General features: G+C 72.3%; 54 protein-coding genes (2 of these 54 cut by a window edge). 35 read left to right on the top strand and 19 right to left on the bottom strand.

Annotated features, from left to right (window positions below):
- Positions 1-2,639, top strand: partial view of a glycosyltransferase family 2 protein gene (locus tag JOL79_RS19700; RefSeq protein WP_210157311.1) — the 3' portion only. 220 nt of this gene lie to the left of the window's left edge; 2,639 of the gene's 2,859 nt are visible here — the last part of the coding sequence; the start codon falls outside the window, past its left edge; the stop codon is at positions 2,637-2,639.
- Positions 2,636-4,201: a DUF5719 family protein gene (locus JOL79_RS19695; protein ID WP_210157310.1), complete on the top strand. Its 1,566-nt coding sequence runs from the start codon at positions 2,636-2,638 to the stop codon at positions 4,199-4,201. Before JOL79_RS19700 ends, JOL79_RS19695 begins: the two co-directional genes overlap by 4 nt.
- Here JOL79_RS19695 and JOL79_RS19690 read toward each other — a convergent pair.
- Positions 4,183-4,578, bottom strand: a complete 396-nt coding sequence (locus tag JOL79_RS19690; protein ID WP_210157384.1) for a metallopeptidase family protein — start codon at positions 4,576-4,578, stop codon at positions 4,183-4,185. The two genes, JOL79_RS19695 and JOL79_RS19690, sit on opposite strands and share 19 nt — an antisense overlap.
- Before the next feature lie 254 nt (positions 4,579-4,832).
- On the opposite strand from JOL79_RS19690, the gene JOL79_RS19685 reads away from it, so the two are divergent.
- The 7 genes from JOL79_RS19685 to JOL79_RS19655 all read left to right on the top strand — a co-directional run bounded on the left by JOL79_RS19685 (position 4,833) and on the right by JOL79_RS19655 (position 11,304).
- Positions 4,833-5,198 carry a DUF3499 domain-containing protein gene (locus tag JOL79_RS19685; RefSeq protein ID WP_210157309.1) on the top strand — a complete coding sequence of 122 codons (366 nt, stop codon included), beginning with the start codon at positions 4,833-4,835 and terminating at the stop codon, positions 5,196-5,198.
- Positions 5,199-5,288: 90 nt separating this feature from the next.
- Positions 5,289-6,650 carry a phosphomannomutase/phosphoglucomutase gene (locus JOL79_RS19680; RefSeq protein ID WP_210157308.1) on the top strand — a complete coding sequence of 454 codons (1,362 nt, stop codon included), beginning with the start codon at positions 5,289-5,291 and terminating at the stop codon, positions 6,648-6,650.
- Between the two features lie 4 nt (positions 6,651-6,654).
- A complete protein-coding gene (locus JOL79_RS19675) occupies positions 6,655-6,828 on the top strand; it encodes a Trm112 family protein (RefSeq protein ID WP_210157307.1) in 174 nt (57 codons plus the stop codon).
- Positions 6,825-7,967 (top strand): SIS domain-containing protein, encoded by a 1,143-nt coding sequence (locus JOL79_RS19670; RefSeq protein ID WP_210157306.1) that lies wholly within the window; start codon positions 6,825-6,827, stop codon positions 7,965-7,967. The genes JOL79_RS19675 and JOL79_RS19670 overlap by 4 nt, the downstream gene beginning before the upstream one ends.
- Positions 7,968-8,042: 75 nt before the next feature.
- Positions 8,043-8,984 (top strand): cation diffusion facilitator family transporter, encoded by a 942-nt coding sequence (locus tag JOL79_RS19665; RefSeq protein WP_210157305.1) that lies wholly within the window; start codon positions 8,043-8,045, stop codon positions 8,982-8,984.
- Positions 8,985-9,161: 177 nt separating this feature from the next.
- Positions 9,162-9,758 carry a DUF6230 family protein gene (locus JOL79_RS19660; protein WP_210157304.1) on the top strand — a complete coding sequence of 199 codons (597 nt, stop codon included), beginning with the start codon at positions 9,162-9,164 and terminating at the stop codon, positions 9,756-9,758.
- A 67-nt stretch (positions 9,759-9,825) separates the two neighbouring features.
- On the top strand, positions 9,826-11,304 hold the full coding sequence (locus JOL79_RS19655; protein WP_210157303.1) for a DUF6114 domain-containing protein: 1,479 nt from the start codon (positions 9,826-9,828) through the stop codon (positions 11,302-11,304).
- A 28-nt stretch (positions 11,305-11,332) separates the two neighbouring features.
- On the opposite strand, the gene JOL79_RS19650 is transcribed toward JOL79_RS19655, so the two are convergent.
- Positions 11,333-11,713, bottom strand: coding sequence for a MerR family DNA-binding transcriptional regulator (locus tag JOL79_RS19650; protein ID WP_210157302.1), 381 nt, complete (start codon positions 11,711-11,713; stop codon positions 11,333-11,335).
- A 155-nt stretch (positions 11,714-11,868) separates the two neighbouring features.
- Here JOL79_RS19650 and ahcY point away from each other — a divergent pair, with 155 nt between their 5' ends.
- Both ahcY and JOL79_RS19640 read left to right on the top strand, forming a co-directional pair.
- The gene (gene ahcY, locus JOL79_RS19645) at positions 11,869-13,296 is read left to right on the top strand and encodes an adenosylhomocysteinase (RefSeq protein WP_210157301.1); all 1,428 of its coding nucleotides are present in this window, start codon (positions 11,869-11,871) and stop codon (positions 13,294-13,296) included.
- Positions 13,297-13,367: 71 nt separating this feature from the next.
- Positions 13,368-14,612, top strand: coding sequence for an adenosylhomocysteinase (locus JOL79_RS19640; RefSeq protein WP_210157300.1), 1,245 nt, complete (start codon positions 13,368-13,370; stop codon positions 14,610-14,612).
- A 196-nt stretch (positions 14,613-14,808) separates the two neighbouring features.
- Here the strand turns inward: JOL79_RS19640 and JOL79_RS19635 are convergent, their stop codons facing one another.
- Positions 14,809-15,741: an RDD family protein gene (locus JOL79_RS19635; protein WP_210157299.1), complete on the bottom strand. Its 933-nt coding sequence runs from the start codon at positions 15,739-15,741 to the stop codon at positions 14,809-14,811.
- A gap of 39 nt (positions 15,742-15,780) precedes the next feature.
- Between JOL79_RS19635 and JOL79_RS19630 the strand changes: the two genes are divergently transcribed.
- The gene (locus JOL79_RS19630; RefSeq protein ID WP_210157298.1) at positions 15,781-16,785 is read left to right on the top strand and encodes a stage II sporulation protein M; all 1,005 of its coding nucleotides are present in this window, start codon (positions 15,781-15,783) and stop codon (positions 16,783-16,785) included.
- A gap of 11 nt (positions 16,786-16,796) precedes the next feature.
- Here JOL79_RS19630 and JOL79_RS19625 read toward each other — a convergent pair whose 3' ends face one another.
- The 5 genes from JOL79_RS19625 to JOL79_RS19605 are packed head-to-tail and all read right to left on the bottom strand — an operon-like array spanning position 16,797 to position 22,591.
- Positions 16,797-18,188: a DUF58 domain-containing protein gene (locus JOL79_RS19625; RefSeq protein WP_210157297.1), complete on the bottom strand. Its 1,392-nt coding sequence runs from the start codon at positions 18,186-18,188 to the stop codon at positions 16,797-16,799.
- Positions 18,179-19,222, bottom strand: a complete 1,044-nt coding sequence (locus tag JOL79_RS19620; RefSeq protein WP_210157296.1) for an AAA family ATPase — start codon at positions 19,220-19,222, stop codon at positions 18,179-18,181. Before JOL79_RS19620 ends, JOL79_RS19625 begins: the two co-directional genes overlap by 10 nt.
- On the bottom strand, positions 19,219-20,427 hold the full coding sequence (locus JOL79_RS19615; RefSeq protein WP_210157295.1) for a DUF4350 domain-containing protein: 1,209 nt from the start codon (positions 20,425-20,427) through the stop codon (positions 19,219-19,221). Before JOL79_RS19615 ends, JOL79_RS19620 begins: the two co-directional genes overlap by 4 nt.
- Entirely contained in the window at positions 20,424-21,218 is a 795-nt protein-coding gene (locus tag JOL79_RS19610; RefSeq protein ID WP_307848624.1) for a DUF4129 domain-containing protein, read from the bottom strand. The genes JOL79_RS19615 and JOL79_RS19610 overlap by 4 nt, the downstream gene beginning before the upstream one ends.
- A complete protein-coding gene (locus JOL79_RS19605) occupies positions 21,215-22,591 on the bottom strand; it encodes a DUF7847 domain-containing protein (RefSeq protein ID WP_210157293.1) in 1,377 nt (458 codons plus the stop codon). Before JOL79_RS19605 ends, JOL79_RS19610 begins: the two co-directional genes overlap by 4 nt.
- A gap of 389 nt (positions 22,592-22,980) precedes the next feature.
- On the opposite strand from JOL79_RS19605, the gene mtrA reads away from it, so the two are divergent.
- The 6 genes from mtrA (at position 22,981) to JOL79_RS19575 (ending at position 30,005) form a co-directional block, all read left to right on the top strand.
- Complete coding sequence (gene mtrA / locus JOL79_RS19600) at positions 22,981-23,658, top strand: MtrAB system response regulator MtrA (protein WP_210157292.1); 678 nt, start codon at positions 22,981-22,983, stop codon at positions 23,656-23,658.
- 12 nt (positions 23,659-23,670) lie between these two features.
- Positions 23,671-25,425 (top strand): MtrAB system histidine kinase MtrB, encoded by a 1,755-nt coding sequence (mtrB, locus tag JOL79_RS19595; RefSeq protein WP_210157291.1) that lies wholly within the window; start codon positions 23,671-23,673, stop codon positions 25,423-25,425.
- Positions 25,415-27,220, top strand: a complete 1,806-nt coding sequence (locus JOL79_RS19590) for an LpqB family beta-propeller domain-containing protein (protein WP_210157290.1) — start codon at positions 25,415-25,417, stop codon at positions 27,218-27,220. The genes mtrB and JOL79_RS19590 overlap by 11 nt, the downstream gene beginning before the upstream one ends.
- A 62-nt stretch (positions 27,221-27,282) precedes the next feature.
- Positions 27,283-27,996 carry a ComF family protein gene (locus tag JOL79_RS19585; RefSeq protein ID WP_210157289.1) on the top strand — a complete coding sequence of 238 codons (714 nt, stop codon included), beginning with the start codon at positions 27,283-27,285 and terminating at the stop codon, positions 27,994-27,996.
- A gap of 521 nt (positions 27,997-28,517) precedes the next feature.
- Positions 28,518-29,210 (top strand): ribosome hibernation-promoting factor, HPF/YfiA family, encoded by a 693-nt coding sequence (hpf, locus tag JOL79_RS19580; protein ID WP_210157288.1) that lies wholly within the window; start codon positions 28,518-28,520, stop codon positions 29,208-29,210.
- Between the two features lie 90 nt (positions 29,211-29,300).
- Positions 29,301-30,005 (top strand): response regulator, encoded by a 705-nt coding sequence (locus JOL79_RS19575; protein WP_210157287.1) that lies wholly within the window; start codon positions 29,301-29,303, stop codon positions 30,003-30,005.
- Positions 30,006-30,026: 21 nt separating this feature from the next.
- Here JOL79_RS19575 and JOL79_RS19570 read toward each other — a convergent pair whose 3' ends face one another.
- Positions 30,027-31,250, bottom strand: a complete 1,224-nt coding sequence (locus JOL79_RS19570; protein WP_307848623.1) for a winged helix-turn-helix domain-containing protein — start codon at positions 31,248-31,250, stop codon at positions 30,027-30,029.
- A gap of 93 nt (positions 31,251-31,343) precedes the next feature.
- Positions 31,344-31,604: an HGxxPAAW family protein gene (locus tag JOL79_RS19565; RefSeq protein ID WP_210157286.1), complete on the bottom strand. Its 261-nt coding sequence runs from the start codon at positions 31,602-31,604 to the stop codon at positions 31,344-31,346.
- A 220-nt stretch (positions 31,605-31,824) separates the two neighbouring features.
- Between JOL79_RS19565 and secA the strand changes: the two genes are divergently transcribed.
- Positions 31,825-34,626, top strand: coding sequence for a preprotein translocase subunit SecA (gene secA / locus JOL79_RS19560; protein ID WP_210157285.1), 2,802 nt, complete (start codon positions 31,825-31,827; stop codon positions 34,624-34,626).
- Positions 34,627-34,700: 74 nt separating this feature from the next.
- Here the strand turns inward: secA and JOL79_RS19555 are convergent, their stop codons facing one another.
- The 3 genes from JOL79_RS19555 to JOL79_RS19545 form a co-directional block, all read right to left on the bottom strand.
- Positions 34,701-35,228: an Rv3235 family protein gene (locus JOL79_RS19555; protein ID WP_210157284.1), complete on the bottom strand. Its 528-nt coding sequence runs from the start codon at positions 35,226-35,228 to the stop codon at positions 34,701-34,703.
- Between the two features lie 263 nt (positions 35,229-35,491).
- The gene (locus JOL79_RS19550; protein WP_210157283.1) at positions 35,492-36,826 is read right to left on the bottom strand and encodes a PTS transporter subunit EIIC; all 1,335 of its coding nucleotides are present in this window, start codon (positions 36,824-36,826) and stop codon (positions 35,492-35,494) included.
- Positions 36,827-36,873: 47 nt separating this feature from the next.
- On the bottom strand, positions 36,874-37,641 hold the full coding sequence (locus tag JOL79_RS19545) for a GntR family transcriptional regulator (RefSeq protein WP_210157282.1): 768 nt from the start codon (positions 37,639-37,641) through the stop codon (positions 36,874-36,876).
- Between the two features lie 127 nt (positions 37,642-37,768).
- Here JOL79_RS19545 and JOL79_RS19540 point away from each other — a divergent pair, with 127 nt between their 5' ends.
- The 10 genes from JOL79_RS19540 (at position 37,769) to JOL79_RS19495 (ending at position 45,925) form a co-directional block, all read left to right on the top strand.
- On the top strand, positions 37,769-38,803 hold the full coding sequence (locus JOL79_RS19540) for an SIS domain-containing protein (protein WP_210157281.1): 1,035 nt from the start codon (positions 37,769-37,771) through the stop codon (positions 38,801-38,803).
- Between the two features lie 12 nt (positions 38,804-38,815).
- Positions 38,816-39,052: a PTS sugar transporter subunit IIB gene (locus tag JOL79_RS19535; RefSeq protein WP_210157280.1), complete on the top strand. Its 237-nt coding sequence runs from the start codon at positions 38,816-38,818 to the stop codon at positions 39,050-39,052.
- A gap of 69 nt (positions 39,053-39,121) precedes the next feature.
- Positions 39,122-39,568 carry a PTS sugar transporter subunit IIA gene (locus tag JOL79_RS19530; RefSeq protein WP_210157279.1) on the top strand — a complete coding sequence of 149 codons (447 nt, stop codon included), beginning with the start codon at positions 39,122-39,124 and terminating at the stop codon, positions 39,566-39,568.
- Positions 39,565-40,215: an HAD family hydrolase gene (locus JOL79_RS19525; protein ID WP_307848622.1), complete on the top strand. Its 651-nt coding sequence runs from the start codon at positions 39,565-39,567 to the stop codon at positions 40,213-40,215. Before JOL79_RS19530 ends, JOL79_RS19525 begins: the two co-directional genes overlap by 4 nt.
- Positions 40,216-40,358: 143 nt before the next feature.
- Positions 40,359-40,616, top strand: coding sequence for an HPr family phosphocarrier protein (locus JOL79_RS19520; RefSeq protein WP_210157278.1), 258 nt, complete (start codon positions 40,359-40,361; stop codon positions 40,614-40,616).
- A gap of 5 nt (positions 40,617-40,621) precedes the next feature.
- Entirely contained in the window at positions 40,622-42,418 is a 1,797-nt protein-coding gene (gene ptsP, locus JOL79_RS19515) for a phosphoenolpyruvate--protein phosphotransferase (protein WP_307848621.1), read from the top strand.
- 272 nt (positions 42,419-42,690) lie between these two features.
- A complete protein-coding gene (gene nagZ / locus JOL79_RS19510) occupies positions 42,691-43,881 on the top strand; it encodes a beta-N-acetylhexosaminidase (protein WP_307848620.1) in 1,191 nt (396 codons plus the stop codon).
- Between the two features lie 52 nt (positions 43,882-43,933).
- The gene (locus JOL79_RS19505) at positions 43,934-44,707 is read left to right on the top strand and encodes an HAD family hydrolase (RefSeq protein ID WP_307848619.1); all 774 of its coding nucleotides are present in this window, start codon (positions 43,934-43,936) and stop codon (positions 44,705-44,707) included.
- 12 nt (positions 44,708-44,719) lie between these two features.
- Positions 44,720-45,238 carry a DUF6912 family protein gene (locus JOL79_RS19500; RefSeq protein WP_210157277.1) on the top strand — a complete coding sequence of 173 codons (519 nt, stop codon included), beginning with the start codon at positions 44,720-44,722 and terminating at the stop codon, positions 45,236-45,238.
- A gap of 54 nt (positions 45,239-45,292) precedes the next feature.
- A complete protein-coding gene (locus tag JOL79_RS19495) occupies positions 45,293-45,925 on the top strand; it encodes an HAD family hydrolase (RefSeq protein WP_210157276.1) in 633 nt (210 codons plus the stop codon).
- Between the two features lie 26 nt (positions 45,926-45,951).
- On the opposite strand, the gene JOL79_RS19490 is transcribed toward JOL79_RS19495, so the two are convergent.
- Entirely contained in the window at positions 45,952-46,428 is a 477-nt protein-coding gene (locus JOL79_RS19490) for a hypothetical protein (protein WP_210157275.1), read from the bottom strand.
- Between the two features lie 186 nt (positions 46,429-46,614).
- On the opposite strand from JOL79_RS19490, the gene JOL79_RS19485 reads away from it, so the two are divergent.
- Positions 46,615-47,307, top strand: coding sequence for an HAD family hydrolase (locus JOL79_RS19485; protein WP_210157274.1), 693 nt, complete (start codon positions 46,615-46,617; stop codon positions 47,305-47,307).
- Between the two features lie 14 nt (positions 47,308-47,321).
- Here JOL79_RS19485 and JOL79_RS19480 read toward each other — a convergent pair whose 3' ends face one another.
- Positions 47,322-48,869, bottom strand: coding sequence for a penicillin-binding transpeptidase domain-containing protein (locus JOL79_RS19480; protein ID WP_210157273.1), 1,548 nt, complete (start codon positions 48,867-48,869; stop codon positions 47,322-47,324).
- A gap of 108 nt (positions 48,870-48,977) precedes the next feature.
- On the opposite strand from JOL79_RS19480, the gene JOL79_RS19475 reads away from it, so the two are divergent.
- The 3 genes from JOL79_RS19475 (at position 48,978) to JOL79_RS19465 (ending at position 52,821) form a co-directional block, all read left to right on the top strand.
- On the top strand, positions 48,978-49,925 hold the full coding sequence (locus JOL79_RS19475; protein ID WP_210157272.1) for a LysR family transcriptional regulator: 948 nt from the start codon (positions 48,978-48,980) through the stop codon (positions 49,923-49,925).
- A 5-nt stretch (positions 49,926-49,930) separates the two neighbouring features.
- Positions 49,931-50,845 (top strand): serine hydrolase, encoded by a 915-nt coding sequence (locus JOL79_RS19470; RefSeq protein WP_210157378.1) that lies wholly within the window; start codon positions 49,931-49,933, stop codon positions 50,843-50,845.
- Between the two features lie 62 nt (positions 50,846-50,907).
- Entirely contained in the window at positions 50,908-52,821 is a 1,914-nt protein-coding gene (locus JOL79_RS19465) for an acetoacetate--CoA ligase (RefSeq protein ID WP_210157271.1), read from the top strand.
- Between the two features lie 10 nt (positions 52,822-52,831).
- Here the strand turns inward: JOL79_RS19465 and JOL79_RS19460 are convergent, their stop codons facing one another.
- Together JOL79_RS19460 and JOL79_RS19455 are read right to left on the bottom strand one after the other, a co-directional pair.
- Positions 52,832-53,200 carry a type II toxin-antitoxin system VapC family toxin gene (locus tag JOL79_RS19460; protein ID WP_230985107.1) on the bottom strand — a complete coding sequence of 123 codons (369 nt, stop codon included), beginning with the start codon at positions 53,198-53,200 and terminating at the stop codon, positions 52,832-52,834.
- Between the two features lie 2 nt (positions 53,201-53,202).
- Entirely contained in the window at positions 53,203-53,460 is a 258-nt protein-coding gene (locus JOL79_RS19455; RefSeq protein WP_210157269.1) for a type II toxin-antitoxin system Phd/YefM family antitoxin, read from the bottom strand.
- 185 nt (positions 53,461-53,645) lie between these two features.
- On the opposite strand from JOL79_RS19455, the gene JOL79_RS19450 reads away from it, so the two are divergent.
- On the top strand, positions 53,646-55,082 hold the full coding sequence (locus JOL79_RS19450; protein ID WP_307848618.1) for an AAA family ATPase: 1,437 nt from the start codon (positions 53,646-53,648) through the stop codon (positions 55,080-55,082).
- Here JOL79_RS19450 and JOL79_RS19445 read toward each other — a convergent pair.
- Together JOL79_RS19445 and JOL79_RS19440 are read right to left on the bottom strand one after the other, a co-directional pair.
- A complete protein-coding gene (locus JOL79_RS19445; RefSeq protein ID WP_307848617.1) occupies positions 55,079-55,768 on the bottom strand; it encodes a cyclase family protein in 690 nt (229 codons plus the stop codon). The two genes, JOL79_RS19450 and JOL79_RS19445, sit on opposite strands and share 4 nt — an antisense overlap.
- Positions 55,765-56,268, bottom strand: coding sequence for a winged helix-turn-helix transcriptional regulator (locus JOL79_RS19440; protein WP_210157268.1), 504 nt, complete (start codon positions 56,266-56,268; stop codon positions 55,765-55,767). The genes JOL79_RS19445 and JOL79_RS19440 overlap by 4 nt, the downstream gene beginning before the upstream one ends.
- Positions 56,269-56,367: 99 nt before the next feature.
- Between JOL79_RS19440 and JOL79_RS19435 the strand changes: the two genes are divergently transcribed.
- On the top strand, positions 56,368-56,944 hold the 5' portion of the coding sequence (locus JOL79_RS19435; protein ID WP_210157267.1) for a dihydrofolate reductase family protein. Its footprint extends 68 nt past the window's final position; the window shows 577 of its 645 coding nt (coding positions 1-577); it begins with the start codon at positions 56,368-56,370; its stop codon lies beyond the right edge, outside the window.

The following is a 56,944-nucleotide window of genomic DNA, read 5'->3' as shown; positions in this document are numbered from 1 at the left end:
TGTTACGCCGGCTGCCCGCCGCGCAGGAGCAGCAGGCGCAGGAGTGGGTCTGGCTGCTCCACGACGACTGCGCGCCCGACGCGGGCGCCCTGCAGGCGCTGCTGTGGGCGGCCGACCAGGACCCCAAGGCCGCGATCCTCGGCCCCAAGCTGTGCGACTGGCTCGACCGGCGGGTGCTGCTGGAGATCGGGGTGACGGTCAGCCGCTCGGGGCGGCGCGACACCGGCCTGGAGCCCAGGGAGTACGACCAGGGGCAGCACGACGAGATCCACGACGTGCTGTCGGTCTCGACGGCGGGCATGCTCATCCGGCGGGACGTCTGGGACGAACTCTCCGGGCTCGACCCCGACCTGCCGCTGTTCCGTGACGACCTCGACCTGTGCTGGCGGGCCCGGGTGGCCGGGCACCGCGTCCTCAACGTCACCGACGCGGTCGCCTGGCACGCCGAGGCCTCGAGCCGGCGCCGGCGTCGCATCTCCACCCGGGACGAGCACCCGCGCCGGCTCGACCGGCGCAACGCCCTGTTCGTGATCATGGCCAACCTGCCGTTCTGGGCGCTGGTCCGCTCGGTCGTCCGCAACGTCTCGGGGTCGCTGGTCAGGACCCTCCTCTTCCTGCTCGCCAAGCAGCCCGCGAACGCCCTCGACGAGGTGGCGGCGCTGGGCTCCGTCCTGGGGCATCCGGGCCGCCTGCGCCGGGCCCGTAAGGCGCGCAGGAACGGCAGGAAACAGGGTTACCCCGCGGTGGCGCGGCTGCTGACCCCGCCGGGCGCGGCGCTGCGGCGCCTGACCGACATGGTGCAGGGCTTCCTCGCGGGCGGCGCGCCCGTCGACTCGGCCGGCCGGCACCACGCCGTCGCGGCCGACTCCTCGGACGACGACGACGGCGACGAGTTGCTCACCGACTCACGGGTCTTCCAGCGGGTCTTGGGCAGCCCGGGAGTCCTGCTGACCTTCGCTCTGGTCGCGGTCGCGCTGCTGGCCGAGCGCCGGCTGCTCACCGGCGACCTGCTGGGCGGCGGCCTCCTCGTGCCGGTCACCGGGAGCGCGTCCGACCTGTGGCGGTTCTACCTGGAGGGTCACCACGCCGCCGGGCTGGGCTCCGACACCTGGGCTCCTCCGTACGTCGCCGTGCTCGCGGGGCTGTCGGCCCTGTTCCTCGGCAAGACGTGGCTGGCGGTCGGCGTGCTGCTGCTCGGCTGCGTGCCGCTGGCCGGCCTGTCGGCGTACGCGGCGACCAAGCGGATCATCCCGTACACGCCCGCCCGGATCTGGCTGGCCGCGACGTACGCGCTGCTGCCCGTCGCGACGGGCGCGGTCGCGGGCGGCCGGATCGGTACGGCGCTGCTCCTCGTGCTGCTCCCGGTCTACGCGGGGCTCGCCACCCGGGTGGTCGCCGGGTCGCGCCGCGCCGCGTGGGGGCTCGGCCTGCTGCTCGCCGTGGGCGCCGCCTTCGTGCCGCTCGTCTACGTCCTGGTCGCGGTGCTCGGGGCGCTCGCCGCCGTGTCGTTCGCCGGTGTCCGCAAGGGGGCCGGGCTGTCGCTGGCGATCGGGCTCGGCACCCCGCTCCTCCTGCTCCTGCCCTGGCTGGCCGAGGTGGTGCGGGAGCCGGGCCGGATGCTGATGGAGGCCGGCCTGCGCGACGTCACGCTGGCCGACCCGCGGCTCGGCCCGGAGTCGCTGCTGCTGCTCAGCCCCGGAGGGCCGGGCGTGCCGCCGGTGTGGACGGTGGCCGGGCTGATCGCCGTGGCCCTGACCGCGTTGCTGCTGCGCCGCCGGCGGATGCACGTGGTGGTCGGGTGGGGCGTGATGCTCTTCGGCGTCCTCGTCGCGATCGTGGTCTCGCGGCTCACGGCCGGGAGCATGCCCGCGTGGCCCGGTGTCCCGCTGGCGTTCGCCGCCACCGGCCTGCTGCTCGCCGCGGCCCATCCCGCCCACCGGCTCGCCCGGCTGCGGGCGGCCGGCGGGGTGCGGCGCATTGGCGCGCTGCTGATCGTCGTGGCCGCCTTCGCCACCCCGCTGGCGTCCGCGGGTTTCTGGATCGTCTCGGGCGCGGACGGCCCGCTGGAGCGCGGCGCGCGCGACCCCATGCCGGTGCTGGCCACGCTCGGCACGCGGGAGGGGGAGGGCACGCTGCTGCTGCGGCCGCGGGACGGCGAGGTCGCCTACACCCTGCTGCGCGGGCGGGCCCCCCTCATCGGCGAGTCCGACCTGGTGCCCGCCGCCGACGCCCGGGGGCGGTTCGGGGCGGCGGTGGCCGGCCTGGCGTCCGGCCGCGGCGGCCCCTACACGCAGACCCTCGCCTCGATGGGCGTCCGTTTCGTCAGCGTGCCCGGCAAGATCGGGCCCGAGCTGCGGCGGGCGCTCGACTCCAACCCGGAGATGGCGCGGATGAGCCTGTCCGACTCGGGCGGGCTGTGGCGCGTGACGGTCCCCGTGACCGTGCCGCCGCCGTCCACCGGAGCCGACTCGACGCACCGGATCTGGCTCTGGGCCCAGGGGGCGCTGCTCGTCCTGGTGCTCGTCCTGGCCTCGCCCGGGGCTCGTACCGCCGAGCCGGAGGAAGACTACGGCGAGTCTTCTCCCGACGGGACGCCACGTGGCCGCCGCCGAGCCAGGGAAGATCGGGTGCCGGCATGAGAGGACTGATCGAGAACCGCTTCGGCCTGCTCGCGCTTGTGCTGGTCGCGGTCGCGGCGTTGTACGGCGTGGCATACGTCTCCCGGCCGGCGCCGGTGGCCCACGCCGAGCTCAAACCGGTCCGGGCGGCCGTCGAGTCGGTGACGACCGTGTGCCCCGCCCCGAGCGGCGCCAAGGTGAGCGTGGTGACCCCGCCCGGAGCGACGGGTCCCGGCACCGCCGCGCTGACCCCGCTCACGCCGGACGCCGACAAGAACGACAGCAAGAACGCCGGCAAGGGCGGAGACAAGAGCGACGGCAAGGGCGACGGCAAGGGCGGAGACAAGAGCGACGGCAAGCAGGGCGAGGCGGGCTCCGCGTCGCCCGCGCCCCTCGACACGGTCAGCGGCCCGGGGCTGCTGTGGCAGCGCAGGCTCCCCGTCGGCGGCGGCCCGCTCACGGTCGCCGCCACCGGGTCGATGGCCCCCGGACTGGAGACCGCGCAGACCACCCGGGAGGAGTCGGGCGCCCAGCGGGGCCTCGCCGGGGTCCGCTGCGTCGAGCCGGGCGCCGACGCCTGGTTCGTCGGCCCGGGTCCGGCGGCGGCCGAAGTGGCCCTCTACGTGGCCAACGCCGACCGGGCTCCCGCCGACGTCTCGATCATGATCTATTCGGGCGAGGGCCCCGTGCTCAGCGAGCGGGGCAACAGCCTGATCCTCAAGCCGGGCGAGAGCCGGGTGGTGAACCTCCGCGAGATGGCGCCCTCACCTTTGGTGATGGCGCTGGAGGTGAGCACCGGCACCGGCCGGGTCGCCGCCGCGGTCAGGGCGGCCTTCGGCAAGGGCAGGGGCGTCGACTGGCTTCCCATCTCCACGCCGCCCGCCACCCGCGTCGTCGTGCCCGGCATCCCCGGCACGGCGGGCCTGCGGGAGCTGTACGTCGCCGCGCCCGGCGAACAGGACACGGTCGTCCAGGTGAAGGCCGTGCTCAAGGACGGCTCCTACGCCCTGAAGAACAAGGAGTCGGTCGAGGTGCCCGCGGGGTCGACGGCGTCGCTCGACCTGTCCACCGGGATCGGGGGCCAGCCCGCGGCCCTCGTGCTCACCGCCGACGTGCCGATCGTCGCGGGCCTGAAGGTCACCGGCACCGGCACCAGCCAGGACGTGGCGTTCACGGCGGGCGCGCCGTCCATCGATCTCGGCAGCGTCGTGGCCGACGGCCGCATCACCAAGAAGCAGGTCTCCCGCCTCGTGCTCTCCGCGCCGTTCGAGCCGGCGACCGTGCAGGTGCGGCTCCTGCCCATGCGGGGGACGGCTCCGCAGCCGGTCGAGGTGCGGCTGCCCGCCGGCCGTACGAGAGAGCTCAAGCTCACGCCGCCGCCGGGAGGCGAGGCGGGCTTCGGCGTCGTCGTGCAGCCCGAGCCGGGCTCCGGCCCGGTGTACGGGGGACGTGCGCTGGACGAGTCCGCGTCCGACGGCCAGATGATCACCATGCAGCCGCTGGAGATGGCGCGGACCTGGGCGCTCGTGCCGCCCACGACCGACGCCCCGAGCGCCGTCCTGCCTCAGTGGCGGTCGTCGTAGCCGGGGTCGATCGTCTCGGGCGTGAGGCCGAGGAGGCTCGCCACCTGCTCGACGACCACGTCGAAGATCAGGGTGCCGAGCTGGTCGCGGTCGCGGGCCCGGGCCTCCAGGGGACGCCGATAGAGCACCACCGCCGCCGGGTCGCCGCCTGAGGCCGAGTCGGCCCGGCCGAGGGGGATGGGCTCCGAGGCGAGGCGGGCAGGGCCGTCCGTCAGCTCGCTGGCCGGGGGGACCTCCTCGACGGCGAACTCCACGGATGCCAGCTGGCCGCCCCATTGGGGCTTGAGCCGGTCGACCGCGTCCAGCACGAGATCGTCGAAGCGCTCTGACCGCGATCTCGCGATCGGCACATGTGAGGGCGCGAGTGGACCGCGCATCCCCCGGCCGTGCCGGTCACGGCGGCGCGCCCGCCGGCGGGGGTCAGGCCGGTCGCCCCCCTGGGTCCGATCGCTCACGCAGCCAGCTTAGAGCGCACGCCCCAGAACCGGTGGATCCGTGTCCCCACCCCCGGGATCTGTCCGCTTTGTCGGCAATCTGATGGGGACTTGTGAGATTGCTGGATTGTGGCGACACGCTCGATAAGAGCGGCGGGGTGGTGGCAATGTGAACGCGGACCGGATACGGTCCCTCCGTGAGCCCCGTCCGCAGCTGTTCCCGTACCGCCTGCAGGCAGCCTGCCGTCTTCACACTCACGTATGTCTACGCCGACTCCACCGCGGTTCTCGGCCCCCTCGCGACGTACGTGGAACCGCACTGTTACGACCTGTGCGCGGAGCACGCGGAACGGCTCACGGCACCGAGGGGCTGGGAGGTCGTCAGACTCCCGTCCGAGCCGGGCTCACCGAGCGGCGACGACCTGGAGGCGCTCGCCAACGCCGTGCGCGAGGCCGCCCGGCCCGCGCCCGCCGCCGGAGAGCCGGTGGGGCAGGCCGTCGAGGTGGGACGGCGCGGCCATCTGCGGGTGCTCAAGTCCGCCCAGCCCAACCGGGAGCGATGACATCCCCACCGCCACGTTGGGACGTCCGCCGCACGGGCAATGACGCGCTATAGGCTCAAGTGCGAAGACTTACGACTTTTAGGGGCTGCAGTGGCCGACCTCACCAGGATCTTCAAGGCGTACGACGTGCGGGGCGTCGTGCCGGACGAGCTCAGCGAGGAGATCGCCCAGGCAGTGGGGGCGGCCTTCGTCGAGGTGACGGGCGCCACGTCTGTGGTGATGGCGCACGACATGCGGGCCTCCTCCGGGCCGCTGTCCGCGGCCTTCGCCCGCGGCGCGACGTCCCGCGGCGCGAACGTCGTCAACGCCGGCCTCGGCTCGACCGACATGCTCTACTACGCCAGCGGCAGCCTCGACCTGCCCGGCGTCATGTTCACCGCCAGCCACAACCCGGCCAAGTACAACGGCATGAAGATGTGCCGCGCCGGAGCCGTGCCCGTGGGCACCGACACCGGCCTGCTGGAGATCCGCGACCGGGCGGCCGAACTGCTTGAGACCGGCCTGGACGCCGGGGCCGCCGCCGAGAAGGGCACGCTCACCGAGCGCAACCTGCTGGAGGGCTACGCCGCCCACCTCAAGACCCTGGTCGACCTGTCCGGCATGCGGCCGCTCAAGGTCGTGGTCGACGCCGGGAACGGCATGGGCGGTTACACCGTCCCCGAGGTCTTCGCGGGCCTGCCGATCGACCTGACCCCGCTCTACTTCGAGCTGGACGGCGACTTCCCCAACCACGAGGCCAACCCCATCGAGCCGGAGAACCTCCGCGACCTGCAGAAGGCCGTCGTCGAGCGCGGCGCGGACATCGGCATCGCGTTCGACGGCGACGCCGACCGGTGCTGGGTGATCGACGAGCGAGGCGAGTCGGTCTCGCCGTCCACCGTGACCGCGCTGGTCGCGGTCCGCGAGCTGGCCAAGAACCCGGGCGCCTCGATCATCCACAACCTCATCACGAGCAAGGGCGTGCCGGAGATCGTGCGCGAGCACGGCGGCGTGCCGGTGCGCACCCGCGTCGGCCACTCGTTCATCAAGGCCGAGATGGCCAAAACCGGCGCCGTGTTCGGCGGAGAACACTCCGCCCACTACTACTTCCGCGACTTCTGGTTCGCCGACTCCGGAATGCTGGCCGCCCTCCACGTGCTCGCGGCGCTCGGCGAGCAGGACCGCCCGCTGTCGGAGGTCCTGTCCGCCTACTCCCGCTACGCGTCGTCGGGCGAGATCAACAGCAGGGTGGACGACCAGGCGGCCGCCCTGGCCCGGGTGCGTGCGGCGTTCTCCGGCCGTGAGGGTGTTACCTTCGACGAGCTGGACGGACTTACCGTCGACGGCCCGGACTGGTGGTTCAACCTCCGCCCGTCCAACACCGAGCCGCTGCTGCGGCTCAACACCGAGGGGGCCGACGAGAAGACGATGGCCGCCGTCCGCGACGAAGTTCTCACCGTCGTTAGGAGCTGACGAGTTGAAGATCGACGACTGGCTGCTGGACATCCTGGCCTGCCCGGCGTGCAAGTCCCCCCTCAGCGTCCGGACGGAGTCCGACGAGCTGGCCTGCACCTCCGAGTCGTGCGGCCTGATCTACCCGGTGCGTGACGACATCCCCGTGCTGCTCGTCGACGAGGCCCGCAAGGCATGACGGACGCCCACGGGGCGACTTTCGAGCACGATCGTCTCGACGACCAGGCGTACCTCATGGAGGCCGACCCCTCCGGCATGCTGCGCACGGTCGCGTCGTCCGGCGCCCAGGTCCGTACGGCCTACCGGGCCGCGGTGGAGGCGGGCCTCGCCGCGACGGGGCGCGACGCGCGTCCGCGCGCGATCGTGGTGACGGGCATGGGCGCCTCCGGGCTGGCCGGGCCGGTGCTCGACGCGGTCTGCGGGAACGGCGCGCCGCTGCCGGTGGTGACCGTGCGCGGATACCGGCTGCCCGGCTGGGTGGGCGCCGCCGACCTGGTCGTCGCGGTCTCGCGCTCGGGCGGGACGGAGGAGACGCTCGCCGTCGCCGCGGAGGCCGTACGGCGCGGGTGCGGGATCCTCGGCGTTGGCGTGCCGGATTCCCCGCTCGCGGCGCTGGTCACGCAGGGCGGCGGCCGGTACGTGCCGCTGTCCGGCGTCGCCGGGCAGCCCAGGGCGACGATGTGGGGTCTCGTGGTGCCGCCGGTCGTCGCGGCCGCAGGGATGGGCCTGGTCCGGGCGGACGAGGGACTCTTCGAGTCGGTCGCGGCCCGCCTGGAGGACATCGCCCACCGGTGCCGGCCGTCGAGCGAGTCGTTCATCAACCCCGGCAAGACCCTCGCGGCCGAACTGGCCGGCAGCATCCCGATGATCTGGGGCACCTCGCCGCTCGCGGGCGTGGCCGCCTACCGGATGAGCTGCCAGATCAACGAGAGCGCCCGCCGTCCGGCCGTCTGGGGCGAGCTCCCGGAGGCCGGCCACAACCAGATCGCGGCGCTCGACGGCCCGCTGGCCGGGCGGGACATCTTCGCCGACCCCTTCGCCGACGGCGGCGAAGCCCCGCGGCTGCGGCTGGTCGTGATGCGGGACGCCGACGAGCACCCGCGCGTGACCCGGCGCCGCGTGGAGTCCGTACGGCTGGCCGAGGACCGCGGCGTTCCCGTCTCGGAGATCGCCGCCGACGAGGGCCATCCGCTGGAACGGCTCGCCTCGCTCGTCGGCCTGGCCGACTACGCCGCCCTCTACCTGGCGCTGGGCTACGGCCTCGATCCCGCCTCCGCTCCGGTGGTCGGTGAGCTCTCGGCCCGTGTTTCCCAATAGGATCGCCCCGGGCCGGTTATTGCCTCGGCCGGATCACGGGGCCTGGTTATACGGCCGGATTATGAGGAGTCAGACGTGAGTGCGGGTGGCGGTACCAAGGCGATCATCGCGGCGCTCGGCGCTAACCTGGCGATCGCGGTGGCGAAGTTCGTGGCGTTCCTGTTCACCGGGTCGTCCTCGATGCTGGCCGAGTCGGTGCACTCGGTCGCCGACTCGGGCAACCAGGCGCTGCTGATCGTCGGCGGCAAGCGGGCCGAGCGGCGGAGCACCCGCAAGCACCCCTTTGGGTACGGCCGGGAACGCTACTTCTACGCGTTCGTCGTGGCCGTGGTGCTCTTCACCATCGGCGCGCTGTTCTCCCTGTATGAGGGATGGCACAAGATCGCCGATCCGCACCCCGTCGAGTCGCCGGTCTGGGCGTTCGGCGTGCTCGTCTTCGCGATCGTCGCGGAGGGCTTCTCCTTCCGTACGGCGATCAGGGAGTCGCGGGCGCTCAAGGGCGACCACTCGTGGGTGTCGTTCATCCGGCGGGCCAAGGCTCCCGAGCTGCCCGTCGTGCTGCTGGAGGACTTCGGCGCGCTGCTCGGCCTCATCTTCGCGCTGTTCGGCGTGTCGATGTCGGTCGTCACGGGCGACGGGATCTGGGACGGCATCGGCACCATGATGATCGGCGCGCTGCTCGCGGTGATCGCCGTCATCCTCGCCACCGAGACGAAGTCGCTGCTGATCGGCGAGAGTGCCGCTCCTGAGATCGAGGAGCAGATCTGCGCCGCCCTGGAGAGCGCCCCCGAGGTCAGCCGGGTCATCCATCTGCGCACGCTGCACCTCGGCCCCGAGGAGCTCCTGGTCGCCGCGAAGATCGCCGTACAGCACGACGACACGGCGGGCGAGGTGGCGCGCGGCATCGACGAGGCGGAGCGCCGCGTCCGGGAGGCCGTGCCGATCGCCCGGGTCATCTACCTGGAGCCCGACCTCTACCGGGCCGACGCGTCGGCGGAGAGCCGCACCGGAGCCTGAGACCGGAGCCTGACCGGCGTCCCGCCGTGAGGGGCGCGTGGCGGCCCCCGGCGACTCCGCTGGCACGGTCCGCTGCGCACCGTGATTGAAACGTGATGCGTTGTCACTTCGACCGGTCGGTACTCACGGGTAACTTTACCTTCTCATTACGAGTCAGGTCTGGTGTGGAGGTGGCCCATGGTCGCGCAGGGACGTGTCCGGTGGAAGCGCTTCGCGTTCTTCTTCGTCCCGGCGCTCGCCGTCGCCTCGGTGCTGGTCGGCGCGACCGCCGAAGGGGCGATCGGAGCGTCGTTCGTGGTGTCCGGAGACACCTTCAAGGTCTCGGCCGACAAGCTGCGGGGCGAGGGCTTCGCCCAGTACGGCAGCCTGGTCGAGAACAAGAAGGGGCAGAAGATCCCCGTGGCGGTCTCCGGGATCCGGCACGCCACGTTGACGAACATGTGCCAGACGGTCCTGGTGAAGTCGCCCGTCGGCGACGTCACGATCAGGATCACCGCGGGCACCGGCGACGTCCCGGTGACCGCGGACAACATGATCGTCGATGCCGCCCAGATCGAGGGCGACGCGGTCTTCAAGGGCATCGAGGCCGGCCGGGACGCCAGCGCGCTCGACGAGGTCCCGGGCGCGCAGGGGGCGGCCGGGATGTTCGGTCAGCAGGCCGGCTCGGTCTCGATCGACGGCTTCCGGCAGGTGTCCTGGTCGGTCAACGCCGCCACGTTCAAGCTCCCCGGGCTGAAGCTCGGCGTCGAGCCCGGACGGCACGAGTGCTTCTGATGTCCCGCTCCGGCGCGCCCGACGTTCGCGGCAACGAGGGGAGCGGTCACGAGGGGAGCGGGCGACCGTGAGCGGCACGACCTCCTGGCGGCGCACCCGGCCGTTCTGGGGCGGGCTGCTGACCCTCCTGGCCGGTCTGGAGCTCCTCAGCATCCCGTTCGCCGTCAAGGCGCTGCCGCTGGTCATCCAGTCGGGCGCCGTCGGGGCGACCTACCTCGTCGCGCTACTCCTGATCATCGTGGGGCTGCTGATCTGGCTGCAGCCGGGCCAGCGGGTGTTCTTCGGCGTGGTCGCGGTGCTCCTGTCGATCGCGTCGTTCGTCTACGCCAACCTCGGGGGATTCCTGGCCGGGATGCTGCTCGGCCTGGTCGGCGGCGCGCTGGCCGCGGCCTGGGCGCCCTTGGGCGAGGACGGCGGAGGCGGGGACGGGGACGCCGCCGCGCCCGGTGGGTTCGCGCCGGGCGGCATGACCTTCACCGACCGCCGGGTCGTCAGCGGCGAGGAGCGTCTCGACGCCGCCGCGAGAGAGGCGGCGAGACAGGCCGCCAGACAGGCGGAGCCGGCCATGCCGCCCGGGGGCACGCCCCGGGTCATCATCGGCCGCGTCCGCGGCGGCGGGACCGCCCCGCCGGAGAAGGGCGGGACAGAGCCCGGCGACGGGCTCCGGGAGGAGCCGGACCGGCCGGGGGAGAAGGCAGAACGGCCAGGAGGGCGGTCCGGCGAGCAGCCGGAGGACACGGCTGAGTGGTCCGGCGAGCACGCGGGCGAAGGGACAGGCGATGGGACGGGGAGAGGGCGGCACGAGGGGCCGGGGACGGGCGGGCGCGCTCTCGCGATCGCCGTCATGCCCGTGCTCCTGCTGCCCATGCTCTCGCTGCCCGGGACGGCCGCCCGCGGCGACGCCGCGGCGCGCCCGGCGGCCGCACCGGACCCCGTGCCGGCCACCGGTGAGCCGCTCCTGCCCGGCGTCCTGCCGACCCCGCTCCCGGACGTCCCCGGCGTGCTGAACGGCCTGGGCGGCCTGGTTGGCGCGACCCCCGTGCCGACGTCGCCGGGCGGTCACGGCGGGTCGTCCCCGACGCCGGGGCAGGACGACGCGCCGTCCTCCGCGACGGGCGGAGGCGCCCTGCCGATGGTCGCGACCGAGCCCGCCGCCGTCCGCGCCCCGTCCCTGACGATGACCGGGATGAAGTTCCGCGGGGTGGTGCGGATGCCCACGGCGACCGGCAGCGTGAAGATGCTGTGGTTCACCATGGACAAGGCCGTTCTCGCGGAGCCGCGGCAGACGATGGGCGCCACGACTCTCACCGGCCGGACGTTCACCTTCGAGGGTGACGTGGTCATCTACACGACCCGGATGACGGGCTCGCTGCTCGGACTGCCCCAGGACTTCACCGCCGACAACCCCAACGTGCTGGTCAGGGCCCTCAAACTGGTTCCGTCGCTGAGCGTCCCCCTGACCATGACCGACATCGTGAGCGAGCAGCCGTACGTCAGGGCCGACTCGCTGCGGGCCGACGGCCTCCACCTCGTCGTCGGCTCCTGAAGCTCACCGGGGAGCCCGGCCCTGAGGTTCAGCCCTGAGGTTCAGCTCTGAAGCCTGGTCGTGGGACCGGCGTTCCGGGCCGTTCCCGCAGGAGCCGCAGCGCCTTCTCCTTCTCGAAGTCCAGGGCCCTGCGAGGCACGGGGATACGGCCGATCCGCACGCCGAGCTCTCGTACGGCCTGTCCCACGGCGGGCTCCGACAGCGCCCGCAGCGCGAAGGCCAGCTCGGCGGGGGAGACGTCGAAACGGCGCTCCAGCTCCATCGCCTGGCGGACCGCGGCCAGCTCCTCCGGGCCGAAGCGCCGGTGCGCGCCCCGGTCGCGGACCGGCGGCAGCAGGCCGAGGGCCTCCCGGTAGCGCAACATGCGGGGGGACAGGCCAAGATGCCTGGCCGCCTCGGTGATCCGCATCGGCGTCCACCCGCCTCTTCTCGTTCGATCCGTCCAGCGGCATCCGTCGCCGACAGAATGTCACATTCTTGTGTGAAGTTCGCGCCCCTGCGCATGCGTCGGGTCGTCCGAGCCGCCTAAAATCGCAGCCGACGGACAACGGAGGGAACACTTTCATGGACTTCAAGGTCGCCGACCTTAACCTCGCGGACTTCGGCCGCAGGGAGATCCGCCTCGCGGAGCACGAGATGCCGGGCCTTATGGCGACCCGCGCGGAGTTCGCCGCCTCGCAGCCGCTCCGGGGCGCGAAGATCATGGGATCGCTCCACATGACCATCCAGACGGCTGTGCTGATCGAGACGCTGGTGGCCCTGGGCGCCGACGTCCGGTGGGTGAGCTGCAACATCTTCTCCACCCAGGACCACGCCGCCGCGGCCGTGGTCGTCGGTCCCGACGGGACGCCGGACGACCCCAAGGGTGTGCCGGTCTACGCCTGGAAGGGCGAGACGCTGGAGGAGTACTGGTGGTGCACCGAGCAGGCCCTCCGCTGGCCCGACGGCTCCGGCCCGAACATGATCCTCGACGACGGCGGTGACGCGACCCTGCTCGTCCACAAGGGCGTGGAGTTCGAGCGGGCCGGCGCGGTACCGACGGCGAGCGAGGACGACCCGGAGGAGTGGGCGATCATCCTCGACACGCTCCGCCGGACGGTCGGCGAGGAGAAGCGCTGGACCGGCGTCGCCGAGGCCATCAAGGGCGTCACGGAGGAGACCACCACCGGTGTCCACCGCCTGTACGACATGCACAAGAACGGCCAGCTGCTCTTCCCGGCCATCAACGTCAACGACTCGGTCACCAAGTCGAAGTTCGACAACAAGTACGGCTGCCGCCACTCGGTCATCGACGGCCTCAACCGGGCGACCGACGTGCTGATCGGCGGCAAGGTCGCCGTCGTGTGCGGCTACGGCGACGTGGGCAAGGGCTGCGCGGAGGCGCTGCGCGGTCAGGGCGCCCGCGTGATCGTGACCGAGATCGACCCGATCTGCGCGCTCCAGGCGGCGATGGACGGCTACCAGGTCACCACCCTGGACGAGGTCGTCGGCATCGCGGACATCTTCGTCACGTGCACCGGCAACTACGGCATCATCACCGCCGACCACATGGCGCGGATGAAGCACCAGGCGATCGTGTCCAACATCGGCCACTTCGACAACGAGATCGACATGGCCGGCCTCGCCCGCATCCCGGGCATCCGCAAGGAGGAGGTCAAGCCGCAGGTCCACACCTGGGCCTTCCCCGACGGCCACTCGATCATCGTGCTCGCCGAGGGCCGGCTGATGAATCTCGGCTGCGCCACCGGTCACCCGTCGTTCGTGATGTCGAACTCGTTCACCAACCAGGTGATCGCCCAGATCGAGCTGTTCACGAAGACCGACGACTACCCGATCGGCGTGTACGTCCTGCCCAAGCACCTGGACGAGAAGGTGGCCCGCCTCCACCTCGACGCCCTCGGGGTGAAGCTCACCACGCTCAGCAAGAAGCAGGCCGAGTACATCGGCGTGGACGTCGAGGGCCCGTACAAGCCGGACCACTACCGGTACTGACGGCCCCTCACGGTCCCGCGGGGCGGCGGCGCCCCGCGGGACCACCCGCACGGAAAGTCAGGGGGCCAGGCGTGGTCGTCTCCGAGTTGGCGGAGGCCGGGGAGCGGCGGATCGAGTGGGCGGCCCGGTCGATGCCGGTCCTCCAGGCGATCGCGGCCCGGTTCGGTCAGGACCGGCCGCTCGACGGGCTGCGGATCGCCGCCAGTCTCCATGTGACGGCCGAGACCGCCGTGCTCATGGGTGCCCTGCGGGCGGGCGGCGCCGAGATCGCGCTGGCCGCGTCGAATCCGCTGTCGACGCAGGACGACGTGGCCGCCGCGCTCGGCGGATACGGCATCGCGGTCCACGCGCGCGCCGGGGTCGACCGCGCGACCTACTACCGGCACATCCACGAGGCGCTCGACATCTCGCCGAACATCGTGCTCGACGACGGTTGCGATCTCGTCAACATCCTGCACACCGAGCGTCTCGAACTGCTGGAAGGCGTGGCGGGCGGCTGTGAGGAGACCACGACCGGAATCATCCGGCTGCGGCAGATGGCCGCCGAGGGCGCGCTGCGGTTCCCCGTGGTCGCCGTCAACGACACCCGGACGAAGCGGATGTTCGACAACCGGTACGGCACCGGCCAGTCGACCCTGGACGGCATCATGCGGGCCACGAACATCCTGCTCGCGGGGCGTACGGTCGTCGTCGCGGGCTTCGGTTACTGCGGGCGCGGGGTGGCGGAGCGGGCCCGGGGCCTGGGGGCACGGGTGATCGTCACCGAGATCGACCCGGTGAAGGCGCTCGACGCGTCGCTGCAGGGCTATGACGTACGGCCGATGGAGCTGGCCGCCCTCGCGGGCGACGTGTTCGTGACGGTGACCGGCAACCGCGACGTCATCCGGGGCGAGCACCTCGCCGTCATGAAGGACGGCGCCATCCTGGCCAACGCCGGCCACTTCGACGTCGAGATCGACGTGCGGGCCCTGGAGGAGATGGCGCGCGACGTGCGGTTCGGCATCCGGCCCAACACCGACGAGTACGTCCTGGCCGACGGCCGGAGGCTGCTCCTGCTCGCCGAGGGCCGCCTGGTCAACCTGACGGCGGCCGAGGGCCATCCGGCCGCGGTGATGGACATGTCCTTCTCGGCGCAGGCACTCGCGGTGGCCCGGCTGGCGGCGGAGGCGGCGCGGCTGTCACCCGGCGTGTACGACGTGCCGGCCGACATCGACGTGGAAGTGGCCCGGCTCAAGCTGGCCGCGGCCGGAATCGCGATCGACTCGCTCACCGACGAGCAGGAGGACTACCTGCACTCCTGGCGGCTCGGCTCCTGAACCGGAAGCCGGCGAGGAACCGGCAAGTACGCCGACGAGAACGCGGGCAAGTGCGCCGGCGACTACGCCGACGAGTACGGGCACGCCCGGAGCCACCTCTCCCGTTGCGCGCCGGGCGTGCCCGACTCAACCCCACTGCAGGTATGCCCCAATCACCTGCAATTGCTGCAGCTTCCCCGCATTTCGCGGCCTACACCTATTCGGGCGGGAGAAATCCGCCCGGAGTCGTCGTGGCGGGCGGCGGCACCGGCCCCGGCGGCGCTGCCGGCCCCGGAGTCCCGTACGGGATCTGCCGAGAGCCGGGCGAGGTCCCATACGGCGCGGTGCCGTACGGCCGGGCGTCGTACGGCATGCCGGCATATGGCGTTTCGTACGGCGAGGCGACCCGGGCCCGCGCGAGCCGCAGCTCCTCGCGGCGGCGACGCTCGGCGAGTACGGCGGCGAGGAAGGCGTGCGGCGGCACGCCGGGCGGCGGCGGGGGGGTCACCACGGCGCTCATCTGGGCCGCGATGCGCATGCCCAGCTCGTCGCGCGCCCGCGGGTTCAGCTGCCCAAAGCGCGACAGATACTGCCGGGCCGTGTTGGCGAGCTCGTCGGGAAGCTGCGAAAGCTCCAGTGTGGCCGCCCACTGGGCGAGCGGCGCGGGCATGGGCGGGAGCGGGTCCTGGCGCGGAGCCCGCTCGCCGATGACGATGGTGCCGGCGAAGATGTCGCCGAGACGCTTGCCGCGCTGGTTGGAGAGCGAGGCGATCAGGGCGGGGGCGCCCGCGAGCATCCAGAACTCCAGCACTCCGGCGAGCCCGCGGAACAGCGCCTGGCGGAAGCGCTCCGGCCCGCCGTCGTCGCTCACCACCCGCAGGCCGAGCGCCAGCTTCCCCAGCGTCCGCCCGCGGGTCAGGGTCTCGCACGCCACGGGATACCCCACCAGGACGAGCACCGTGACGAGGATGAGCACCCCGGTGGCGAGCGCCCCGTCGAGGACGGCCGTCGAGTAGCCGACGAGCAGCGACGCCACGGCGAGGACGGTCAGCTGCAGGACGCCGTCGATGATGACCGCGAGGGCGCGGGTCGGCAGCTGGGCCACCCGGACCTCGACGACGACGGCTTCGCCGGTCACGACTTCGGACACACTGCGCACCCTACTGCGCTCCGTCGGTATCGTCCGATCGTGGACATCGACGCGTTCGTCCTCGCGAACCAACCGGCGTGGGATCGGCTCGACAAGCTGGCCCGGCGGCGTAACCGGCTGACCGGCGCCGAGATCGACGAGCTGGTGGAGCTCTACCAGCGGGTGGCCACCCATCTGTCCATCGTGCGGTCGGGCCAGACGGGCGGCCAGGCGGACGCCGTCCTCGTCGGCCGCCTGTCGTCGCTGGTGGCCCGCGCGCGCTCGGCGGTCACAGGGGCGCACACGCCCGCCTGGCACGAGGTGGTCCGGTTCTTCACAGTGTCGTTTCCCGTCGTCGCCTACCGGGCCCGGAGGTGGTGGATCGGGGCTGCCGTCGCGTCCCTCGCGGTCGCGTACGTCATAGGGGCCTGGATCGCCGCCAATCCGGACGTCCAGGCCACGATCGGCACGCCCGCGGAGATCAGGCAGCTCGTCGAGCACGACTTCGCCGACTACTACTCGGAGAGCCCGGCGGCGTCGTTCGCGGGACACGTGTGGCTCAACAACGCCTGGGTGTCCATGCAATTGATCATGTGGTCGATCCTGCTCGGCGTGATGATCCCCTGGGTCCTGTGGCAGAACGCCGCCAACCTCGGCGTCGTCGCCGGTCTCATGCACGCGAACGGGAAGGCCGGCGTCTTCTGGGGACTGATCCTTCCCCACGGCCTGCTGGAGCTGTCGGCGGTGTTCCTCGCGGCGGCCGTCGGCATGCGGCTGGGCTGGACCGTGATCGACCCCGGCCCCCGGCGGCGCGGTGAGGCGCTGGCCGAGCAGGGCCGGGCCGTGATGAGCGTCGCGCTCGGGCTGGTGGCCGTGCTGCTGGTCTCCGGGCTCATCGAGGCCGGGGTCACCCCGTCCGGACTGCCGACTCCGGTGCGCGTCGGGATCGGCGTCCTGGCCGAGGCGCTCTTCCTCACGTACGTGATCGTCTTCGGGCGCCGGGCGGAGCGCGGCGGTGAGACCGGTGACATCGAACGGCCCCCGGACGTGGCGCCCAGCGCGTGAGCGCGCCGAACTCAGAGGCGGCCGGCGGCCTTGAGGGCCAGATAGGCGTCGGCGAGCGCCGGCGCGATGTCATCGGGCAGGGCGTCGACGACCTCCACGCCGTGCCGCCGCAGCAACGAGGTGATCCGGCGGCGTTCGCCCCGGAGCCGTTCGGCGGCGGCCGCGTCGTACACCTGGCCGGCCGTGTCCCGGCCGGACGCCATGGCGGCCACCCGCGGGTCGGCGACCGACGCGACCAGCACGAGGTGGCGGGCCGACAGCCGCGGCAGGACGGGCAGCAGGCCCTCCTCCACCGCGCTGGGAGACAGGTCCGTGAGCAACACCACGAGGCACCGCCGCCTGGCTCTGGCCAGTACGGCGGCGACCATGCCGGGCGCGTCGGCCTCCACAAGTTCAGGCTCGATGGGAGCCAGCACGTTGACGAGGGACGACAGCAGCTCGGTGCGCGCCGCCCCGGAGAGCCAGGCCCGCACGGCGCGGTCGTAGGCGAGGACGTCGACCCTGTCTCCGGCCCGTGAGGCGAGGGCGGCCAGCAGCAGGGCCGCGTCCATGGACCAGTCCAGCCGCGGCCATCCCGCCGCGCCGTCCCGGCCGCCGCCGCCGTCCACGCCGCCGGTTCCGTTGGCACCACGGGGACCGGCGGACGCGCCGGACAGCGGGAACGGGGCGGTCCCCACCCGTCCGGCGGAGGTGCGGCCCGTGTCGAGCACGATCAGCACCCGCCGGTCGCGCTCCGGCCGCCAGGTGCGCACCACCACGTCGCCGCGCCGGCCGCTGGCCCGCCAGTCGATCGAGCGCACGTCGTCACCCACGACGTACTCGCGCAACGAGTCGAACTCGGTGCCCTGGCCGCGCACCAGCGCCGGGTGCCGCCCGTCCAGCTCCCGCAGGCGGGCGAGCCGGGACGGCAGGTGCTTGCGGCTGAGGAACGGAGGCAGCACCCGCACCGACCACGGCACGTGATGGGTGCCCTGCCGGGCGGCGACGCCGAGGGGCCCGAGCGCGCGGACGGTCACGGCGACGGCCTCCCGATCGCCCCTCCGAGTGGGCGTCAGGGTCGTCACGAGCCGCCGTCTCTCGCCGGACGGGACGTCCAGGGACAGCCGCCGAGGCCCGGCGCCTGCGGACGGCGGCCAGGCGTCGCGCAGCACGCCCCTGACGCGTCGAGAGCCGGGATTCTCCACGACCAGCCCGATCGCGACCGACTCGCCGAGACGGACCAGCCGGTCGCCGTCGCGGTACAGGCGCAGGCCGCGCACGCTGCCCGCCAGCGTCAGGTCGGCGAGCACGAGCGCGGTGAGGGCGAGGGCCACGCCCGCCATGGCCAGGCCCGGCCGGGGGGCGAGCAGCACCACGACGGCGCCCAGCGCGGCGAGCAGGCCGGCGCGTCCGGTCAGCGCCATTGGGGCACGGGAACGGACGCGAGGATGCCGTCCAGGATGCCGTCGGGGGTCGCGCCCTCCAGCTCCGCCTCCGGCCGAAGCCGCACGCGGTGCCGCAGCGCGGGCCTGGCCAGCGCCTTGACGTCGTCGGGCGTGACGTACGCGCGGCCGGACAGCCAGCCCCAGGCGCGGGCGGCGGCCAGCAGGGCGGTGGCGCCCCGGGGCGACACGCCGAGTTGCAGGGACGGCGACTGCCGGGTGGCCCGGGCCAGGTCGACCACATATCCGAGCACCTCGGGGCCCACGTGCACGCCGCGGACCGCCCGGTGGCCGGCCTCCAGGTCGGCGGCCGTGGCCACGGCCCTGATGCCGGACAGGTCGCGCGGGTCGAAGCCGCGGGCGTGCCGTTCGAGGACGGCGATCTCCTGCTCGCGCGGCGGCAGCGGCACGGTGAGCTTCAGCAGGAACCGGTCGAGCTGGGCCTCGGGGAGCTGGTAGGTCCCCTCGTACTCGATGGGATTCTGCGTCGCGGCGACGAGGAACGGGTCGGGCAGCGGGCGGGCCGTCCCGTCGACGCTGACCTGGCGCTCCTCCATGGCCTCAAGCAGGGCGGCCTGCGTCTTCGGCGGAGTGCGGTTGATCTCGTCGGCGAGCAGGAGGTTGGTGAAGACCGGTCCCTCGCGGAACTCGAACTCGGCGGTGCGGGAGTCGAAGACCAGGGAGCCCGTGACGTCTCCCGGCATCAGGTCGGGGGTGAACTGGATCCGCTTGTGATCCAGGTCGAGCGCGGCCGCGAGAGTGCGCGCGAGCAGGGTCTTGGCCACCCCGGGCACGCCTTCGAGCAGCACGTGTCCCCGGCACAGCAGCGCGATGACGAGGCCGGTGACGACCGCGTCCTGTCCCACGACTGCCTTGGCGACCTCGGCGCGCAGTGCGCCGAGCGCCTCCCTGGCGGCCTCCGCACCGGCCCCAGTGGCAGCCCCAGTGGCGGCGGCCTGTGGGGAGGGCTGCGCGGCCGCGGGCGGCGCCGGTGCCTCGGATCCGGGTGTGGTCACGAGTGTCCAACCTGCCTTTCCAGTGTGTCGAGGTGACCGGCCAGGGCCACCAGCGCGGCGTCGTCCGGCGGCACCGGGCCGCACAGGGTCTCCCGCACGTGGGCCGGGTCCGCGCCGATGCGCGCGGCGGCAGCGGCGGCGACCTCCTCGGGCGGCGCGCCGCGTGCGAGCCCGAGGCGCGTCCTGAGCCGCTCGGCGGTCGCGGCGCGCAGGGCGAGCGCCGCGCGGTCGCGCGCCTGCCGGGCGCGGTACAGCCGGCCGCGTCCCTCCACGGTCTCCGCCGCCCTGACCACCACGGGGAGCCGCTCGACCACGACCGGGCCCAGCCTGCGGCCCCGCCACAGCGCGACCACGGCGACCGCGACGACGAGTTGCGCCACGGCCCAGGGGACGGCGTCCGGGATGAGGTCGCTCAGGGTGCGGTCGCCGTCCGGTGCGTCGGGCGCGTCCGGCGCGCCGGGTCCGCCCGGCTCCGCCACCTCGTCCGGCTCGTCCGGCGCCACGATCCAGGCCACCCGGGGCCGGGCCCCCGCCAGGCCGAGGGCCAGCGCGGCGTTGCCGTCCTCGGCCAGGCGCAGGTTCGTCAGGTACGCCCCGTCGCCCACCACGGTGACCGTACGGCCGCCCGAGGTGGAGCGGACCAGGGTCGGCGCGCCGCCGGGCGCGGGATAGCAGCCGGTGGCGCCGGCCGGGGCGGTGAACGACGTCCCGCCCATGTAGGCGCTGCCCGCGCGGACGGCCTCCGGCAGGGCGCACTCGGGCGGGCGTGAGCGGCTCCAGACTCCCCGTTCCTTCGGCGTGACCCCGGGGGCCAGCAGGTCGAGGAAGGGCACCGGCCCGACGAGCAGGCGGTCGGACGGGGCGGCGGCGAGATCGGCCGCCTCGGCCCGGTTCAGCGCGCTGGCCTCGGTGACCAGGATGAGGGTGCCCGGCCCGGCCACGGCCAGAGCCTCCTGCGCGTCGTCCACCCGGGAGACGGTGACACCGTGCCGGGTGAGCAGCGCGGCCAGGGCCCTGGAGCCGTCGAGCGACGGGTCGGCCGGGTCGGCGTACCGTCCCGGCTGGGGGTGCGACACCAGTGCGGGGACCAGCGCCGCGGCCACGACGATCACCCCGACGAGGAGCACCGCCCGCGCGCGGCGCCACAGGGCGACCGGGGTCGGCGACACCGGCACCGAGTGCCCGGCGACGGCGGGCGCCGTCATGCGCCCACGTCCGCGGCGCGCGCGGCCCCACCAGCGGCCCCACCAGCGGCTCCGTCGGCGCTCCCGCCGGCAGGCCCGTCGATGATCACGGTGGCGCGCGCGGTGCGGAGCCGCTCGTCCAGGGCCGTCATGGAGAGGTACGCCTCCCGGGTGCCGGGTGCGCCGCCGTACACGACGTCGTCGAACGTCCGGGCCGCGGCACTCAGGTCCGCCGCGTGGGCCGGCAGGACGTGGCCCGCGACGGCGGCGAGCTCCGTCGCGGTGCGGCCGGGGAGCGGGGTGACGATCGCACGTTCCTCCAGGTCGCGGGCTATCGCGCGCAGCCGCTCCCGGACGGCGTCGCCCCAGCTTCCCGCGGCGGCCAGCCGTTCGGCGGCCGCCCGGTGCTCCGCCGCGGTGTGCTCTCCGTCGCCGAACACCGCGTCGCCGCCGTCGCCGCGATCGCGCGACATGCGGCGCAGGACCCACAGGAGCAGGACCGTCAGCACGACCACGACCAGTGTGATCACGAGTACGGAGATCACACCGCTCAGCCTGCCGCCGCGGCCTTCGAGCAGGTCGCCGAGGAACTGGGCGAGCTCCCGCCTGATCCGGTCGGTGAAGGGTTCCTGCTGGTAGCCCGCCCTGATCAGCTCACCGGCCGCCTCGCCCCTGGCCGTTTCGCGGCCGACGTCCACCGGAGAGCCCGGCCCGGCGAGCCACGCGACCAGCGGAGCCCCCGGCCGTACGGCGGACAGTGCCGCGAACAGTGCCGCGAACAGGGCCGGAAGCAGGGCCGCGGCCGGAGTCACGGCTGGGGATTGCGGGGATCGAGGCCCGCGGCGTTCGACGGGTGCCACAGGTCGTCCACGCCGGCGTGGACCCATCCCTGCGACTGGTTGTGGGTCGCGGCGGTTCGCAACACGAGGTCGAACGCCTCGGCCCGCATCCGCCGGTCGGCGTAGAGGAGGCCGTTCACCCCGGCCTGGACGGGTTGGGTGATCATGGCGGCGAGGACGTTGCCGATGATGAGCAGGAGGATCGACACGAAGACGGAGGCCGCCGTCCCGCGGCCGAGGACGCCCAGGACGCTCCCGGCCAGCGAGAACGGGATCGAGAGCACGCCGCTGAGCAACCTGGTCAGCACGAGGGTGACCAGCAGGATGCCCAGCACCCGCCAGGAGTCGCCGCGCACCAGGTTCCACGAGCGGCGGACGGCGCCCGCCGGGCCCAGGCGCTCCAGGACGACGGCGGGGGCGGCCAGCGCCAGCCGGGCCTGGAAGAACAGCAGATAGGGGAGGTAGAGCACGAAGATCAGCACCATGAGCCCGACCAGGCCCCCCAGGCTGGTCTCGTCGAACGATCCGGCCAGCGCGAGCCCCGCGACGCCCGCCGCGACGATCAGCAGCGGCGCCGTCAGGATGAGCAGCTGCAGCAGCACGAGGCCGAGCAGTGCGGGCACCCGTGACCGCACGAGCGCCCACGCCTCGCCGACCGTGATGCGCCCGCCGAAGACGGCGCGGCCGAGCACCCGGGTGAGGACGCCGGTGAGCACCGTGGTCGCGACGAACGACATGACCAGCGTGATGAGAGAGCCGAGGTATGACGCGGTCAGCGCCGACGGCGTCTGCGCGCCCGCGGTCAGGTCGTCCATCGTGGAACCGATGTCGGCGAACTGGAGCGCCTGCTGGATCGCGAGCGGAATCGTCGTGACCACCGCGATGATCGCCGAGAGGCCCAGGGTCGCCCGCGGGTTCGAGCGGATCAGCTTGATGGTGCCGTCGAGGATGTCGCCGAACGTGAGCGGGCGCAGCGGGATGATGCCCGGTCGCGGCGAGTCCGGCCGTCCGTAGCCGGGCGCCTGCGGATACGGCGCGTACGGCCCATACGGGTTGTGCGGGGCTCCCGGCGCGGGCGGGCCGGGAAATCCGGGGGCCTGCGGGTAGGGCACCCCGGGCTGACCGCCCCGCGCGGGGTCGTACGCCTGCCCAGGCCCGTGTCCCTGCCCGTGTCCCTGCCCGTATCCCTGTCCGTGTCCCTGCCCGGGTCCCGGCGGGGGCGGCGGCGGGCCGTCGGGCGCGGCGCCGGGGGAGGCCCACGAGCCGGGGGACCCGCCGTACGGCGGAGGCTGCTCGGCGGCCCACCCGGGGGAGGAGTCGGGGGTAGGTCTGGGGCCGTCTGTCATGTCCCAATCCTGACATGGTGTACGGCCCGGCGGGGCGGTGCGCGGGAGCCCGTCCCGCGTCCGCCGCCACGGTCGGCCGGCTCCGTCCCGCATGAACCGGCGCCCGTCCGGGACGAACCGGCGCCCGAAACCGGACGGCGGCGAACCGGCTCTGGCTGAGGGATGGCAGAAACACAGGGTGCGAGAGCAGACTGTGAGGGTGACCGCACCAACGGATTCCCGCCGGTGTGACCGCATCTGGTCACATAATCGCGCCCTCCCCTGCGTGCGCCTAAACTCCATCCTCTGTCATGGTCGTGTAACACCCAAGCGACGTCCGCCGGTAGCCTTCGGGGAAAACCTGTGACAATCGCCCAAACCTCCCAAGCGCGTAGAACGAATGAGGGGCCATGAAAGGACGCGTGCTGGTCGTCGACGACGACGCCGCTCTCGCCGAGATGCTCGGCATCGTCTTGCGCGGAGAGGGCTTCGAGCCGTCGTTCGTGTCCGACGGCGACAAGGCGCTCGACGCCTTCCGCGACACCCGGCCCGACCTGGTCCTCCTCGACCTCATGCTGCCGGGGGCCGACGGCATCGACGTCTGCCGGCGCATCCGGGCGGAGTCCGGCGTCCCCATCGTGATGCTGACCGCGAAGAGCGACACGATCGACGTGGTGCTCGGCCTGGAGTCCGGCGCCGACGACTACATCGTCAAGCCGTTCAAGCCGAAGGAACTGGTCGCCCGGGTCCGCGCCCGGCTGCGCCGCACCGACGAGCCGACGCCGGAGATCCTCCAGATCGGCGACATCACGATCGACGTCGCCGGTCACTCCGTCAAGCGGAGCGACGAGACGATCAACCTGACGCCGCTGGAGTTCGACCTGCTGGTCGCGCTCGCCCGCAAGCCGCGCCAGGTCTTCACCCGCGAGGTGCTCCTGGAGCAGGTCTGGGGCTACCGGCACGCCGCCGACACCCGCCTGGTCAACGTGCACGTCCAGCGGCTCCGGGCGAAGATCGAGAAGGACCCCGAGCACCCGGAGATCGTGGTCACGGTCCGCGGTGTCGGCTACAAGGCCGGGCCCGCGTAAGCGTCCCCCACGATGCCGGCTCCCCCGGGCAGACGCCGCCGCAGGACCCCTGGCCAGATCGCGCGAGGGGTCCGCAGGCGCGCGCGCCGGCTGGGGGGCAGGCTGCGCCGCGTCTGGCGGCGCTCGCTCCAGCTTCGGGTGGTGACCAGCACGCTCGTGCTGTCCATGGCCGTCGTGATCGTCCTCGGCGTCTTCCTGATGCAGTCGATCATCGCATCGGTGCTGCAGGCGAGCGACCTCGCGGCGCACGAGGAGAGCCGCGCCAACATCGCCACCGCGAGCGGCATCCTCACCCCGCCGCCGTCCGAGGTCGCCGACACGTCACCTGACGCAGGCTCCGCCATCTCGTCGGGAGACCTGGTCGGCGAGGCGGCCCAGGCGCTCGCGGACCGGTCCGGCGGCCGCTACGACGTGGTCATCTTCAACGACGCCGCCGTGGGCGAGGGACGGGCCTCCGGGACCATCGACTACCGGTCCATCCCCGCCGCCATGCGGGTGAAGGTCCGCGCCTCGGGTGAATACCCCACGCTGACCCGCCAGTACGCCACGCTGCGCTATCTGGGCAGCCGGCAGGCCGAGAACGGCATCATCATCGGCGCCCGCGTCAACGGCACGTACGAGATCTACCACCTCTTCCCGCTGGGCGAGGAGGAGACGACGCTCTTCTGGGTGCAGCGGATGCTGATCGCCGCCGGGGCCGTGCTCGTGCTCCTGCTCGCCGGTGTCGCGTCCCTGGTCACCCGCCAGGTCGTCACCCCCGTACGGCTGGCGCGGCAGGCGGCCGAGCGCCTGGCGGCAGGGCGGCTGGAGGAGCGGCTCAAGGCGCGGGGCGAGGACGACCTCGCCCGCCTCGCGACGTCGTTCAACGAGATGGCCTCCAACCTGGCTGTGAAGATCCATCAGCTGGAGGAGCTGTCGCAGGTCCAGCGGCAGTTCGTGTCCGACGTCTCCCACGAGCTGCGCACCCCGCTGACGACCGTGCGGATGGCCGCCGACCTGCTGTACGAGAGCCGCGACGACTTCGATCCGATGGCCGCCCGGTCGGCCGAGCTCATGCAGAACCAGCTCGAACGCTTCGAGTCGATGCTCGCCGACCTGCTGGAGATCAGCCGTTACGACGCGGGGGCGGCCACGCTCGACCTGGAGTCGGTTGACATGCGCGCCGTGGTGCTGCGCGCCGTGGGCGACTCGGAGGCCCTGGCCGAGCGGCAGGCCACCCGGTTCGAGCTGCGCCTGCCGAGCGAGCCGTGCATGGCCGAGATCGACAGCCGGCGGGTGGAGCGCATCCTGCGCAACCTGCTCTTCAACGCCATCGAGCACGGCGAGGGCCGGGACGTCGTGGTGACCCTGGCCGCCGACCGCGACGCCGTGGCCGTCGCCGTGCGCGACCACGGCGTGGGCCTCAAACCGGGCACGGAGTCGCTGGTCTTCGACCGCTTCTGGCGGGCCGACCCCTCGCGCGCCCGCACCATCGGCGGCACCGGGCTGGGCCTGGCGATCTCCCGGGAGGACGCCATCCTGCACGGCGGCTGGCTGCAGGCGTGGGGCTCCCCGGGCGAGGGCAGCCAGTTCCGGCTGTCGCTGCCACGGCTGGCGGGCGCCCCGCTCAAGGGGTCGCCGCTGCCGCTGGTGCCGCCGGAGGTCGAGATGCGGCGGACGTGGCGGGGTCATGTCACCCCGGTCCTCACCCCGGCGGTGAGCGCCGTCGCCGAGGGCGTCGTACGGATCAGGGAAGGCGTGGAGGAGGCGGGTGCCGATGCGGGCTGAACCGCCGGTCCGCGGTGTGACCCGGGTTCAGGCCGGCCGGCGCCGGGCGGTGGCGGGAGCGGCGATGCTCCTGCTGTGCGGCGGATGCGCGACGGTGCCCACCAGCAGCATCCCGCGGGCGTCCAGGGAGATCGACGGCCGCGACACGCTGAGCCAGCCGTACATCCGCATGATCGCGACGCCGCCGCGGGCCGGAGCCCTGCCCGAGGACGTGCTGAAGGGCTTCCAGAGCGCGATGGCGAGCTTCGACGACCCGGCTCTCGACATCGCCAGGCGATACCTCACGCCGGCCGCCGCCGCCAAGTGGAACCCGTGGCGCGAGACGAGGGTCTACGAGGGCAAGATCGAGTGGGACCGCCCGCCCGACTTCACGAAGGCCACCCGCGCCGTCGCGTCCATCAAGGGCACCGTGGTGGCCACGATCGACCCACAGGGCAGCTACCGCAGCACCAGGGGCTCCCTGGAGCAGTCGTTCAGCATGGTCAAGGTGCAGGGCGAGTGGCGGATCGACTCGGCGCCCGACGTGCGGCTGCTGTCGGCCGACGACCTCAGCCGCGCCTACCGCAAGGTGGACCTGTGCTTCCCGCCGTCCACCGGTTATCCCGGCCTCGTCGTCGACCGGGTGTGGGTGCCGATCGAGCCGAGCCGGGGCGTGGCCGAGACCGTCATCCGCCGGCTGCTCGCCGGGCCGACGTCGGACATCGCGGGCGCGGTCACCTCGGCCTTCCCGCGCGGCACCGATCTGAACCGGATCACCGTCGAGGGCGACACGGTCGTGGTCGACCTGACCGCCGCCGCCGAGACCGTGCCGAGCGAGAGCCTCGACGCGATGAAGGCCCAGCTCGTGTGGACGCTTGGCGACCTGGTGACCGGCCGCACCGTGGAGATCCGGGTGAACGGCGAGGGCTTCCAGGACTCCACACTGCGGTTCAAGCCGAGCGACTACGCCAGGTTCGACCCGAACGTCCTCGGCGGATCCCCGCCCAGCTACTACCTGCAGAGCGGGCGGCTCTACCAGGCGAAGGCCGACAAGGGCGGCGGCGCCCCGGTGCAGGGGCCGGCCGGCGGACAGGCGACGAAGTACGACCATCCGGCCGTGTCGGGCGACGAGGGGCGGCCCCAGGTGGCCGCCCGGGTGACCGGGGCCGACGCGGGCGTCTACGTCACCGACATGGCGAAGGACGGCCAGTGGCGGGAGTGGATCCCCGGCAAGGACCTGACCCCGCCGTCCTGGGACCGCTACAACTCGGTGTGGAGCGCCGAGCGGGCCGGGCTGCAGCAGACGCGGGTGTGGGCGGCCGCGGGCGGGCAGCCGCAGAAGGTGGCGATCCCGGAGGAGCTCGCGACCTCGCACGTGCTGGCGCTGCGGGTGTCGAGAGACGGCGCCCGGGTGGCCGTGGTCGCCGACGACGGCCTGGGCCCCGGCATCAAGATCGGGACCGTGGTCCGCGTGGGCGGGCAGATAAGCGTCCAGGGCCTGTACACCCTGGTCGACCCGCGTGAGGACCAGAAGATCCGCGACATCGCCTGGCGTGACGCCGCCGACCTGCTCGTGCTGTCCGAGGGCAAGAACGGCCAGGAGCTGACCACCTGGTCGGTGATGGAGGACACGACGCTGTCCGACCCCGCCATCAAGTTCGACGCGACCGCCAAGATCGAGTCGATCGCCGCGGCGCCCGGCCAGGTGCTGGCCGGCGACAAGGACGGCACGGTGCTCAAGTACGACATCGACAAGAAGGACTCCCAGGTGGTCGCCAAGGAGGGCGCGAGCAGCCCGGTCTATCCCCTGGGCTGACGTCGTCCACAGGCGCGCCGCCTGACCGGCGGATCGCCGGCGGGCACCGCCATGGTGAAGGGATGCTGCCTGCCCTTCTCGACCTGATCCTGCCGCCCCGCTGCGCCGGTTGCGGCGAGCCGGGCTCCCCGGCCTGCCGCGCGTGCGCCGGCGCGCTGCTCCGCGACCCCGCCCCGCGCCCCCCGTCGCCCCCGCCACCGGGCCTGCCCGAGTGCTGGTCGGCGGCGACGTACGAAGGGGCGGCCCGGCGCATGATCCTGGCCTACAAGGAGCGCGGCCGGACGGCGCTGGCCGGCGTGCTGGCGGCGGCCCTGGCCGAGACGGCGCTGGCGGCCCTCGGCGGGCGGGCCGGGCCGGTGGCGCTCGTGCCCGTTCCGAGCGCCCAGGCCGCGACACGGAGGCGGGGGCACGACCCCGTCCGCGCCGTCGCCGCCGCGGCGGTGAGGCGGCTGCGGGAGCGGGGCAGGACGGCGACGCTCGCCCCCGTGCTGCGCCCGGAGAGGCGGGTGGCCGACCAGGCCGGCCTGGGCTCCGCCGAGCGCGCGGCGAACCTCTCCGGCGCGTACGGGACGGTTCCTCGCCTTCCCGGCCTCGCGGGCGGGCCGCTGGTCGTGCTCGTGGACGACGTCGTGACGACCGGCGCCACCCTGGCGGAGGCGGCCAGGGCGCTGCGCTCGGCCGGTGCCGGCGTCGCCCTGGCGGCGACCGTCGCCGCCACAGCGCGACGCGCCGCGACACGCCAGGGCGTTCAAATGGGCGACCATTACTCACCGTAAATATCCCGCCAAGGTGGCCAGAGATGGGCGTGGGCTGCCTCCACCGTCGCGACGCCAAAACTCCCCAGTGGGAGCGGGCTTCGCGGGCCGCTTTCCGGGATATCCCGTGCTGACCCGGATTTTCCATGGGCGCGGACCGCTGCCCAGTTCACGCAAAGTGATCGTTTTACCGGCCTCCTGGCTGACATTCGGTCTGGCAACGACTAGCGTGCTGACATGGCACCCGTTCGGGTCCGTGGTTGCGCCGGGCCGGCTCCGCTGAGGAGTCCGGGCCGGCTAGCCGATGCCAGCCGCAGGCAAAACGGTCCACGTAAGGCGACTCTTGGTCGACCGATCACGGTGCGGCTTAGAGGTAAGTCCTGCCCTCCCGGGGGTCCAGATGTCCCCCGCCAGAGGAGAAGGGCAGTAGTGGCGAGTGAGCCGCGAACCCCTCAGCAGGCGGATGTGGGGACGAAGACCAGGTCGGCCGGACGGGTGCTCATAGCGTCCTGCAGCAGTCGATGTCTGAAGGGGGGCTTTGCGTGGAAATCATCGTCCGCGGACGGCACACGGGAGTCAGTGACCGGTTCCGCGACCATGTCTCTACCAAGCTGGCCAAGATCCAACGACTGAACAACAAGCTCATCCGGGTGGATGTGGAGGTGTCCACGGATTCCAATCACCGGGCGAGCGACCAGCGCGAACGGGTCGAACTGACCATCCACTCGCGCGGGCCCGCCATCCGGGCGGAGGCCTGCTCGGATGACCGGTTCTCCGCGCTGGACATCGCCGTCGGCAAGCTCGAGGAGCGTCTGCGGCGCCTGAACGACCGCAAGAAGATCCATCACGGCAAGAACTGCCCGCCCTCGCTCGCCGCCTTCGCCGCGGCCGAGGACGCCGGGACGGTGGTGCCGCCGCAGACGCGGCCGGCCGCCGACGCCGTGACCGAAACGGAGACCGCGACCGAGGCCGCCGCGAAGCCGGCAGGCCGGTCGCAGGACGCGGACGACGTGGTCGAGCCGATCGTCCCCATCGAGATGGACGGGGACGGGCCGCTCGTCGTCCGGGAGAAGTTCCACAAGGCCGATCCCATGACCATCGACCAGGCGCTCCTGGAGATGGAGCTCGTGGGCCACGACTTCTACCTTTTCCGCGACAAGGAAGGGGGCCAGCCGAGCGTCGTCTACCGGCGGCGCGGCTACGACTACGGCGTACTCCGGCTGGTGGAGGGCTGAGCGGCGCGCCGCGGCGATGAAGATCCACATTCACCCGGAAGCCGTGTAATGATGGCGATCCAGCGTCCTTGGCCCCCGCAAGGAGGTTCCGTGACCCGACCAGACGAGGCGGCCCGAGTAGCCAATCGCGGCGAGCCGATCCGCGTCCTGATCGTCGACGATCACGCGCTGATCCGGCGCAGCCTAGAGCTGGCGCTCGCCGCGGAGGCGGACATCGAGGTGGTAGGCGAGGCGAGCGACGGCCGCGAGGCGGTGGAGCTCGCCGACCGGCTCATGCCGGACGTGGTGCTGATGGACGTCCGGATGCCGAGGCAGGACGGCATCGGCGCCACCCGCAAGATCAAGGAGTCGGTGCCGAGCACCCGGATCATCATGCTGACGGTCAGCGACGAAGAGGAGGACCTGTTCGAGGCGATCAAGGCCGGCGCGACCGGCTACCTGCTCAAGGACGTCCAGATCGACGAGGTGCCCGACGCGGTGCGCGGGGTCCATGAGGGCCAGTCGCTGATCAACCCGGCCATGGCGGCCAAGCTGATCAGCGAGTTCGCGAACATGAGCCGCAAGGAGGCCGAGCGCCCGCCGCAACTGCCGGTGCCCCGGCTGACCGATCGCGAGATGGAGGTCCTCCGGCTGGTCGCCAAGGGCATGAACAACCGTGAGATCGCGAAGGACCTGTACATCTCCGAGAACACCGTGAAGAACCACGTGCGCAACATCCTGGAGAAGCTCCAGCTCCACTCCCGGATGGAGGCCGTGGTCTACGCCGTACGCGAGCGCCTGCTCGAGATCACCTGAGCCGGATCACCTGAGCGGGGGTCACTCCGCCAGGGCCGCCCGCAGCGCCCCCTCCAACTCGGGCGTGGCGACCCGCTCGACCCGGATGTCCGTGCAGCCGACCCAGCTCGCGGCCTCCCGGAGCGCGTCGCGCATCCCCTCCACCGCCTTCGTCCGGCTGCCGCCAGGTTCGAACCCCACCTGCCGGGCGATCAGGGTGTCGCCCTCGCGGGCCGGGTCGACCCGGCCGATGATCCGCCCGCCCGCCAGCACCGGCATCGCGAAATAGCCGTGCACGCGCTTCTCCTTCGGCACGTACGCCTCAAGCCGGTGGTTCAGCCCGAAGATCCGTTCGGCCCGGGCGCGCTCCCAGACGAGCGAGTCGAACGGCGACAGCGGGGTGGTGCGGTGGCGGCCCCGGGGCTCGCTCTCCAGCGCGGCGGGATCGGCCCAGGCGTTCGGCCCGGCGGACGGCCGCGCCGCGCGTCCGCCGCGGACCTCCGGCCAGCCGGAGACCCGTACGGGAACCAGACCGGCGGCCCCGCTGAGCAGCGCGTCGTCGAGCATCGCCGCGTGCTTGCCCTTGACCCGGATGAAATCCACCAGGTCGGCCCTGGTGGCGACGCCGAGGGACCGGCCCGCGATCGCGGTCAGCCCGGCCACCCCCTCCTCGTCGGACGGCTCCTCCGCGAGGAGGGCGGCGGGGACGGCCCGCTCGGCCAGGTCGTAGACGCGGCGCCAGCCGACCCTGCGGGTGCAGACGACCTCGCCGACGTCGAGCAGGAACTCGATCGCGATCTTCGAGTCGGACCAGTCCCACCAGGGGCCGCCCTTCTTGGCGCCGCCGATGTCGGCGGTCGTCAGCGGCCCCTCAAGGCGCACCTGGTCGAGGAGCTTGTCGACGATGGGCGGCACCTCGTGCCAGCGGTATCTGCGGTCGCGGTAGGCCCGGCGGCGGAAGCCGTAGAGGGGCCACTGCTCGATGGGCAGGACGCAGGCGGCGTGGCACCAGTACTCGAAGGCGCGCGCCGGGTCGTCCCAGTAGGCCCGCTCGACCGCGGCCCTGCCGACGGCACCGAGCCGCGCGTAGGCGACGAGCTCGTGGGAACGGGCGAGCACCGAGATCGTGTCGAGCTGGACGGCTCCGACGCGGCGCAGGAAGCCGGGCACACCGCCGTCGCGCGCGGTGGAGCCGAGGAGACCCTGGGCCCGCAGGACGATCCGGCGGGCCTCGTCGGCCGTCAGGTCAATGCTCAGATCGGTCACAGCCGCGATGCTAGATGCCGTGACCGACGAAAACCGTACGGAGGTTCTCCCGAGGGGGCCGGCGCCGGTCGGCGACACGGCCCGCACGGTTCATCAGTGCCGCCGCTCCAGCGCGGAGTGGTGCTCCTCCACCGCCATCTCCCTGGGCGCGTCGACGATGACGTCCGAGAAGATGTCGAAGGCGAGCGCGAGCAGCCCGCCGACCACGCAGATCCCGACGCCGACCCAGACGAGCGTCCAGTTGGGGCCGAGGGTGAGCGCCACACCGCCGATGGTGAAGCCGATGAGGATGGTGGTGACGGCCAGCCAGGATTTGGCGCTTCCCGCGTGGCTGCCTTGGTGTGCCTGTGCCATACCCCGTTTTCTACCTGATGGCTGGGCTGCCTCGAACATCGGGGGAACCTCAGGCCCGGTTTAACCGCTTATGGGGAAGTATTCGGAGCACGCCGCTCCGGCGGCGTCAGGTGGCTGTGTCTGGTGATGGAACCGCCTACGATGGCTACCGGGGAAGTATGTCTCGTCCTCACACCCCGGCCGACCCGCCGAGGTAGACCTGCGAGGAGCTTTACACAAAGTGCCAGCCATTCTCGACAAGATCCTTCGCGCCGGCGAAGGCAAGACTCTGCGGAAGCTCAAGCGCATCGCCGAGCAGGTCAACAGCATCGAAGACGACTTCAAGAGCCTGTCCGACGCCGACCTGCGCGCGCTGACCGCAGAGTACCGGCAGCGTCACGCCGACGGCGAGTCGCTCGACGACCTGATGCCGGAGGCCTTCGCGACCGTACGCGAGGCCGCCCGCCGGGTGCTCGGGCAGCGTCACTTCGACGTTCAGCTCATGGGCGGGGCCAACCTGCACATGGGCAACATCTCGGAGATGCGCACCGGTGAGGGCAAGACCCTTACGTGTACGTTGCCGGCCTATCTGAACGCCATCTCCGGCAAGGGCGTTCACGTCGTCACGGTCAACGACTACCTGGCCAAGCGCGACGCCGAGACGATGGGCCGCGTGCACCGCTTCCTGGGCCTGGAAGTCGGTGTGATCCTGGCGAACATGCCGCCGGAGGAGCGTCGCAAGCAGTACAACGCCGACATCACGTACGGCACGAACAACGAGTTCGGCTTCGACTACCTGCGCGACAACATGGCCTGGTCCATGGAGGAGTGCGTGCAGCGCGGCCACAACTTCGCCATCGTCGACGAGGTCGACTCGATCCTCATCGACGAGGCCAGGACGCCTCTGATCATCTCCGGCCCGGGCGAGCAGTCCGGCAAGTGGTACCAGGAGTTCGCCAAGATCGTCCCGCGGCTCCGCAAGGGCACCGAGGGCAAGGACGGCGAGGAGAGCACCGGCGACTACGTCGTCGACGAGAAGAAGCGCACGGTCGGCGTCCTTGAGGCCGGGGTCGAGAAGGTCGAGGACTGGCTCGGCATCGACAACCTCTACAAGCCCGAGCACACCCACCTGGTGCAGTTCCTGAACAACGCCCTCAAGGCCAAGGAACTGTTCAAGAAGGACAAGGACTACATCGTCGTCGACGGTGAGGTCCTGATCGTCGACGAGTTCACCGGGCGTGTCCTGCACGGCCGCCGCTACAACGAGGGCATGCACCAGGCCATCGAGGCCAAGGAAGGCGTGAAGATCAAGGACGAGAACCAGACTCTCGCCACGATCACGCTGCAGAACTACTTCCGCCTCTACGAGAAGCTCGCCGGCATGACCGGTACGGCGGCCACCGAGGCCAACGAGTTCCACCAGACCTACAAGCTCGGCGTCGTGCCCATCCCCACCAACCGCCCGATGGTCCGCCAGGACCAGGCCGACGTGGTCTACAAGACCGAGGACGCCAAGTTCCAGGCCTGCGTCGACGACATCAAGGAGCGGTACGAGAAGGGCCAGCCGGTCCTGGTCGGCACCACCAGCGTGGAGAAGTCCGAGAAGCTGTCGCGGATGCTCAAGCGCCAGGGCGTGCCCCACGAGGTGCTGAACGCGAAGAACCACGCGCGTGAGGCGGCGATCGTGGCCGAGGCGGGCCGCCGGGGCGCCGTCACCGTGGCGACCAACATGGCCGGCCGCGGCACCGACATCATGCTCGGCGGGAACCCCGAGTTCCGCGCCGACCTGGAGCTCCAGCAGCGTGGCCTGTCGCCCTCCGAGACTCCGGAGGAGTACGAGAAGGCGTGGCCCGAGGCGCTGGAGAAGGCCAAGGAGGCCGTGAAGGCCGAGCACGTGGAGGTCGTCGAATCGGGCGGGCTCTACGTCCTCGGCACCGAGCGGCACGAGTCCCGCCGCATCGACAACCAGCTCCGCGGTCGTTCCGGCCGCCAGGGCGACCCGGGTGAGTCGCGGTTCTACCTCTCCCTTGAGGACGACCTGATGCGGCTGTTCAACGCCGCGCGGGTCGAGATGATCATGACCCGCCTCAACATCCCGGACGACGTGCCGATCGAGTCGGGCATGGTGTCCAAGGCGATCGCGTCGGCCCAGCACCAGGTCGAGCAGCAGAACTTCGAGATCCGCAAGAACGTCCTCAAGTACGACGAGGTGATGAACCGGCAGCGCACGGTCATCTACGCGGAGCGGCGGCGGGTCCTGGAGGGCGCCGACCTGCACGAGCAGGTGGAGGCCTTCGTCACGGAGGTCGTCGACGACTACGTGAAGGCGGCCACGGCCGAGGGCTTCGCCGAGGAGTGGGACCTCGACAAGCTGTGGCAGGCGTTCGGCCAGCTCTACCCGATCTCGCTGACGGTCGAGCAGCTCGTCCAGGAGGTCGGCGGCGACCGGGAGGACCTGACCGCCGAGATCCTCACGGCGAAGGTCAGGGAGGACGCCCTGGCGGCGTACGCCCGCCGGGAGGAGGAGCTCGGCTCCGAGGCGACCCGCGAGCTGGAGCGCCGGGTCATCCTGTCGGTCCTCGACCGCAAGTGGCGCGAGCACCTCTACGAGATGGACTACCTCCAGGAGGGCATCGGCATGCGTGCCTATGCCCAGAAGGACCCGCTGATCGAGTATCAGCGCGAGGGCTACGACATGTTCGCCGCGATGCTCGACGGCATCAAGGAGGAGTCGGTCGGCTACCTGTTCAACCTCGAGGTCGAGGTGCAGGCCAACCCGATCGTCGAGGAGAACGCCGAGGTCGACTCGGCCGTCGCGGAGACCGGCTCGATCATCGCGCGGGCGCTGCGGCAGCCGTCCCGGCCGACCGAGATGGTCTACACGGCGCCCGGCGAGAGCGGCGACGTCGAGGTGAGCCGGGTGCGGTCGACGCCGGAGCAGCGCGCCGCGTACGGCGACGTCGAGCGCAACGCGCCCTGCCCCTGCGGCTCGGGCAAGAAGTTCAAGCGCTGCCACGGCGACCCCAGGAACGCCGAGGCGTAGCCGTCCCGATCGGCCGAGGCCCCCGTCGGACCCGTTCCGGCGGGGGCCTCGCCGTACCCGCCGCCCCGGCGCGCTCACGCGGTCTCGAAGTCGGTGACCAGCCACCGCACGCCGTACCGCTCCAGACGTACGGCGAGCACCCGGCTCCGCGGCCCGCAGTGGACCAGCAGGCACATCTCGACCGCTCCGGGGCGGGGGCGCTGCACGTGTGGCACGCCGACCAGCGGCGGCCGCTCCGCGTCGATCATCTTCCCGGCGCGCACCAGGTCGCGGTAGGCGCGCACGGTGAGCCGGTCGTGGACGGTCTCCGGCGGGCGCCGGCCGGCGAGGATCTCGGCCAGGGCCTGACCGAGCCACCGCAGCCGCCGCTCGTCCGGGACGGCGCCCGGAGCGCCGCGCGGCGCCGCCCCCGGCACCGCGTAGGGCACCGCGTCGGGAACCGCGTACGGCTCGGTCCGCCCGGCGGCGGGGCGGGAGCCGGGGGCCAGCGCGAGCGAGCCGTCCGTGCGGGGCAGGTCACCCGGCGGGCCCGCGGGCGATTCGTGCGGTGGTTCCGCCGGAGGGACGGACGCGAGCCTGGGCAGGGAGAACGGCGTGGGCATCGGGCCTCCGTTGGGGTGATCGGACCTGATGCCCAATAGAGGTTCCGGTCAGCGGAACAGATACCCGGGCCGCCAACTTTGCCGATTGACCGGCCCTTTTGCCGGGATTTCCGGGGTGAGATTCCCCGAGGTTGGAGTGGCCGTTGTCATCCGCGGCTCGCGTTTCGCACCCGATGAGAACGACATTGACGGCGACCGAAAAAGGGATGCCCGGTGGTCCGGGGCACCCCTTTTCGGTCGCCGTTTTTCGGTTTATCGCGGGATCAGGCGCGAGCTCGGGCCGTATCGGCGGTCTCGCCGGAATCGACGTCCGGCTCCGGTTCGCGGCCGGGGGTCATGATGTTCAGCTTCTTGATGAGGAAGCTGAAGACCACGTAATAGAGGACGAAGTAGACCACGCCGATCAGCATGATCAGCCAGAAGTTGTGCGTGTTGTCCTTGGACGCGTTCAGCCCCGCGTCGATGGCGCCGGCGGAGAAGCCGAAGCCGAGCCGTCCGTCGAGAGCGGCGACCAGCGCCATCGAGACGCCGGTGAGCAGCGCGTGCACGGCGAAGAGCACCGGGGCCACGAAGATGAAGGCGAACTCGATGGGCTCGGTGATGCCGGTGAAGAACGAGATCAGCGCAGAGGAGATCATGATGCCGCCGACGGCCGCGCGGCGGTGCGCCGGGGCGGCCCGCCACATCGCGATGGCGGCGGCCGGCAGGCCGAACATCATGACCGGGAAGAAGCCCGCCATGAACGCGCCCGCGCCGTCCTGGCCGGCGAAGTAGCAGTTCAGGTCGCCCGCGGCGTGCACGGCGCCGACGGTGCAGTCCGGCACGGTGAACCACACGATCGAGTTGACGAAGTGGTGCAGGCCCAGCGGGATCAGCGCCCGGTTGACGACGCCGTAGATGCCGGCGCCGAGCGCGGCGTTGCTCGCGAGCCAGTCGCCGAAGCTGCTCAGGCCCTCGCCGATGGGCTGCCAGACGAGACCGAAGATCACACCGAGCACGAGACCGGCCAGCGAGGTGAGGATCGGCACGAAGCGGCGGCCGCCGAAGAAGGCGAGGTACGCGGGGAGTTTCGTGCGGTAGAACCGCTGCCACAGGATGGCCGCGACGAGGCCCATGAGGATGCCGCCGAGCACTCCGGTCGGGTTGGCCGACGCCAGGTTGAGCGCCTCCGACGGCTTGCCGTCGGCTCCGACGATGGACTGGACCACCTTCTTGTGCACGGCAGAGTCGGCCGAGGCGTCGAAGAACATCAGGTGGGTGACCCGGTCCCAGACCAGGTAGCCGACCACGGCGGCGAGGGCGGTGGAGCCGTCCGCGCGCCGTGCGAACCCGACCGCCACGCCCACCGCGAAGAGGATCGGCAGCGCGTCGAACAGCGCGCCGCCCGCCCCGCCGATCACCTGGGCGATCTTGTCGAGCGCCGCGTTGTCGGTGCGGCCGAGCAGGTCGTCCTGCCCGAGACGCAGCAGGAGGGCCGCGGCGGGCAGCGCCGCGATCGGGAGCATGAGCGAACGGCCGATGCGGGACAGCACGGCCATCACCGCTGACTGCTTCGCGGGTGCGGCGGGAAGGCCCGCGTCGGCGGACGTGGAAGACATCGGTGTTCCTCCAGGAGTGGGGGAGGGGGGAGTACGGCAGAAGGTCGCTACCCGCGGCGGGTCGGGTTCTCCAGAAGAGTCCGCAGCTGGTAGCGGTCGGCGCGGTAGGTGGACACCCCGAATTCAGCACACACCCCGCCGGCGAAGGCCCGTCGCTGGAGCAGCAGCACGGCCCCGCCCCGGGGTAGTTTGAGCAGGTCGGCGTCGCTCGGATCGGCCACGCCGCCGTCGATGGTGAGCTCCCCGCCGTCGAGCACGAGCCCGTAGCGGGACTCGAGCAGGGTGTACAGGGAGCGGCCGGTCAGGTCGAAGGCATCGAGGTCGGGCGCGAGCACGACCGGGATGTGGGCGCGCTCGATGCTCAGCGGTTCCCCGTCCGCCGTACGCAGTCGCTCGATGAAGTGCACGGCGTCTCCCGGCTGGATGCCGAGCTGGCGTGCGAGATGGGCGCTGGCCCGGACGGTCCGCCGGTCCAGGTCGCGGGAGCCCGGCTCCATGCCGCGCGCCCGCATGTCTTCGGTGAAGGAGGTGAGCTGGAGTGCCAGCTCGATCTTCGGCCGGGCCACGAACGTGCCCTTGCCGGGGACCCGGTGCAGCCGGCCCTCCGACACCAGGTGGTCGACGGCCTGCCGCACGGTCATGCGCGACAGATCGAAGCGCTGGCTGAGCTCCCGTTCCGAGGGGATGGCCGCACCGATGGGCAACTCGTCGCCCTCGATCAGGTCGAGCAGGATCTCCCGGAGCTGGAAGTATTTCGGCACCGGGCTGTCCGGGTCGATCTGGGCCAACGTCCCTCCCCTCTCGCTTCCGATCATTCAAATAAGTTATGGTTCGTACTGGTCTAGTCCGGACTAGACCACAGCCGGGAAATGTGTGTCAATGAACGGGCCGGCGTCGGATCGATAACGGACAAATCTCGCCAAAGCAAGGAAGATCATCGCAATGACCACCAGGATGCGCGGTGAGATCGCCGAGCAGCCCGCCGCCCTGCGGGCCACCCTCGATGCCCTGCTGCCGAGGACCGCGGAGGTCGCCGCAGTGGCCGGCGACACTCGCCAGTTGCTGTTCATCGCCCGCGGCACGTCCGACAACGCCGCCGTCTATGGCCGCTACCTGATCGAGGCGCGGGCCGGTCGGATGGCGTCGATGGCCGCCCCCTCGATCGCGACGACGTACCGCCGCAGGCTCGACCTGCGGGGCGTCCTCGCTGTCGGGCTGTCCCAGTCCGGCCGTACGGAGGAGATCGTCGAGACCCTCCAGTGGGCCCGCGACTGCGGCGCGAGGACCGTCGCCGTCACCAACGGCGGGGAGGGGTCGCCGCTCGCCCAGGCCGCCGACCTCGCCCTGTGCACCCTCGCCGGGGAGGAGAAGGCCGTCCCGGCGACCAAGACCTACACCACCCAGCTCGCCGCCCTCGCGGTGCTCGCCCTGGGCCTCGGGGCCGACGTCGACGCCGACGACCTGCGGCGGGTGCCCGACGCGGTCGAGCGGCTCATCGCCGACCCGGGCGACCTGGACGCCGTCGTCGAGGGCCTCGCCGACAAGCCGGGCGTCGTCGTCTCCGGGCGCGGCATGGCGTTCTCGACCGCGCTCGAGCTCGCGCTGAAGCTCAAGGAGGCGTGCTACCTGCACGCCATGGGCCTGTCGTACGCCGACCTCCTGCACGGCCCCATCGCGGTGGTCGACGCCGACACCCCGGCCATCCTGGTGGCGGCCGGCGAGGGGCCGACGCTCGCGGGCACGGTGGCGCTGGCCCGCCGGGTGACCGAGGCGGGCGCGTCCGCGTTCGGCGTCGGCGGCGGCGCCGAGCTGGCCGGCGCGTCGACCGCCGCCCTGAACGGCCCCGACCTGCCCGAATGGGTGGCCCCGATGGGACTCATCGTCCCCGGGCAGTTGCTCACCGAGGCGCTCGCGCGCAGGCTCGGTATCGACCCGGATGCCCCCCGTGGTCTGAACAAGGTCACTCAGACCGACTGAAATGGAGGACCCATGGCTGCAGACGCCGAGGCGATCATCGCCGGGCTCGGTGGTGCGGACAACATCATCGAGATCGAGCCGTGCATCACGCGGCTGCGGACCGAGGTGCACGACCCGTCCAAGGTCGACCAGGCCGCGCTGAAGGCCGCGGGCGCGCACGGCGTCATGGCCGCGGGCAAGGTCGTGCAGGTCGTGGTGGGCCCCGAGGCCGACACCATCGCCAGCGACATCGAGGACATCATCGGCTGACCGGCCTCTCCTCCGGGCAGGCCAGACCGGCCGTACGGCGAGCCGGGCAACTCAGGGAAGGGCGCTTCATTGACGACTGTTCTCGCCCCGGTCGCCGGGACGGCCGTGGGCCTGACGGCCGTGCCGGATCCGGTGTTCTCCCAGCTCATGGTGGGCCCCGGGACGGCGATCGACCCCCGGCGGGAGCCCGGTGAGGCCGTCGCCCCCATCGACGGCACGATCGTCAAGCTGCACCCGCACGCGTTCGTGGTCGTCGGCGACGACGGCAGGGGCGTGCTGGTGCACCTCGGCATCGACACCGTGCAGCTCAAGGGTGAGGGCTTCACGCTGCTCGCGGCCGAGGGCGACCGGGTCGAGGCGGGCCGTCCCGTCGTGGCCTGGGACCCCGCGGCCGTCGAGGCCGGCGGGCGCTCGCCGGTCTGCCCGGTCGTGGCCCTGGACGCCGCCGCCGGCGCGGTCACGGCCGTCGCCGAGGGCGGCGTCGACGTCGGCGACCCGCTCTTCCAGTGGTCGTGACGAGGGTCGTGATGCGGACCGCGCTCTTCGACCTGGACGGCACCCTGGTCAACACCGAGCGGCGCAGCCTCGCCATGTGGCGGCTGCTGCTCGAAAACCACGGCTTCGAACCCGACGAGACGCTGGTGCGGCGCTTCATGGGCCGCCGCGGCCGGGACGTGCTGCCCGAGATCATGCCCGACGGCGACGTCACGGCGCTGCTCGCGGAGGTGTTCTCGTACGACGAACTCCCCGGCCTGCCCGGCATCGAGCCGGTGCCCGGCGCGGCCGAGCTGGTGCGCCGGATCGCCGGCAGCGGCTCTCCGCTCGGCCTGGTCACCTCGGCCCACCGGGCCTGGGCGCTGGAACGGCTGGCCGCCCTCCAGGTGGCCGAGCTGGTACGGACCATCGTGTCGGCGGAGGACGTCGTGGTGGGCAAGCCCGACCCCTCGGGCTATCTCGCGGCGGCCGACCGGCTCGGGGTCGACCCGGTCACCTGTGTGGTGTTCGAAGACTCGCTCGCGGGTATCGCCGCGGCCAAGGCGGCCGGCATGACGTGTGTGGCGGTCGCGACGACCCACGATGAGACGGAACTCTCCCATGCGGATCTGGTAGTGCCCGATCTGTCTGGTGTTGACTGGCCACTGACGGACCTGAGACTGGTCTAGACCGGCGAACGGACCCCCGGGGAACAAGATCCGGGGCGGACGCCCTATGAAGAGAGCACCGGAAGAAGGAGCGCCCCGCCGAGAACCGGAGCGGCGCTTCCGGACAGGCTTCGACCACAGCTTCGGACAACAGAGGAGGAACCGTGGGGGAGCGGAAGGTCACCGTGACGTCGGAGGTGGGTTTGCACGCCCGGCCGGCGGCCACGTTCGTGCAGACCGCGGCCAAGGCGGCGTTCGACGTCACCGTCGCCAAGGCGGGCGGCAAGCCCGTGAACGCCAAGAGCATCCTGTCGGTGCTCGCACTTGACGTGCGGCAGAACGAGTCCATCGTCATCGAGGCCGAGGGCGAGGGCGCGGACGAGCTCCTCGACCGGCTCGCCGAGATCGCCTCGGCGCCCTGATCACGGTGGCGGCGCGGGACGGGCGGGAGCCCGTGGGCGGCACAGGGTCCGGCAGCACTGAACCCGGTGACACGAGGTCCGGCAGCACGAGCCCCGGCGACACGGCCGGGCCGCGGGTCCTCAGCGGCACCGGGGTCAGCCCCGGCACCGGCTACGGCCCGGTGTACGTCGTCGTCGGCGGCATCCCCGAGCCCGACAGGCGCGGGCGGCACGACGGCGACGCGGCCGCCGAGCGCGCCCGCGCCAAGGACGCTCTCGAGCGGGTCGCCGCCGACCTGGAGGCGCGTGGTGCGCGGGCCGGCGGGGAGGCCGAGGAGGTCCTCTTCGCGCAGGCCATGATGGCCCGCGACCCCGGCCTGGCCGACGAGGTGAGCCGGCTGATCGGCCAGGGCGTGTCCGCCGCGCGAGCCGTGTTCGAGGCGTTCGGCGGATACCGCGAACTGCTCGTCGCGGCGGGCGGTTATCTGGGTGAGCGGGCCGCCGACCTCGACGACATCCGCGACCGGACGGTCGCCGTGCTCACCGGGCTGCCGATGCCGGGGGTGCCCGACCACGCCGACGAGCCGTTCGTCCTGGTCGCCAGGGACCTGGCGCCCGCCGACACCGCGCTGCTGTCGAAGGACGTCGTCGCGGCCTTCGTGACCGAGCAGGGCGGCCCCACCAGCCACACCGCGATCCTCGCCCGTTCGATGGGCGTGCCCGCGGTGGTCGGCTGCGCGGGCGCGACGACCCTCCCGCCCGGCACGCCCGTGCTGGTCGACGGGGGGTCCGGCGAGGTCCGGCCGTCGCCGTCCGCCGAGGAGGTCGGCCGGGCGCGGGCGGCGGAGGAGGCGCGCAGGGCCGTGCTGTCCGCGGCCACGGGTCCCGGCGCGACCGCCGACGGTCATCCGGTCCCGCTGCTCGCCAACATCGGCGGGCCGCGCGACCTGGAGGCGGCGCTCGCGTACGGCGCGGAGGGCGTGGGCCTCTACCGCACCGAGTTCCTCTTCCTCGACCGCGACACCGCGCCGACGGCCGAGGAGCAGGAGGCCGCCTACCGGCCGGTCTTCGAGGCGTTCCCCGGCGGCCGGGTCGTGGTCCGCACGCTCGACGCTGGCGCCGACAAGCCGCTCGCCTTCCTGCCGCCGTCGGAGGAGGAACCCAATCCGGCGCTCGGCGAACGTGGCGTGCGCATGTTCCGCCGCCACCCCGGCATCATGGCGACCCAACTGGCCGCGCTCGCCGCGGCCGCCGAGGGCACGACGGCCGAGGTCGAGGTGATGGCCCCGATGGTCGCCACCGCGGCGGAGGCCGAGTGGTTCGCCGCCGCCTGCCGCGAGGCCGGGCTGCGCAGGCCCGGCATCATGATCGAGGTGCCGTCCGCCGCGCTGCGGGCCGCCGATCTCGCCGGAGCGGTCGAGTTCTTCTCCATCGGCACCAACGACCTGACGCAGTACGCCCTCGCCGCCGACCGGCAGGTCAGCGCGGTCGCTGGCCTGCAGAACCCGTGGCACCCCGCGGTGCTCGACCTGGTCGTGCTCGCCGCGTCGGCGGCGGCGTCGGCGTCGCCGCAGGGCAAGGGCTGCGGCGTGTGCGGCGAGGCGGCGGCCGACCCGGCGCTCGCCTGCGTGCTCGTCGGCCTCGGCGTCACCTCGCTGTCCATGGGCGCGCCCGCGCTGCCCTGGGTGCGCGCGGCGCTCGGGCGGCACACCCTGGAGCAGTGCGCGGCGGCCGCCCGCGCCGCCCGGTCGGCGGTCTCCGCGGCCGGGGCCAGGGACGCGGCCCGCGCGGAGCTCCCCGGCCTCGCGGCGCTGGCGCTGTAGGTGCCGCCATGTAAGACCCGTCACACAAGGGGCGTTCCGGGGCCCGGTCGTGCGCGTTTCCGCACGACCGGGTCCGCGACGCCGTTACGGTGAAGGGCGTGTCACAACTGCGACGGGGCGCCATCGGGCTACTGATCCTCCTCATGACGGGATGCGCGACGGGCGTGCTGGCGGGCTGTTCCGGCGGCCCGGTGAGTTTGGGCCAAGCCGTGCGCCCCTCATCGCAGGCCCCCCAGCCGACCCCGGCGGGGAGCCCGGTGCGGAGCCCGGCCGTGAGTCTCACGCCCAGCCCGGCGTCCGGCACCTCCGCGGACACCGGCTCCGGCTGGGATCCCGCGGCCGCCCTCGCGGGGATGAGCCTGGAGGAGAAGGTCGGCCAGCTCTTCGTGATGGTCGTGTTCGGCTCCCGCGCCGACTCCGTCCACAAGGAGAACCGGGCGCGTTACGGCGTGGCGACCCCCGCGGAGGCGGTGCGGAAGTATCGGCCCGGCGGCGTCATCCTGTTCCCCTGGGCCGGCAACGTGTCCGGCGCCCGGCAGGTCGCCGACCTGACCACCGGGCTGCGCGAGGCGTCCGGCACTCCGCTGCTCATCGGCGTCGACCAGGAGAACGGCGTCGTCTCCCGGCTCGCGCCCATCATCACGAAGCTTCCCGGATCCATGGCGATCGGGGCGACCGGCGACCCCGCCAACGCGCGCGACGCGGCCCGGGTGACGGGGGAGGAGCTGAAGGATCTCGGCATCGGCCTCGACTTCGCTCCCGTCGCCGACGTGAACATCAACCCGCGCAACCCCGTCATCGGTCCCCGCGCGTACGGCGCCGACCCGAAGAGGGTGGCGAGCATGGTGGGAGCGGCGGTCGACGGGTTCCACAAGGCCGGCGTCGCGTCCGTCGCCAAGCACTTCCCCGGGCACGGGGACACGACGGTCGACAGCCACACCGGGCTGCCCGTCATCAATCACTCCATGTCCACCTGGCGGAAGGTGGACGCGCCGCCGTTCCGGGCGGCCATCGCGCACGGCGTGGACGCCGTCATGTCGGCCCACGTCGTCATGCCGAAGCTCGACCCGTCGGGAGACCCGGCCACGCTGTCGCACCGCATCCTTACCGGCCTGCTCCGCGACGAGCTCGGCTTCGACGGAGTGATCACCACCGACGCGCTCGACATGGCGGGCGTGCGGAAGAAGTACGGCGACGCCGAGGTGGCGGTGCGGGCCGTCCTCGCCGGGGCCGATCTGCTGCTGATGCCGCCCAACCTCGACACCGCGTACGGCGCCGTGCTCAAGGCGGTGAAGTCGGGCCGGATCTCCGAGGAGCGGCTCGACCAGTCCGTCACGCGGATCCTCCGGCTGAAGCAGAAGCGCGGCATGGCCGGTCCCATCAGGACCGATCCGGGCGCCCTGCGGTCGGCCGAGCACCTGAAGGTCGCCAGGCGGGTGTCTACCGCGCCCGGCGATCGGTGACGCGCCGCCCACCGGCCGCCGTACGCTGGAGAATTGGGTATTTTCTGTGCACGTGCGGGAGAACGCGATGCTGAGGGGCGTGCTGATCGACTGGGGCGGAGTGCTCACCACGGGCCTCGCCGAGTCGGTCGCGGAGTGGATCGAGGCGGATCGGATCGATCCCCACCACTACCGGGAGGTCATGAGCACGCTGATCGTGCACGCCTACGAGGGCGGCCTCGGGCCGGGGGACAACCCCGTCCACGCCCTCGAACGAGGCGAGTTGCCGGCCGCCGAGTTCGAGCGCCGGGTGGCCGCCCGGCTGCGCACCCTGGACGGCGGGCAGCCGGAGGCCGACGGCCTGCTCGCCCGGATGTTCGCCGGCTTCCGCCCGCTCGACGAGATGAACGCGATGCTGCGGCTGGCCCGCGCGGCCGGCCTGTCCACCTGCCTGCTGTCCAATTCGTGGGGCAACGACTACCCCAGGGACGACTGGGACGAGATCTTCGACGCCGTCGTCATCTCCGGCGAGGTCGGCATGCGCAAGCCCGAGGAACGGATCTTCCGGCACGCGCTCGGGCTGCTGTCCCTGGAGCCGGGGCAGTGCGTGTTCGTCGACGACATCGAGGCCAACATCGTGGCGGCCCGCGCCCTGGGCCTGGTGGGCGTCCACCATCTGGAGCCGGCGGCGACGATCGCCGAGCTGGAGCGGCTGTTCCGGACGCCGCTCCGCGCGTCGCCCTCCCCGGACGTCCCGGATTCTCCGGATGTCCTGGGCGTCCCGGTTTTCCCGGCGTCCCCGGCCCCGGGCGGGCCCGGCCGGCCGGCCACACCCGAACGTCTCTGAGTCGAGGAACCCATGCGCGTGTATCTGCCGAGCACCCTTCCCGCGCTGGCCCGTGTGGTCGCGGCGGGAGAGCTCGGGCCTGCCCCGCTGACCGGTTATGCGGTGACCCCCGCGCTGGTCGAGTGGTACGCCTCCGGTGACACCGAGGAACTGGAGTACGTGGCGCTCACGGAGGCCGCCCGCGCCTCCCTGCGGATGCTCGCCGCCGATCGCGCGGACGGGACAACGGACGGGACGGCGGGCGATGACCGCCGCGTCGTCGTGGCCGTCGAGGTGCCGGACGAGACCGTCAAGATGGGCGCCGACCTGGCGGAGCGCGCCCGGGTGCGGGTGCACGAGCCGATCGCCGTGTCCCGGATCGCCGCCGTCCACGTCGACGACTCCGACGCCGTCGCCGACGTCGCGGCGGCCGTGGCGGCGCTGCCCGCCGCGGACGCGGGCGACGACGACGCCCGGTTCGTCGTGGACGGCGCGGAGGACCACGAGCTCATGTGGTACGCCACCCAGGAGATCCCCGACCTGCTCTCCTGACGACTCCGTGGTGTTCACGGCGTCGTCACCGGGGACGCTTAAGCTGGAGGGGATATGACACACATCGTTTGGGACTGGAACGGCACCCTTTTTCACGACATCGACGCCATCGTCGCCGCGACCAACGAGATCTTCCAGCCGTACGGCATCGGCCCGTACGACATCGAGGGTTTCCGTGAGGTCTACACCCGCCCGATCTGGGTGGCCTACGAGCGCATGCTGGGCCGGCCCCTCCGGGACGGCGAATGGGAGCAGCTCGACGTCGGCTTCCACGATCACTACCACCGGCTGATGGAGGCCTGCAGCCTCGCCGAGGGCGCGCTGTCGAGCCTGCGCGCATGGGACGAGGCGGGCCGCACGCAGTCACTGCTGTCGATGTGGATGCACGACCGGCTGCTCGGCAAGGTCGGCGAGTTCGGCATCTCCGGCCACTTCCGCCGGGTCGACGGGCTGCGCACGGCGACCGGCGGCGCGAAGGCGGAGCACATGGTGGAGCACCTGCGGGCGCTCGACCTCGACCCGGCCAAGGTGGTCGTCATCGGCGACAGCGTCGACGACGCCCACGCGGCCCAGCACGTCGGCGCCCGCGCCATCCTCTACGCCGGCGGCATGACCAGGCGGTCAGACCTGGAGGGCGTCGGCGTCCCGGTGGTGGACTCGCTGTCCGACGCCCTCGGCCTCGTCTGAAGGGCCGCGCCTGACGCGTCTTGGCGTCAGACGGCCCGGCGTTCCTCCTCGGCCCGCTCCATCTCCAGGAGCCACCGGGGCTTGGCCCTGCGCGGCGGCCGGTAGAGCCGCTTGACCGCCACGCCTCCGAAGACGAACGACGCGAAGAGGAACAGGCCCATGATCGCGTCCCAGGTCTCCTGGCCGGAGACCCAGGTGTAGGCGAGCATCACGGCCCACATCGCGAGCATGACGGCCCCCGGGAGCTGCGCGAACGGCAGGTTCCGCAGCTCCTTGGGGTTGTCGGTGTCGAAGTAGCGCGCCGCCCAGGTGCTGCCGGGCCCGCCGCGGACGAACCTGACGTGGTTGACGACGCCGAGGATCGCCAGCAGGGCGGCGGCGACCACCGCCCAGACCGGTGCGTGCGGGTAGCCGGCGACCTCGGCCGCTCCGGCCGCCGGGCCGGTCGTGAGGCCGGTCGACGTGACGGCCGTCATGACGGCCGTCACGGTGGCCACGGACATGTCAGCCAAAGAGACTGTGCCATCCCTTTTCGATACCCAGATCCGGCGGTAATCCCTGCGTGGCAGGCGACGGGCGCCTCCGGCCCGCGGCATGGCGTCGTCGCGGATTCACCGCGCGACGCCCGTGGGCCGTACGCTGAGCACGATCCACCCCGCACCCTCACGGAGGCCGCGATCAAACGCCTGGTGCTCTGGAACATCGACCTGACCCTCGTCGACGTCGCCATCGTCACCCGCGACGCCTACGCGGACGCGTTCAGGATGGTGGCGGGGCGGCCCCTCGTGAAACTCGCGCCGGCGCTGGGCCGCCCCGACTCGGAGATCGTCTTCGAGACGCTGGCCGTCAACGGCATCGCCGTCGAGGACAACCACCTGCCGAGGTTCCTCGACGCGCTCGCGGTCGCGTTCGCCGAGCGGCACGGGCGGCTGGCGAAGGACGGCCGCATGATGCCCGGGGCGAAGGACGCCCTCAAGGCGGTGTCCAAGCTGGACGGCGTCGTGCAGTCCGTGCTCACCGGCACCATCAAGAGCAACGCCGCGCACAAGCTCCGCGCGTTCGGGCTGGACAAGTGGATCGACGCCGAGGTCGGCGGCTACGGCGAGGAGGTCTACCCCAAGGCCACCCTCCTGCAGGTCGCGCAGGGACGGGCCAAGGCCAGGCACGGCGCGGCGTTCACCGCGGGCAACACCGTGCTCATCGGGGACTCCACGCGCGACGTGCAGGCCGCCCGGATCGGCGGCGCGGCGATGATCGCGGTCGCCTCCGGCCGCTCGACGGCCGCCGAGCTGCAGGAGGCGGGCGCGGACATCGTGCTGCCCGACCTCTCCAACGCCTCCGAGGTGGTCGCCGCCGTCGCCCGCCTGACCACGCCCGCCTGACGTGAGGCCGGCCGTTACAGCGCCTTGAGGAAGCGGGCCGCGACGGGGGCCGCCACCTGCGCCCCCGTGCCGCCGCCCTCGACCACCACGGCGAAGGCCAGGTCACCCTTGTAGCCGATGAACCACGAGTGCGTGGGCGGGTTCTCGCCGTTCTCGCTCGAACCGAACTCGGCCGTCCCGGTCTTGCCGGCCGTGCCCGCGGGGAAGGAGACGCCGCTCGCGGTGCCCTCGCTGACGACCGCGGGCATGAGGCGGCGCAGTGCGGATACGACCGCGGGCTCCAGCCTGCGCGGGGGCGTCCCACCCTTGGGGACGAGCGCCTCCGGGACCAGCCGGGGCTGGCGCCAGGTGCCCGCCGCGATGGCGCCCGCGACCGCGGCCATGTTGAGCGGGCTGGCCAGGACGCGCCCCTGGCCGATGGCCGCGGACGCGAGATCGGTGTCGTCGCGGGGCGCGGGGAAGGCGGCGTCCACGGCGGGCACACCGATCTTGATGCTCGCGCCGAACCCGAAGTCGGCGGCCACCTTGGCCAACCGGTCCGCGCCGAGGCGTCGCACCGCCATGTCGCCGAACGTCGTGTTGCACGAGTGCGCGAAGGCGTCGACGAAGCGCAGCGTGCCGTAGTCGTGGAATTCGGCGTTGTGGAACGGGAAGCCGCCGATCGTCTTCTCGGCCGGGCACTCGACGGTCTGGTCGGGTGTGACGCCGCCGGCGACCAGGGCCGAGGCCGTCACGACCTTGAAGGTGGAGCCGGGCGGGTACGCGCCGAGCAGGGCGCGGTTGTATCCACCCGGCTTGTTCACCGCCGCGAGGATCTCACCCGTGGACGGGCGGAGCGCGACGAGCGAGGCGGGCTTGTCCACGCCCTCAAGGGCCTGCGCGCCCGCCCGGTGCACCCGCAGGTCGAGCGTGACCGGGAGCGGCTCGCCCGGTCTCGACCCGCCGCTCGCGAGAGCGACCACCTTCTCGCCCGTCCGGGCGTCGACCAGATCGGCGCGGGCGGACGCGGTGCCGGTCAGGCGGGAGCCGTACTGCTCGCGCAGGCCGTCCACGATCTGCCGGACGGAGCCCGGGGCGTCCGGCGTGTCGATGCGGGTGCCGTCGGCGGCGGTTATCGGGGCGAGCGCGGCGGGCACCGTGGTGATCTTCGCCCGCAGGCGGTCGGTCAGCCGCGGGTGGACGGCCGCCGGGGTCCATGCCACCTTCCAGGCGCGGTCGCGCTCGACCAGGCGCAGCCTCCCGTCGTACGCGATGGGCAGCGGTCCGGTCAGCTTGGCCTGGAACCGTACCGTCGAATCCTGGACAGCCGTCACCTGGAACCGCTGCCCGGTCAGTCGCAGGTCGTCGTGGAAGCGGCGGTAGGTGCTCTCGAAGCCGGCCGGCGGGTCGGCGGTGAGCGCGCGCATCGCCGCGTAGTCCGAGCGCCCCCAGGCCGCGAGGAACTCCCGCGCGGTCTCCTCGGGTGAGCCCTTCGTGCGCAGTGCCCAGATGATCGCCCCCGCGGTCACCACCGGTACGAGCACCGCCGCCGTGACGTACGGCCAGCGCCTTCGCTCTCGCATGCGTCCCCCTTCGAGTCGAGTGCACGCCAAGAGCAGCAGACCGGCCGGGAGTATGTCCAATATGGATATCAACGCGCTACATGTTCGGTTTGGATATGCTTCCAGCTCGTGGACCTGGTCCGGCATCTCGGCTACTTCCTCGTCGTGACGGAAGAGCTGCATTTCGGGAACGCGGCCGCGCGGCTGGGGATGGCACAGCCGCCGCTGAGCCAGCGCATCCGGCGTCTGGAGGAGGAGCTGGGTGTGCGCCTGTTCGAGCGGTCGAGCCGGCGGGTCGCGCTGACCGAGGCGGGACGGCTGCTGGTGCCCGAGGCCCGCGAGATCGTCGCCAGAGTCGAGCGGACGCGCGACCTCATGTCCGACCTGGCGCGCGGCGACGCGGCGGTCGTCCGGGCGGGCGTTCCCGCCGACCTCGGCGCCGCCGTGGTCGCCGCGCTCATCGCGGGGTTCCGCGACCGCCGCCCCGACGTACGGCTGGCGCCGGTGGAGATGGGCACGGCCGCGCAGGTCGCCGCCTTGCTGGAGGGCAGGCTCGACGTCGGGTTGCTGCGGCATCCGGCCGACGTGAACGGGCTCGACCACGGGCCGGTGCTCGTCCGGCATCCGGGCGTCCTGCTGGCCGAGGGCGACGAGCTGACCGCCTGGGCGACCGTTCACCTCGGCGACCTGGCCGGGCGCGACCTGGTGCTGTTCCCCCGGGACGCCGAGCCCGGCCTGTACGACGACACCCTCGCCGCCTGCCGCCGCGGCGGCTTCGTCCCCGCCGAGATCATCAGCACCGACCGTGCGGAGTTCGCCCTCGGCCTGGTCCTGTCCGGCACCGCCGTCGCGTTCGGCGCCCCCGCCGAGGTGCCGGGCGTGGTGTGGCGGCCCCTCGCGGGCGCGCCCCTGGCCTGGCGCTGCTCCCCGGCCTGGCGGGCCGAGCCGGGGCCGTACGTGCGCGACTTCACCGCCGTGGCCGTACAGGTGCTGAAAGACAGCGCAGGCATGGTCGACGAAGGAGCGCCGCCCACTCGTCGCGTGGCGCCGCGCCCGGCGACCGGGTTCCTGGCGTGAGCGCCATGCGGGCGGTGGGCGCGGTGAACCCGATCGAGCGCGTCTTCCGCGAGGCCGGAGTCACCGGATGGCTGCACGCGGCCGATATCGACGACGGGCGCGAGGTGGCACTGCGGGCCGGCGAACCCGTGGTGCTCGCGTCGGTGTTCAAGGTGCCCCTGCTGGTGGAACTGCACCGCCAGGCCGAGCGCGGGCTGCTCGACCTCACCGAACACGTCCGGGTGACCGCGGCGGACCGGGTGGGCGGGGGCACCGGGCTGGGGGTGATGCTGGACGACGCCACGTTGTCGATCCGCGACCTGGCGTACCTGATGATGGCGGTGAGCGACAACACCGCGGCCGACGTGCTGCTGGCCCGGGTGGGCCGGGAGGCGGTCAACACGCTGCTCGACGGCCTCGGTCTGACGACGACGCGGGTGCTGCACGACTGCCGCGACATGCTCTCCGGCATGTGGGCGGACACGGGCGCGGCGGACCAGTCCGCCCTGACCCAGGCGTGCGCCGACCCCGAGGTGGTGGCGCGCCTGCGCGCGCTCGACCCGGCGCTGAGCAACCGGAGCACGCCGCGCGAGATGACCCGGCTGCTGGCCATGATCTGGCGTGACGAGGCGGCGGGCGCGGCCTCCTGCGGGGCGATCCGCCGCCTGATGGGTCTGCAGGTGTGGCCGCACCGGCTGGCCTCGGGGTTCCCGTTCGACGATGTCGCGGTGAGCGGCAAGACGGGCACACTGCCCACGGTCCGCAACGAGGTCGGCGTGGTCGAGTATCCCGACGGCGGGCGCTACGCCGTGGCCGTGTTCACCCGGTCGCTCAGCACGGCGCAGAACCAGCCGCGCGCCGACGCCGCGATCGGGACCGCCGCACGGATGGCCATCGATCAGCTCAGAAACCACGCCGATCGGGGCGCGGTCCACATATGACGGGTCCTGTCTATGTGGGTGGTGAGGGTGACATAAGGGCGGGGCGTCGCGAAGATGGGCACATGGTCAAGGAAGGCGCTCTGCTCTGGGAGCCCACGCCCGAGGTCGTGCGCACGGCCCGCGTCACCCGCTACATGGAGTGGCTCGGGCGCCCGGTCGACTACCAGGACACGTGGGAGTGGTCGGTCCGCGATCCGGCCGGCTTCTGGACGTCCATCTGGGACTACTTCGAGGTCGTCGGCGAGCGTGGCGACGGGCCCGTCATCGACGGGGTGATGCCCGAGGTCGAATGGTTCGGGGGATCGGCGCTCAACTACGCGGAGAACGCGCTGCGCGGCCACCCAGGCCGGACCGCGATGGTCTTCCGGAGCGAGGCGGGAGGCCGCTGGCAGTACTCGCTCGGCGAGCTCCGCGCGGAGGTCGCCAGGGTGCGGGCCGGGCTGGTGCGGCTGGGCGTCGGCCGCGGCGACCGGGTCGCCGCCTATGTCTCGAACATCCCCGAGGCCCTGATCGCGTTCCTGGCCACGGCGTCCCTGGGCGCGGTCTGGTCGTCGTGCTCACCCGACTTCGGCGCGTCCAGCGTCATCGACCGGTTCACCCAGATCGAGCCCGCGGTGCTCATCGCGGTGGACGGCTACCGCTACGGCGGCAGGCGGTTCGACCGGTCGGACGTGGTGCGGGAGATCGCCGCCCGGCTGCCCTCGCTGAAGGCGACGATCTGGATCCCCACGCTGAGCCAGGAGGCGCCGGAGGCCGGCGGGCTGACCTGGGACGACCTGCGGGCCGAGAGCGCGCCGCTGGAGTTCGAGCGGGTGCCGTTCGGCCATCCGCTGTGGGTGCTCTACTCGTCCGGCACCACGGGGCTGCCCAAGCCCATCGTGCACGGCCACGGCGGCATCGTCCTCGAGCACCTCAAGTCGCTGTCGTTCCACCAGGACCTGGGCGGTGGCGACGTGTTCTTCTGGTACACCACCACGGGCTGGATGATGTGGAACTACCTCATCGGGGGCCTGCTGGTGGGCGCCACCGTCGTCCTGTACGACGGCAGCGCCGTCCACCCGGGCACGGACGCGCTGTGGCGGCTGGCCGCCGAAGAACGGGTCACCTACTTCGGCACCGGTGCGCCGTACATCATGGCCTCGCTGAAGGCGGGGGTGAAGCCGGAGGGCCTGGACCATCTGCGCGGCATCGGCTCGACCGGCTCGCCGCTGCCGCCCGAGGGCTTCGCCTGGGTCTACTCCGACGTGCGGCACGACGTGCAGCTCGGCTCGTTCTCCGGCGGCACGGATGTGTGCACCGGCTTCGTCGGGGCCGTGCCGCTGCTGCCGGTCCGCGCCGGCGTCATCCCCTGCCGCTGCCTCGGGGCTCCGGTGGAGGCGTTCGACCCGGCCGGGTCGCCGGTCGTCGGCGAGGTGGGGGAGCTCGTGGTCACCGGCCCCATGCCGTCCATGCCGGTCATGTTCTGGAACGACCCCTCCGGCGAGCGTTACCGCGACTCGTACTTCGCCGACTATCCGGGCGTCTGGCGGCACGGCGACTGGATCAAGATCCTCCCCGACGGTGGCTGCGTCATCTACGGCCGCAGCGACTCGACGCTCAACCGGGGCGGCGTCCGCATGGGCACCAGCGAGTTCTACCGGATCGTGGAGCGCTTCGACGAGATCGCCGACAGCCTCGTCATCGACACCGGACGGCTCGGGCAGGAGGGCAGGCTGCTGCTGTACGTCACCCTGACCGGCGGCGCGTCGCTCTCCGACGACCTGGTCTCGCGCCTGCGCACGACCCTGCGCGCCGAGCTGTCGCCCCGCCACGTGCCCGACGAGATCCGCGTGGTGCCCGGCATCCCCCGGACGCTGTCCGGCAAGAAGCTGGAGATCCCGGTACGGAAGATCCTGCTCGGCACCCCGGTGGAGCAGGCCGCCAACCCCGACGCCATGGCCAACCCCGAGGTCCTCTCCCACTTCGCGCCCGGGTAGTGAGGCCCGTTCAGACCGCCACTACATGGACGTCATATTTGGAAATCTGGCCGTCTCTGGTGACCAGGGAGAGTCCTTCACGGCGGGCTTGAGCGATCAGCAGTCGGTCGAAGGGGTCGCGATGAAGGGGTGGCAGCCTTCCCGCCTCGATGGCGTGGCCGAACCGAATCGGCAGTTCGCGGAACTCGCTGTCGCGGATTCGTTCAACCAGGTCATCGGGTGCCGTCAGCTTGCCAATGCTCTGCTTGATGGCCACTTCCCACAGAGTCGCCGGGCTTACGAAGACCTCTGGCCCTTCGTCGATCACGTCTTTGATCTCGTCGGCAAGCGTCGGGTCGTCGCTCAACCACCAAAGGACGACGTGCGTATCGAGGAGCATCCTCACGGCAACAACCCGAAATCCCTCGCGATGGCGTCGTTGACCTCAGGCGAGTCCCAGTCGTCGGCCATGCGAAGCTTCCCCTTCAGGGAGCCCCTGCCGCGGCGGCCTGCCCTGGCTGGGAAAGGAATGACTTTGGCCACGGGACGACCGGCACGGCTGATGACGATCTCCTCGCCATGTTCGACCCGGTCGATGATGCGGGACAAGTTCGTCTTCGCCTCATGAATGTTGTACTGCTCAGTAGCGCGCTCTGACATCGCCAACCCCCTTAGCTAAGTTAGCTTAGCCTGTCGCTTGTCCCTGCGGACAGCATGCGTTCGTACGCCTCATGGAGTCTGTGACGTGCGCGGGCGGCCGGTGCGGAGGCGTGAGACTGGGGTATGTATAAGTACACTTCTAAGAAGTCGACTTATAAGAAGTGCACTTATACATTGGGGGCCGCGTGAAGCCTGCTCACGTCTTCGACCGAGATCGCGAGTGGGCCGCGCTCAGCGACTTCGCCAAGGCGCCGGACCCGGAGATGAGATTGGCCGTGGTGAGCGGTCGTCGCCGGCAGGGCAAGACGTTCCTCCTGCAGGCGCTCGCCGACGTGTTCGGCGGCTTCTACTTCGTCGCCGTCGAATCCACGTCGGCGGACGCGCTCCGGCAGTTCGGCACGGCCGTGGCTGCCTACCTCGGCGTCCCGGGCGCCCTGGCGTTCGCCAACTGGGACGAGGCCGTCACCTATCTGCTGGACCACTGCGGTGACCGGCCGCTCGTGCTCGACGAGTTCCCCTACCTGGTGAAGGCCGATCCCTCCATCCCCTCCATCCTGCAGCGCGAGATCGACACGCGGGTCGCGCACCGCGGCACCGGCAGCCGGGTGCGTCTCGTGCTCGCCGGGTCCGCGATGTCGGTGATGGGCAGGCTCCTCGCCGGACAGGCGCCGCTGCGCGGGCGGGCGTCGCTCGACCTGGTGGTGCAGCCGTTCGATCACCGCCTGGCCCGGCTGTTCTGGGGGATCGAGGATCCGCGGCTGGCCCTCCAGGTGAACGCGATCGTGGGCGGGACGCCGGCCTACCGCACCCGCTTCGTCGGCAACGAGGCCCCCGGCGACGATCTCGACGACTGGGTCGTCCGGCGGGTGCTCAGCCCGGACACGCCGCTCTTCCGCGAGGCCCGATACCTGCTGACGAACGAGATGGAGATCCGGGACGAGGCCCTCTATCACGCCGTGCTCGGCGCGATCGCGGCCGGGAACAACACGCGGGGCGGCATCGCCGGGCACATGGAGCGCAAGGCGACGGACATCGCTCATCCGCTCGCTGTACTAGAGGACTGCCAGCTCATCCGCAAGGAGGCCGATCCGATTCGCAAGCGCTCGCTCTACCGGGTCGCTGAGCCGCTCGTCACGTTCTATGAGGCGATCATGCGGCCCGCCTGGAGCCAGCTTGAGCGGGGCTGGGCCGATCGCGTGTGGCGGGGCTCCCGGGCCAGGTTCGCCTCGCAGGTGGTGGGCCCGCACTTCGAGCACGTCTGCCGGGAGTTCGCGCTCGCCCACGACTGGGACGGCGACTTCGCCACCGAGGTCGCGGCGGGAGTCGCCACCGGCGGCGGCAGAGGGCAGCAGATCGAGGTCGACGTGATCGCCCTCGCGCCCCAGGACGGCCACCCGCGCCGGCTCCTGTCGGTGGGAGAGGCGAAGTGGTCGGAGGTCATGAACGTGGGCCACCTGAAGCGCCTGGAGCAGGCCAAAGACCACCTGCACACGCGCGGGCTCGACACCCGCGACACCGTCCTCGCCCTCTACAGCGGCGCCGGATTCGACGCCGCGCTCACCGACGCCGCCGCCCGCGACTCCCGGGTCCTCCTGGTCGATCTCCCCATGCTGTACGCCTAGGGCACGAGGGCGTACGCCCGGACGGGAAACGTGCCCATGCCGGACACGGCGACGGGGGCCGCGTGGAGCCGGAACCCGGTGTGCGGCAGCCGTTCCAGTCCGCGCATGTGCTCGATGATCGGGACGCCCGCGGTGAGCAGGGCGGTATGGGCCGGGCGGTGCCCGTCGGCCATGTCGTCGATGTTGACACTGTCGATGCCGACGACGGCCGGTCGCCGGTCGGCGAGCAGGGCGGCCGCGTCCGCCGTCAGGAAGGGGTGATCCGGGTCGCCGTAGGCCGGGCTGCCCCAGTGCCTGTCCCAGCCCGTACGCAGCAGGACGGCGCGCCCCCTGACGTCGTGTCCGTCGAACGCGTCGACGCCGATGCCGCGCCGGGGGGAGCCGGAGACGTCGATCAGCAGCCCGGGGACGTCGACCAGCCGGGACAGGTCGATCTGGGCCAGGTCCTCGCCCTCCGCGAGCCGGTGGAACGGAGTGTCGAGGTACGTGCCGGTGTTCGCCACCATCGTGATGCGGCCGATCTGGAACTCGGTGCCCGGGGCGTAGTGGCTCCGGGAGTCCTCGCGCGTCAGGTGATCGACGATCTCCGGTGCGGGCAGGCCCGGATAGGTGACCATGCCGTGCCGGACCACATGACTGAGGTCGACGACACGCCCGCGCGGGTGCTGCTGGTCTTCGGATGTCACGTTTCCATTGTCGTCGCCAGCACCCGTTCGTACGCCTCCTGGAGCAGTTGTGACGCGCGCGGGCGGCCGGTGTCGGGGCGGGGGATGCCCAGGTGTGCCTCGCGCAGCTCGTCCATGAGGTCCTCCCAGAGCGGCGGGCCGCCCTCCTCCATCAACCGCGCCCGCACGCCCAGCTCCAGCGTCGTCGGGCGGTGCCGCAGGCCCCAGGAGCCGAGCGCGGCCATGATCGGGACCGTCTGGATGCCCGCCTCGGTGAGGCTGTAGGTCCCCCGTCGTCCCCGTCCCGCGTCCTCGTGGGTCAGCAGACCTCCGGCGACGAGGGCCTTGAGACGGCTGCTGAGGATGTTCGACGCGATCCCCTCCTCGGAGTTGGCGAGCAGGTCACGGAAGTGCCGGCGCCCGCCGAAGATCACGTCGCGCAGGACGATGAGGCTCCACCTGTCTCCGAGCGCCTCCACCGCCGCGTTGATCGCACATCCCGACCGCGGCTCGTGTCGCATGGGCGACCCTCCTAAGTGGTTGCAATTCGCTACTACCTACTTTACGCTCCATCCTAGTGATTGCAATCCGCAACCACTAGTCGGAATCGGGAGCACCGCATGTCTCGCGTACGGGTCCACAACTTCTCCGTCTCCCTCGACGGCTTCGCCACGGGCGAGGGCCAGAGCCTCGACGAGCCGTTCGGCCACGCCGGCGGACGGCTCCACGAGTGGTTCTTCGAGACCGAGACCTTCCATGGCATGCAGGGGAAGACCGGAGGCGCCACCGGGGTCGACGACGCCATGGTCCGCACATGGGACGCGGGCATCGGGGCGGAGATCATGGGCCGCAACAAGTTCGGCCCGCAGCGGGGCCCGTGGGAGAGCCACGCGTGGACCGGATGGTGGGGGCCCAACCCGCCGTTCCACACGCCGGTCTTCGTGCTGACCCATCACCCCCGCCCCTCGGTGGAGATGGAGGGCGGCACCACGTTCCACTTCGTCGACGCCACGCCCGAGGAAGCGCTCCGGCAGGCCCGCGAGGCCGCGGGCGGCCTCGACGTGCGGATCGGCGGCGGCCCGGGCACCGTCCGTCAGTTCCTGGCCGCCGACCTGGTCGACCACATGCACGTGGCCCTCGTGCCGATCATCCTGGGCCGCGGCGAGCGACTGTGGGAGGGGCTCGAAGGGCTCGAGA

Origin of the sequence: Microbispora oryzae (genome assembly GCF_017896165.1) — a bacterium.
Classification (GTDB): domain Bacteria; phylum Actinomycetota; class Actinomycetes; order Streptosporangiales; family Streptosporangiaceae; genus Microbispora; species Microbispora oryzae.
The sequence above is the reverse complement of the archived record's forward strand: the minus strand, read 5'-3'. Positions and strand labels throughout refer to the sequence as shown.

What these genes read in the sequence shown, in the direction of transcription:
- JOL79_RS19550 (WP_210157283.1), bottom strand. Translation starts at nt 36,826, where the DNA reads ATGTCTTCCACGTCCGCCGACGCGGGCCTTCCCGCCGCACCCGCGAAG.
- JOL79_RS19565 (WP_210157286.1), bottom strand. Translation starts at nt 31,604, where the DNA reads ATGGCACAGGCACACCAAGGCAGCCACGCGGGAAGCGCCAAATCCTGG.
- mtrB (WP_210157291.1), top strand. Translation starts at nt 23,671, where the DNA reads ATGCCGGCTCCCCCGGGCAGACGCCGCCGCAGGACCCCTGGCCAGATC.
- JOL79_RS19690 (WP_210157384.1), bottom strand. Translation starts at nt 4,578, where the DNA reads ATGCGCGGTCCACTCGCGCCCTCACATGTGCCGATCGCGAGATCGCGG.
- mtrA (WP_210157292.1), top strand. Translation starts at nt 22,981, where the DNA reads ATGAAAGGACGCGTGCTGGTCGTCGACGACGACGCCGCTCTCGCCGAG.
- JOL79_RS19555 (WP_210157284.1), bottom strand. Translation starts at nt 35,228, where the DNA reads ATGCCCACGCCGTTCTCCCTGCCCAGGCTCGCGTCCGTCCCTCCGGCG.
- JOL79_RS19670 (WP_210157306.1), top strand. Translation starts at nt 6,825, where the DNA reads ATGACGGACGCCCACGGGGCGACTTTCGAGCACGATCGTCTCGACGAC.
- JOL79_RS19480 (WP_210157273.1), bottom strand. Translation starts at nt 48,869, where the DNA reads ATGCGAGAGCGAAGGCGCTGGCCGTACGTCACGGCGGCGGTGCTCGTA.
- JOL79_RS19455 (WP_210157269.1), bottom strand. Translation starts at nt 53,460, where the DNA reads ATGTCAGAGCGCGCTACTGAGCAGTACAACATTCATGAGGCGAAGACG.
- JOL79_RS19500 (WP_210157277.1), top strand. Translation starts at nt 44,720, where the DNA reads ATGCGCGTGTATCTGCCGAGCACCCTTCCCGCGCTGGCCCGTGTGGTC.
- ahcY (WP_210157301.1), top strand. Translation starts at nt 11,869, where the DNA reads ATGGACTTCAAGGTCGCCGACCTTAACCTCGCGGACTTCGGCCGCAGG.
- JOL79_RS19470 (WP_210157378.1), top strand. Translation starts at nt 49,931, where the DNA reads ATGCGGGCGGTGGGCGCGGTGAACCCGATCGAGCGCGTCTTCCGCGAG.
- JOL79_RS19605 (WP_210157293.1), bottom strand. Translation starts at nt 22,591, where the DNA reads ATGACAGACGGCCCCAGACCTACCCCCGACTCCTCCCCCGGGTGGGCC.
- JOL79_RS19585 (WP_210157289.1), top strand. Translation starts at nt 27,283, where the DNA reads ATGCTGCCTGCCCTTCTCGACCTGATCCTGCCGCCCCGCTGCGCCGGT.
- JOL79_RS19650 (WP_210157302.1), bottom strand. Translation starts at nt 11,713, where the DNA reads ATGCGGATCACCGAGGCGGCCAGGCATCTTGGCCTGTCCCCCCGCATG.
- JOL79_RS19625 (WP_210157297.1), bottom strand. Translation starts at nt 18,188, where the DNA reads ATGGCGCTGACCGGACGCGCCGGCCTGCTCGCCGCGCTGGGCGCCGTC.
- JOL79_RS19545 (WP_210157282.1), bottom strand. Translation starts at nt 37,641, where the DNA reads ATGATCGGAAGCGAGAGGGGAGGGACGTTGGCCCAGATCGACCCGGAC.
- JOL79_RS19460 (WP_230985107.1), bottom strand. Translation starts at nt 53,200, where the DNA reads ATGCTCCTCGATACGCACGTCGTCCTTTGGTGGTTGAGCGACGACCCG.
- JOL79_RS19540 (WP_210157281.1), top strand. Translation starts at nt 37,769, where the DNA reads ATGACCACCAGGATGCGCGGTGAGATCGCCGAGCAGCCCGCCGCCCTG.
- JOL79_RS19495 (WP_210157276.1), top strand. Translation starts at nt 45,293, where the DNA reads ATGACACACATCGTTTGGGACTGGAACGGCACCCTTTTTCACGACATC.
- JOL79_RS19535 (WP_210157280.1), top strand. Translation starts at nt 38,816, where the DNA reads ATGGCTGCAGACGCCGAGGCGATCATCGCCGGGCTCGGTGGTGCGGAC.
- JOL79_RS19590 (WP_210157290.1), top strand. Translation starts at nt 25,415, where the DNA reads ATGCGGGCTGAACCGCCGGTCCGCGGTGTGACCCGGGTTCAGGCCGGC.
- JOL79_RS19465 (WP_210157271.1), top strand. Translation starts at nt 50,908, where the DNA reads ATGGTCAAGGAAGGCGCTCTGCTCTGGGAGCCCACGCCCGAGGTCGTG.
- JOL79_RS19615 (WP_210157295.1), bottom strand. Translation starts at nt 20,427, where the DNA reads ATGACGGCGCCCGCCGTCGCCGGGCACTCGGTGCCGGTGTCGCCGACC.
- JOL79_RS19440 (WP_210157268.1), bottom strand. Translation starts at nt 56,268, where the DNA reads ATGCGACACGAGCCGCGGTCGGGATGTGCGATCAACGCGGCGGTGGAG.
- JOL79_RS19660 (WP_210157304.1), top strand. Translation starts at nt 9,162, where the DNA reads ATGGTCGCGCAGGGACGTGTCCGGTGGAAGCGCTTCGCGTTCTTCTTC.
- JOL79_RS19490 (WP_210157275.1), bottom strand. Translation starts at nt 46,428, where the DNA reads ATGTCCGTGGCCACCGTGACGGCCGTCATGACGGCCGTCACGTCGACC.
- JOL79_RS19695 (WP_210157310.1), top strand. Translation starts at nt 2,636, where the DNA reads ATGAGAGGACTGATCGAGAACCGCTTCGGCCTGCTCGCGCTTGTGCTG.